This is a genomic window from Hymenobacter profundi, assembly GCF_019334315.1.
GTDB classification, from domain to species: domain Bacteria; phylum Bacteroidota; class Bacteroidia; order Cytophagales; family Hymenobacteraceae; genus Hymenobacter; species Hymenobacter profundi.
On the sequence record NZ_JAHWGL010000011.1, the window covers coordinates 1 to 57,671 of the forward strand.

Below are 57,671 nucleotides of genomic sequence, written 5' to 3' on the forward strand. Positions count from 1 at the left end.
GAAGCATCTCGCTCGCTCCGTTGGATAGTGTACAACGGAGCGAGCGAGATGCTTCGACAAGCGGACGCCAGATCAAATATGACGTTCTGCGTTAGTGGAATGTTTCAAAGCCCAACCTTGTAATTTCCTCAGTATCTTCCGCCAATGATTGCACCGCTACGTCAGTACTTGTTAGGAATTGTCAGCGTGTTGGTGGTGGGAACAGCCAAACCAGCGGCCGCGCAAATTGGCGGGCGGCGTGCTTTCTCGTTTCTAAACGTGCCTGCTGGTGCCAAGCTAGCAGCTCTGGGCGGCGCCAACGTTTCGTCCCGCGATGCTGACGGGACCATGCTTTTCGCCAATCCTGCTCTTTTGAACCAGGAAATGGATGGTAGGCTGGCCCTGAGCTACGTCGACTATCTAGCGGATATCGGTCAAACCAGCGCCGTGTATGTTTTTAATACTCAACAGGCTGGTCGGTTTGGGGTAGGGCTTAACTATCTGAGCTACGGCGAGTTTCAGCAGGTAGATGCGGCGGGCAACGTTATCGGGGAGTTTTCGGTGAACGAATACGTCGCCAGCGTGGCCGATTCATACACCAGCGGCAACTTCACGCTGGGCGGCACGCTGAAGCTGGCGGTATCGGGCATTGCCGGCAACCATTCGGTGGGTGTGCTGGTCGATGCAGGCGCGCTGTTCAAGCACCCAGATCAGGATTTTACAGTAGGGCTGGCGGTGCGCAACCTGGGGTATCAGGTGAAACCCTACACCGGCTCCGGCCGTGAGCCCATGCCGCTGAATGTGGAGCTGGGTACCTCCTTCAAACCTGAGCACCTACCGTTTCGCTTTTCTCTCACGGCGCACCACTTGCAGCAGCTGGACATCGTGTATCTCGATCCTACCCAAAGCACCCAGCTCGATGAAAACGGTGACCCCATTGTACCTGAGAAAAGCTTAGGCGACAAAATTACTCGACACTTTGCCGTAGGCGGTGAACTGTTGCTTAGCAAAAATTTACATCTGCGCGCAGGGTACAACCATTTGGCTCGGCGCGAATTACGGTTGGCCAATATAGGCGGGGGCGCAGGCTTTAGCTTTGGAGCTATGGTGCGCATCAGTCAGTTCCAGCTCGACTACACGCGGGCGGGCTACCATGCTTCGGGCGCCGCCAATTATTTCACCATTGCCCGCAACATTGATTCGTTGTTTACGAAGGAGAAGTAGGGGAGGAGCCGGTAACTCTGTCGGGTAGCAACGGATAAAACACAACCCTGACTGGCTAAATCAGTATTTGTGGCAGAAGCAGTACCTCGGGCAACGTTTTGCCGGATAGTTGCTTCTTCACCATATCGCCCAAGCACATCTTTTGGGCGCTTTCACTCTTGATGTATGATAGAATCCGATGTTTTTCTGACGCCGGCTCAGATAGTAGCCGAGCTGGATAAGTATATCATTGGTCAGCACGAGGCCAAGCGCCACGTGGCCATTGCCCTGCGCAACCGTTGGCGCCGCCTGCACGCGCCCATCGAAATGCAGCGCGAAATCGTGCCCAATAATATCCTGATGATTGGCTCCACGGGGGTAGGCAAAACCGAAATTGCCCGCCGCCTCGCTAGCATTGCCGACGCACCTTTTACCAAAGTGGAAGCCTCCAAGTTTACGGAGGTAGGCTACGTGGGCCGCGACGTAGAAAGCATGGTGCGCGACCTAGCCGAGCAGTCGGTGAACATGGTGAAGCTGCGCCGCAAGGAAGCCGTGAAGGCTCAGGCTGCGCAAGTAGTAGAAGATATTATCCTGGATGCTTTGATTCCGCCTATTTCCGGCAGTGCTACGCCTGCTACCCGGCAGGGAGTAGGCTTCGGCACCGATGGTAACCAAGTGCCTACCTCCGACCAGGAGCTGAACGAGCGCACGCGCGACAAATTCCGCGAGAAAATCCGCAGCGGTGAGTTAGACGAGCGTAAGATTGAGATTAAGGTAGAACAAAGCAGTTCTTCCGGCATCGGTATCCTAGGAGGCCAGACCGGTATGGATGAGGCTTCGCTGTCGGGCTTACAAGACATGCTGGGCAATATGCTCCCCAAGAAAACCCGCAAGCGCCGCGTCACGATTGCCGAAGCCCGTCGCATCCTGCTAGATGAGGAAGCTGCCAAGCTCATCGATATGGAGGAGGTGAAGGAAGAAGCTCTGCGCCACGCCGAGAACTCAGGCATCATCTTCATCGACGAAATTGATAAGGTAGCCAGCCGCAGCGGCAAAGGCGGCGGTGGCCCCGACGTAAGCCGCGAAGGTGTGCAGCGTGACTTACTACCCATCGTAGAAGGTTCGGCTGTCAGCACTAAGTACGGCATCCTCAATACCGACCATATTCTGTTCATTGCCGCCGGTGCCTTCCACGTTGCCAAGCCTTCCGATCTGATTCCGGAATTACAGGGCCGCTTCCCCATCCGGGTAGAGCTGCAAAGCCTCACCAAAGAGGATTTCTATCTGATCCTAAAAGACCCCAAAAATGCGCTTACCAAGCAGTACGAAGCTCTGCTGCAAGCTGAAGAGGTAGAATTGACCTTTGACGACTCGGCCCTGGAGCGCTTGGCCGAAATTGCATTTGAGGTAAACAGCGAGGTGGAAAACATCGGTGCACGTCGCTTGCACACGGTCATGAGCCGCCTACTCAACGATATCCTGTTCGACGTACCGGATAAAATCGGTGCTAATGCCCGCATTCAAATTACGCGCGAACTAGTAGACGAACGCCTGAAAGACATGGTGCGCAACCGCGACCTGACCCAATATATCCTTTGAGGTAACGCACAGTCAAAACGGGCGGGCCGATCAACGGCGCATTCCCTCTGCGGTAGTACGCGAGAGGGCAGTGCGCCGTTGATCGGCCCGCCCGTTTTCGTACTTCACCTACTCATTCCATGCAATACTACATTATCACAGGCGCTAGCCGTGGCTTAGGCAAAGCCCTTGCAGAGGCTGTGCTGTCCTACCCCGATACCAAAGTGCTAGGCGTATCGCGCAACGCCACGATTGAGCACGAACGGTACCAGCATCAGCCCCTGGACCTATCGGATATGGAAGCGCTGCAAAACAACATCACGAAAATATTCCCCACTTGGTCAGACGCTGACAGCATCACGCTCATTAACAACGCTGGTGTGCTAGGTGAAATAGCCTACGTAGGCGAACAGACCAACGAGCACTACAACTTCGTATTCGATGTAAATCTAGTGGCCCCCGCTATGCTGATGAATACTTTCTTGAGCGCTTACTCTAGTTTGAATGTGCCGCGCACTGTTCTCAACATCAGCAGCGGCGCCGCTCAGCGCCCTGTGGATGGTTGGGGTGCCTATTGTGCCTCCAAAGCAGCATTAGAAATGCTGAGTCAAGTAGCGCAGAAAGAGCAAGACTTGCGTGGGTCTGGCATCCGCATCCGGGCGCTAGCGCCAGGGGTAGTAGATACGGGTATGCAAGAGCAAATTCGGGGAGCAGACGGGCAAAGTTTTAGTGAGGCAGAGCGGTTTAAGGCATTGCATCAAGATAAGAAGTTGGCTGCGTCGAATGAGGTAGCTAAGAAAATTATTGCATGGCTTAGTAGTGATATGGACGAAAAAATAGTGATGCGAATTGACTCCATATAATCAAAAATGCCTCGTTACTCGTAGCGAGGCATTTTTGATCATATGGAGTTAGTTCTGATTCAATAACCTGTATTCTGAGCTACAAGATTATTACTCAAATTTACTTCACGCTGAGGCAGCGGAAATAGGTTTCGGAAAGTTTGTGTGTACGTAGGCAAAGCTTGCTGCACTGTATTGGTGCGGCGCAGATCAAACCAATAAATGCCTTCGTAAGCCAATTCAAGCCTTCTCTGCAATAGAATGTCTGCTACTAGGTCGTTGGCTGTGGTAGCCTGCGTATTAGCTAGCCCAGCACGTTTACGAATAACATTCAATTGGGTAGTAGCAGTTGCTAAGTCGCCTGTACGGGCAGCTGCTTCAGCTATGGTTAGTACTACTTCAGCATAGCGCACTGCATTGAATGGATCATCACGTGTTGCTGTGCGCGTATACTTTAAGGTAGTACCGGCTGGGCTGGTAGCGGCGTTAATAGCCAGTCGTTTGTCGCCGGCAGGGTGCGCGGATACTAAGCTTTGGCCAGGGTTAAACTCATTTCGCCCACCTGGAGAAGGATACCAATAAAAGGCGTAAAAGTTTTGATCAGTATTAGAGAAAGCAACTTGCCAAATAGCATCAGGCGCCGTTGTGCCAGTAAGAGCAGCTCCCGCAAAATCTGTGGGAACAGAAACCACCTGCTTCGCATACTTTAGCGCATCTTCATACTTACGCATCTGCAACTCGAAGCGGGCGCGTAGAGCTAGTGCCGCATTCTTGGTGATGCGCGTGCCTGAATTGCCTGTCAAGTTAGTAATAGCAAAATCTAAGTCAGCACGGATGGCAGCAGCCACGTCGGCTTCGGAAGCACGGGCAATAGGAGCAGTTTGTTCGCCTACAGCAGTAGTGGCAGTAAGGCGGAGCGGAACGCCTGCCCCCCCGTCGTAGCCATAGCCATTTTCGGAACCGCCCCAGGCGCTTAGCAGATTCATGTAATGATAGGCGCGCAACGCGCGTGCCTCCCCCTGGGTTGTGAGCTTGGGAAAAGCAGGATCAGTGATATTTTCACTCTGCTCCAGCAGATAATTAACACGATTAATACCATCATAGATGATATTCCACGTGTTGCTGATCTGCACGTTGTCTGGCAGCAATAAGTTCTGGCCAGCGTAGCCGTAGGTAGTATTATAGGTGCCAACGTGCGTGATGTTGCCAGCTATTAGCTCTACCATAGAAGAGTACCCTACCCCTTGATAATCGGTAGATTGCACTGCATCATAAGCACCCAGGAGACCAGCAGCAGCGTCTTCTTTGGTTGCATAGCCAGTGGAAGAGCTAACGGCGTTGCGAGGCTCTACATCGATAGCCTTATCGCAGGCTCCGACTGCTAAGCCCAAACTCAGCAGCAGGGCTGAGCGAGTAGCAAATTGATGAAAGGAAAATATGGACATGAATGAAATGAGCAAGAAGATTAGAAACCAAGCGTGATGCCCCCGGTGATGGTGCGAGCCTGCGGGTAAACGAAGAAGTCTGTTCCCAAAGACTGGTTGTTACCCGAGAAGGTGTTTACCTCTGGGTCGAGACCTGAATAGTTAGTGAATGTCACCAGATTCTGCGCCTGCGCGTAGATTCGTGCCGAGCGCATGTGAATGCGCGTAAGCAGCGTTGTTGGCAAGTTGTAACCTAGTGTTACAGTCTTGAAGCGGGCAAACGAGCCATCTTCCAAGAAGCGGTCCGAGGTACGGTTGTTCGCATTTGGGTCACCGTAAACGGCGCGTGGAATATCCGTATTAGTGTTTTCTGGAGTCCAGCGATTCAACACAGCTTTATCTTGCCCGTATGATGTGCTCATGCTTTGCGTATAGGACTTAACCGAATTGTAGATTTCATTGCCTACGTTGAACTGAAGTAGCACATTCAAATCAAAGCCTTTATAGCGAAGCGTGTTGCCAAAACCGCCGTAGTACTTAGGCTGAGCATTACCCATAATTTCTTGGTCGTCGGCAGTGATAACGCCATCCCCATTCAAGTCTTTGAACTTGATGTCACCAGGGCTAGTGCTAGCCGTTTGGTACGTGGCAGTAGCGCGACCTGTAGCTGCCCGCGCTGCTTCATTCAGCGCATTAATTTCAGCTTGCGATTGGATAATGTGGTCAACACGGTATCCATAGAAAGCACCTAGCGGCTCGCCTACCTTAAGACGGCTGGCAAATCCTGAAGCCAGACCCGTTGGGCTGGTGTCTGAGGAAAGGGCCGTTACTTTGTTGCGGTTGAAGCTGATGTTGAAGTTGGTTTCCCAGTTGAAAGCACCTTCTACGCCCCGAACGTTAACCGTATTCAGGTTGATTTCAAGTCCCTTGTTTTCTAGATTACCAATATTGGCGCTATAGCTTGTAAAGCCAGTATTGGCAGAGATAGGCTGATTCAGTAGCAAATCATCGGTCTTACGCTTGTATACGTCAGCCGATACATAGAATCGGTTGTCCAAGAAGGCAAAGTCAACACCCAGATCAGCAGTGCGTGTACGTTCCCACTTCAGATCAGGGTTAGCTAGCTGAGAAAGTACGAGACCACCTTGATCCAGATAGTTATAGCCAGGGCTAATAAGACCCCGCGAGCCAAAGTTGGCGAAGTTCTGGTTGCCCGTTTCGCCATAGCTACCGCGTAGTTTCAACTCACTCAAAATCTGCTGATCCTTTAGGAAACTCTCATCAATGATACGCCAGCCGGCCGAAGCTGCTGGGAAATAGCCTACCTGATTGTCTGCCCCGAAACGGGAAGAACGGTCACGGCGAACACTAGCACTCAATAAATAGCGGCCTTTATATGAATAATCTACCTTGGCTAATACACCGAATAGGGCATTCAAAGTAGAAGAAGAGGTAGCAGCTGTTTTGGTAGCCCCTGCCGAGAGTTGCTGAATAGCATTACTTGGAAAGCCGGTCACTTGCGCAAACGTCGTGCTCTGCACATCACGCTGATATTCTGCTACTGCCAGTGCTGTCAGGCTGTGGTCAGTGCCAAACGTGTTGGTATAAGTGAAAGCACTGAAATGGTTGAAATTTGGCTCCTGGATTGTTGCTACTGTTGCCTCCCCGCGCACAGCAGCACCAGGATTGGTTAGCGTAGAATAGAAACGATCATCGCGCCCATACAAAAAGTCCAATCCGAAGGTAGCACGGTATGTTAGGTGCTTAATAAACTGAAACTCCGTGTACTGTGTGGCAATCAGACGGTTACTCACCGACTTAATGAATGGTTCCCGTACGGCAGCTACCGGATTTTCAATAGAGCCTGATTTATAGTAAGTACCGTCTGCGTTATAGATCGGCAGGTCGGCTGCAGTCAAGCGCGCTGTAGTCAGAGCGCCGTAAATGCTGTTATCGTTGTTGATCCGGTTATTAGTGGCTGAGCTTAAACCGAATGAAGCTCCCATCTTCACTTTATCCGAAATCTTGTTATCTAAAGTAAGGCGGGCGCTTATACGATTATAGCCTGATCCCACAATGGTACCTTTCTGGTCAAAGTAGCCAAGCGACAACCGATAGCGGTTTGATTCAGAACCACCGGAGATGTTCAGGCCATAATTGCTAATAGCAGCCGTGCGCAGTACCTGATCGGCCCAGTTGGTGCTGGTAGCTGTGCTTGGGTCTTGAAATTGGCTGAGCGGACGTACAGGTCCAGCATCTACATACGAATAAACACCATTTGTCCGTGTACGTCCACCAGGGCCGAAAGTATAAGCAGCTAAGTCTGCGTAGCTTCGATAAATGACAGGAAGCCTAGTGCTACTGCCTGGGTCTGTGGTGATTGTACCATCTGCATTAGCTGGATAGCGATTTATCATTTGGTCGAGAAATAGCTGTGTCTGCTCAGTGCCATTGATAATATTCGGCTTTTTCCAAACAGTTTGAGCGCCAGTATAGTAGTCAACGTCAATTCGAGCTTTACCAGACTGACCGCGCTTGGTAGTAATTAGCACTACGCCGTTAGAAGCCCGCGAACCATAAATAGCAGCAGCGGCAGCATCTTTCAATACTTCAATAGAGGCAATGTCATTCGGGTTGAGGTCGTTTAACGCGTTGACCTGTTGGTTGCCTGTACTAAGCTGTGAACTATTGCCACCTCCATTAATGGGCAGACCATCTACCACATACAATGGTTCGTTGCTGCCGCTAATAGAAGCCGCGCCGCGTACCCGAACGGCAATTCCAGAACCAGGTGTACCTGAGTTCTGGAATACCTGCACGCCAGCTGCACGACCTTGTAGTGCTTGATCAACACCTACAACAGGTTGATCTTTAAACGCTTCAGCCTTTACTGTAGAAATGGCCCCTGTCACATCGCGCCGCTCCTGCTGCTGCCCGTAACCCGTTACAACTACTTCGCTTAGCTCGCGTGTATCTTGTGCCAAAGCAACGTTAATCTGACTCTCACTACCTATTGGTCGCGAAACTGGCACAAAGCCGATGGCTGTAAACTGCAATGTGCCACCCATTGAAGGAACTGTAAGCACATAAGTACCATCGGCATTGGTAGAGATACCATTAGTAGTACCCTGTACTAAAACAGTAACTCCTGGGATTCCTTCGCCAGTAGTCCGGTCCGTCACACGACCAGAGATACTCCGACTCTGTGCCGCTACCTGCTGAAGCAGAGTGATCATGAGCAGAAGACTCATGAGTAGAGCTTTTTTCATGCAATAAAGAGTTTAAAAGAACAAAATTCACTTAAAGTGATACCATCAAGATGTTAAAAATAGGAAAAAATTGAATTGTGTAATTGCTTTATTATTTCAGAACGGTTTTAATTATGATTGCATATTATTTAACTTGTTTGTAGTCAGATATTTATGATGAATACTGTAATTTAACGTATCAAATGCTGACCTAATAGATTATTCATTACAACTATGCTAATGTTCACTGAAAAGTTATCTGCGAAGTCATTAAAAGCCACCTTTTAAACGGATCTGTTGAGTTGGCGAATCGCGTTCCTATCGCTTTGTTGTAATACGATTCAGGCGAAGCCTCCTGAATAGCAGGATGTCCGCATGATTTTCTGAACAGCTTCTGAAATGATACTAGTAACCATATTTGAGGCTTTATTACGAGACACGTATCTGACATTTCCCTATCCAATTGATTACGCTCTAATCATTAGCCAACATCTTAATTCTCTTCCTAATACTTACAGTAGGTAAAACTAATATATATGATTTTTTAAATTTTTTAGAAGCCTTTTTTGCGAATTATACCAATCTGCGATATGAAAATATAGTGAATATCTTATATGTTATAGGATTAAGCTAAAGTTAAGATGAATTATTGCTCAGTAATTTTTTTGCTTTATACTTGCCATGCTAAACCAATCCGCTTACACCTCTTTTTCAATTCATTCACCAAAATTAATCACATGAAAAAAGGCTTACTTATAGTCTTGATTCTGATTACTGCCTTGTTGCAGCAAGCAGTAGCCCAGGATCGAACTATTTCGGGACGCGTTACCGATGCCTCTAATAATCAAGGATTACCAGGCGTAACTGTGATAGTTAAAGGAACTACCATTGGCACTTCAACAAATGCTGATGGTGGATATACGCTAAATCTTCCAAGCTCCGCTACTACACTTACATTCAGCTCTATCGGTTACGTAAGTATCGATCGACCTATTAGCGGAAGTAATGTTGATGTAGCCTTATCGGCAGATACGAAACAGTTAGGAGAAGTGGTAGTTACTGCTTTGGGACGCGAAGAAGAAAAACGTTCCTTAGGATATGCAGTACAAGATATCAAAGGTTCAGAGCTTACTCAAGCTCGTGAAACTAATGTGGTCAACTCACTTGCCGGTAAGATTGCTGGTGTACAGATCTCAAACAGTACAGGGGCAGTAGGAAGCTCTTCACGTATTGTAATCAGAGGCACCAAATCTATTGCAGGTAACAACCAACCTCTATTCGTAATTGACGGCCAGCCTATTGATAACTCAAGCTTTTCAAACTCTGGCTCAGGGGGAGGTATTGATTATGGCAATGCTGCATCAGATATCAATCCAGATGATATTGAGAGCATGACCGTGTTGAAGGGGGCTACTGCTTCCGCGCTTTATGGTACCCGTGGTGCTAATGGCGTCGTTGTAATTACAACTAAATCAGGACGTAAATCTCGTGGAATAGGTATTAGTGTAAACAGTACTACATCTTTTGAGACTCCGTTGAAAGTTCCTGATATTCAGGATCAATATGGCCAGGGTAGTGGAGGAAGGTTCTCGTATGTTGATGGTGCTGGTGGTGGTACTGCTGATGGCGTTGACGAAAGCTGGGGCCCGCGCTTGGATGGTCGTCTTATCCCTCAGTATAATTCTCCAGTTGTGAATGGAGTGCGTGAGGCAACTCCTTGGGTAAGTCCTGGTAAAGACAATATAAAGAAGCACTTCTTTGAAACGGGCCGTACTTTGACAAATAATATTGCTCTGTCGGGTGGAAACGATAAGGCAGGTGTCCGGGTATCGTATACAAATCTTGACAACAAGGGCATTTTATATAATACTTTCCTGCGGCGCAATACAGTGAATGTAAACGGTGGTGTTGACATTACTAGTAAGTTTAAGCTGAGCACTAACATCAACTATTCAGAAACCCGGGGACGTCGTCCAGGCCAGGGTTATGATGAGTTGAACGTTATGCAGCAGATGTATAGCTGGTACGGTCGCCAGGTCGATGTTCGTGATTTGAAGTCTCTTTACGAGAGAACAGGTAGCAACGAAAACTGGAATAATAACTACCACAGTAATCCCTACTACATCCTAGGCCAAGCCACCAATGACGACCAACGGGACAGGGTAATTGGTAATTTAACTTTGACTTACGCGCTGACAAACTGGTTGAATCTTACTGCTCGGACGACTAACGATATATATAATCAGTTCAACCAGCGTCGTGTACCAGCTGATACACGCAACAATGCAGAACAAGATGACTATACAGAAGAAAGGATTAGAGTATTAGAACGCAATACCGAATTCTTAGCTACTGCTAACCGAAATTTGAATGAGGATTTTAACCTGGATGTTTTAGTTGGTGCTAACCGTCGGGATAACAAACTGAATAGAAGCCAAGTTGCTGCTCCTGACTTGGCTGTCCCCGGCCTATTTGCTTTAGGAAACGCAGCAGGAAGCTTAGTAACAGGCAACAATTTTGGAGTTGCAAACTCTAACAATAGCTCCATTCTAAATCCTATTCAAAACAGACGTATTAATAGCGTATATGGCTCTGCCAAAATAGGCTATAAGAACTTTGCTTTCTTGGGAGGTACCGTTCGTAATGACTGGTCTTCTACCCTACCTGCCGCTAACCGGTCGTTCTTTTATCCCTCGATTGATGCCTCTGTAGTATTAACAGATGCTTTCAACGTCACGGATTCTTTCCTGTCTTTTGCTAAAATTCGAGGGGGATATGCGGAAGTTGGTAATGATACAGACCCGTACCGTTTGCAGGACATTTACACAGGTGCTACTGCTTTTGGCACCCGGCCTGTACAGACTGTATATAACGTGCGTTACAATCCTAATTTGAAGCCCGAACGTACCCGTTCATCGGAAATAGGTGCTGAAGTGCGTTTCCTTGAGAATCGTATTGGCCTTGATGTAACGGCGTATCAGGCAACCAGCTCTGATCAGATTCTAACGGTGTTAACCTCGGCTGCTACAGGCTATACAGCAAGTGTATTGAATGCAGGTACGCTTACAAACCGAGGCATTGAGGCAATTTTGACGGTAGCACCTCTATCTGCTAGTAACCCTTTTCAGTGGAATCTAACGGCCAATTTTGCTGCTAACCGCAACCGGGTAAAGGAGTTTGATAAAGAAGGGCAAATCAAAAATTATGTGATTGGTTCTTCTGGTTTTGGTGTGAACGTAGAAGCGCGTGTAGGAGAGAGGTATGGCGCTTTGTTCGGTGATGCTTTCTTGCGAGTTCCAGATGGAGAATATGCCGGGCAGATTGTAAATGGCGCTAATGGCAGACCTCTAGTAGACCCTACCCGGCGTGTTCTCGGGTATTATACACCTGATTGGATTGGAGGCATAACGAACCAGTTTAGTTTCAAAGGTCTCAATTTGAGCTTTACTGTAGATACGCGTCAAGGTGGGTCATTGCAAAGCGAGACCTATATGTGGGGCACGTATTCTGGCGCGCTCACAAATACGCTAGTAGGCCGTGAAGATGGTATCATTGGTCAGGGCGTAATACAGAATGCAGATGGGTCTTACCGTCCTAATGATGTTCGTAACTCTGCCGAAAACTACTATCATGATTACTCTTATACAGCTCGCGAAAGCAGTGTATTTGATGCCTCTTTTGTCAAGCTGCGTGAAGTGCGATTGGGTTATCAATTGCCGAAGTCTGTTATCGACGGTACGTTCATCAAGGGTGTCGGCTTTTCATTTGTAGGACGTAACCTGTGGCTAATTAGCTCAAAAGCCCCTGGTATCGACCCGGAAACGTCGTTCAATAACGGTAACGTTCAAGGATTAGAATCCACGCAGGTGCCTTCAGTACGGAGCTACGGTTTCAATGTCAATTTTACGCTGTAATTCCAACATCGCTAGCCAAACGATGTCTTACTTCTAAATACAGGCAGTATGCTTTCTAAATACCAAAAACTTGCATTTGCACTACCTATCGCGTTAAGTCTTGGTGCTTGCGAAAAGGATTTTGATTCACTCAATACAAATCCCAATAATGCTGTTGTAGGAAACCCTGCTTATATTCTCACAAATGCAGAGCAGTCTAATGTTTATCGCCTCTTTGACGTTCCTGCGAACCAAGATGGAGGGCTGTTAATTATTCAGCATTGGGCAAAAATTCAGTACACTGAGGAAGACCGTTATGCTTTCCGTCCAGGTTCTTATCAAAGTATATGGGATGGATTTTATGCTAATGGCTTGCAGGATTTCGATGAGTTAATTAAGCAGGGTAAGGCAACTAACAATGAAAATCTCCAGGCTGTTGGCCTGATTATGCGCTCGTACTTTTTCTCCGTTTTGACGGATTTGTATGGCGATATTCCTTATTCGCAGGCCTTGCAGCTTTCCGATAATGTACTGACGCCTAAATATGATGCCCAAAAAGACGTATACACAGGTTTGTTAGCTGATTTGAAAACTGCTAATGACTTAATAAAAGTTGGTGGCTCTGAGGTTGACGGGGATGTTATCTATGAAGGAGATATGGCGAAATGGCAAAAATTTGGCAATTCGCTGCACCTCCGTTTAGCAATGCGCATCATTGATGCTGAACCAGAGCTAGCTAAAACAGAAATTGCTGCGCTCCTGAATGGCAATACACCGCTCATAAGTTCTATTCAAGAAAATACAAAATTTGATTTTCTGAGCGGAGCCTCTAATACCAATCCTATTTATTTTAATAGGTTGACAAGAGACGACCATCGGGTTAGTCGTTCAATAACTTCTCGGCTAAATCAATTAAACGACCCTCGTTTAGAAGTGTATGCTAATCACCCCGAAACTGGTGACTCAACTGCCTTCTATCGTGGTGTTCCAAATGGCTTGACTAATGTAGAGGCCGCGGATCTTGGCCCATTATCCTCTACGTCCAAGGTGGGATCTGCATTTACAGCTGCTACTGCACCTGGGGTACTGATGACTTATGCTGAAGTTCTGTTCTTCAAAGCAGAAGCCATTGCACGGGGTATTATTGGAGGAGACGCGGCAACTGAGTATAATAATGCTATTCGAGCCTCAATGGCACAGTATGGCTTCACAGGTGCTGCTGTAGATACTTATCTCGCTCAACCCTCCGTGAGATACGATGCAGGTAATTATAAACAGAGCATCGGCGTTCAAAAGTGGATTGCGTTATATGGACAAGGCGTAGAAGCATGGTCAGAATGGCGTCGTTTAGATTATCCGAAACTACCAGTCGCTAAAAATCCAGCGGCGGCGGCAATGGAAAAAATTCCTGTACGATTCCGTTACCCAGCTAATGAGCAGACTACTAACGCAACTAGCCGAGCAGCAGCAGTTGAGCGTCAGGGACCAGATCTGATTACCACTAAGCTATGGTGGGATAAGTTATAACAGGATGTAATTAAGAAGGGCCACTAGATAACGTATCTAGTGGCCCTTCTTAATTACATCCTGTTATAACTTATGCTTATCCCTGCATCAAATACGCTTTTATATACTCATCCAAATCCCCATCTAGAACAGCTTGCACATCGGTGCGCTCCACGCCAGTGCGGAGGTCTTTAATGAGCTTGTAGGGGTGGAGCACGTAGTTGCGGATTTGAGAGCCAAAATCAATACGTTTTTTGCCGGCTTCGATTTTGGCGCGTTCCTCGTTGCGCTTGTCTAGCTCTTGCTGGTAGAGGCGGGATTTGAGCATGCGTAGGGCATGCTCTTTGTTCATAAGCTGGCTGCGCTCAATCTGCACGGCGATGATGATGCCAGAGGGTGCATGCGTGAGGCGTACAGCAGTTTCTACCTTGTTTACGTTCTGCCCACCGGCGCCACCGGCCCGGAACGTGTCCCAAGTGATGTCACCAGGATTGATCTGAATGTCGATGGTATCGTCAACTACGGGGTAGGCGTAGATGGACGCAAAGGACGTGTGGCGGCGGCCGCTGCTGTCGAAGGGAGAGATACGCACGAGGCGGTGCACGCCACTTTCTCCTTTTAAGTAGCCATAGGCAAAATCGCCGGTGATTTCCAGGGAAGCCGATTTGATGCCAGCGCCTTCGCCGGGCTGATAGCTGAGCTGCTTCACCGTGAAATTGTGCTTCTCGCCCCACATGATGTACATGCGCATTAGCATCTCGGCCCAATCCTGGCTTTCGGTGCCGCCGGCACCGGGGTTGATTTCTACGATGGCTGAGAGCTGGTCTTCCTCCTCAGACAGCATGCGCTTGAACTCCAGGTCTTCTACGGCTTTTTGGGCCACTGCGAATTCCTGTTGGAGTTCGGCCTCGGTGGCTTCGCCTTCGCGGTAGAAATCAAAGAGCACCTCTACGTCGGCAATATGCTGCTCTACAGTTTCGTAATCATCGGTCCAGAATTTCTGGCTCTTGATTTCCTTAAGCGTGAGTTCTGCCTGTTTAGAATCGTCCCAGAAATCGGGAGCGAGGGTGCGCTGTTCCGTTTCTTCTATTTGCGCTTTGCGGGCATCGTAGTCAAAGATACCTCCTCAGGGCCTCAGCACGGCCCTTCAATTCCTTCACCTGATCTTGCGTCATTACGGGGGAATATTAAATGATGAATAAACAAAGGTCGGTAGGATTACCGAGTGTAGGGGGTAGGAGGCGTGAGAGCCACTAAATGCAAAGCTCGGCTTCGTAACGAGTAGATAAAGTCAGAGGATGACTTTGGTACCCGTTGCGAAGCCGAGCTTGCTGTAGCTGATCCTGCTTATACGCTCACCATCCAGCCATGCTCATCGGGAGCAGTGCCTACCCGGATATCAGTGAGAGCAGCGCTAACCCGACGCGCAAACGAGTCGTCTGTGAGGTCCGGCAGCTCGTAGTCCTGGCCGCGGTAGCCTATCACGGCTATGGGCGCGATGGTGACAGCCGTGCCTACTCCAAAGGCTTCCTGAAGCGTGCCATTGGCCTGCGCCTCTAGAATCTCCACGGAAGATACTTTACGTTCCTCTACGGTCATTCCCCAGTCGCGGGCTAGTTGGAGTACGCTTTTGCGGGTGATGCCGTCCAGAATAGACGAGCTGACCGCGGGCGTAATCAAACGACCATCTACCACAAACATCACGTTCATGGTGCCAGATTCTTCAATGAAGCGGTGCTCGGAAGCATCTGTCCACAGGAGCTGGTTATAGCCATCCTGCTGGGCCAGCTTGGTGGGGTACATGGCCGCGCCATAGTTGCCGGCGTTTTTGGCGAAGCCCGCGCCGCCCTCCGCAGAGCGCACGTACTTTTCCTCGAACCGCACGCGTAGCGGCTTGTTGAAAAAGGAAGCTACTGGGCAGGTGATAATGATGAACCGGTAGGTGCTGGATGGCCGAACGCCCAACATGCCATCGGTGGCAAACATGAAGGGGCGAATATAGAGTGAGGTGCCAGGGGCGCTAGGTACCCACTCCCCATCCAGACGAATCAACTGAAGGAGCCCCTGCATGAATATCTCCTCGGGTACGGCTGGCATGCACATACGCTCAGCCGACAGGTTGAGGCGGCGCAGGTTATCGAGTGGCCGAAATAGGGTGATGTTGCCTTCGGTATTCTTGTAGGCTTTCATACCCTCAAAAATGGCTTGGCCATAGTGCAGCGCCGAGTTGGCAGGGCTTACTTCAATAGGGCCGTAGGGTACGATGCGCGGCTGCTGCCAGCTCCCGTCGCGGTAGTCCACCACCAGCATATGGTCAGAAAAAGTCTGGCCGAATTCAAGACGGCTCAGGTCTACTTGCGGAAGGGTAGAGGCTGTTGTGCGTTGGGTGGGAATGTCGAGGGTAAGAGACATAAAAAAACCAAAAAGAGTAAAGTTGGGTGGCAGCTTAAGCGGCGCTAAATGCGGGGTTTCCAGGTCACTTCCTCCGCGCCGAGGTCGTAGGCCATCTGACGGCCCAGTACAAACAGGTAGTCAGACAGACGGTTCAGGTAGACAATGACTAAATCAGCCACAAAAGACTCTTCGCGCAGGTGAATGACCAGACGCTCGGCGCGGCGGCAGACGCAGCGCGCTACGTGCGACACCGAAACTGATGGATGCCCGCCGGGTAGGATGAACTCGCGCAACTCGGGCAAGCCGGCATTCATACGGTCCATTTCCTGCTCCAGCAGCGCCACGTCTTCGGCGTGTAAATCTGGAATCTTCATCTTCGATTTCTCGGGATCCGAAGCCAGCGAAGCACCCATGGTGAACAACCGGTCTTGGATTTCTTTCAGCAAGCCGCGGCGACTGCCGTTCACGTCTTGGTCACGCAGCAGACCAATGTAGGCGTTTAGCTCATCCACCGTCCCGTAGCAATCAATGCGGAGGCTGGACTTCGGCACGCGCGTGCCACCAATGAGAGAAGTCAGGCCTTGGTCGCCGGTTTTGGTGTAGATTTTCATGGGGTAGGGATGGGTGGATGAATGGATGCGTGGTTGAGAAATTGGGTGTTCTCATCAGTCACCACGCACTCATTTACCCATTGAGTACGTGCGTTGTCACGTGCTCGTTGATGATGTCGGACTCAATCAGGCCGTCGCGCAGGCGTACTACGCGGTGGGCGTAGTTGGCAATATCTTCCTCGTGCGTCACCATGATGATGGTGTTGCCTTTCGCGTACAGCGCCTCGAACAAGTCCATAATCTCGTGACTGGTTTTGGAGTCGAGGGCGCCAGTGGGTTCGTCGGCCAGAATGATGCTGGGGTCGTTGACGAGGGCGCGGGCGATGGCTACGCGCTGGCGCTGGCCGCCACTCAGTTCGTTGGGGCGGTGCAGGGCGCGTTCGGCCAGGCCCACGCTGCGTAGGGCCTCGCGGGCGCGCTCTTGCCGCTCGCTCTTACCGTAGCCGGCATAGATAAGGGGTAGGGCCACATTATCGAGGGCAGTAGCACGGGGTAGCAAGTTGAATGACTGGAATACAAACCCGATTTCACGGTTGCGTACGTCAGCCAACTGGTTGTCCGACATATGGCTGACATCGTGATTATTCAGCACGTATTTTCCGCCAGAAGGCGTATCCAAGCAGCCCACAATATTCATCAGGGTAGACTTGCCGGAACCCGACGGCCCCATAAACGCCACGTACTCACCCCGGTTGATGCTAATGGACACGGATTGCAGCGCATGAATCTCCTCCATGCCCATGCGGTATACTTTGGATATGTTGGTGGTTTCGATGATGGGCTGCTGCATGGCCAAGTAGGTTAGTTCCAGGATTCCGTGGCGGCAATTATAGCCGAACGACGAGCTTCGTACTGCGCAAGAAAGGTAGCGTATTCGGGGGGGGAAAGCAACGCACGTAGCTGGTTGAGCGGATCGGTAGCGTAAGTGGTCAGCCCTACGGGAATAGTCGCCAACACATAGGCTCGTAGTAGCTGGGGCGAGTTGGGGGCATACTCCAGGCCGCGCACCAACGCATCGTAGGCCTGCTGATACTTTTTCTGGTTGGTATAGAAGTCGGCAGCGGCCAGTACGGCTTCCGGCTCGAATGGTGCTTCTCGCAGCAAGGCCGCAAATTGCTTGCCGGCAGTGGACGGTTGCGTATGTGCTGCCAGCAGCGCTTGGTAAGTTAGGTAGTTAGGCTGATCGGCTGCCGTGAAATAGCCAGTAGCCACCAGCTTTTGCAAATCGGTCCAGCGTAGCTCAGCCAAATACAACGCGCCGCGCACCACATTCCAACGCGAAGCAGTGCGGGTTTTGGTGGCGGGAGGTAGGGCGAATTGTTCCACCACCTGCCGGGCTGCTGCCAACTGTCCGGCGTCGATGGCGCGGGGCAACTGAGCCAGCAAGGCCTCTGTGCGCACAGGGGCGGGTAGGGCCACGGCTGCTGGTAGCCATTGCGCAGGCGGTAGCGTATTGCCTTGCACCACCAGGAACTGGGCCTTTATAGAATCGGGCGCAGTAGCGTAGTCGGCGGGGTAGGAGAGCGTGAGTACTTGGCGTAGCAGGCGGCCAGCATAATCGAGGCTATCTGGTGCGGGTAGGGACGTGCGGCCCCAGTCGGGTTCTCCATTCAGCGTGAAAGCATAGGCGCGCCCTACCCGCGCATCGGGGTAGCCATTCACCTGCGCCGTCGTGAACAGGTGCTCGGCGCGGGCGTATAACTGCTGCTGTAGCAACCAAGTGCCCATCAGGTTTTGGTAGTAGGCAGCGCTGGCATTGGTGCCGAGCGTGAGCGGTTGCAGGGTAGCCTGAGCCGCCGCAAGTCGGCCGCCGTAGTGCTGGGTAAGCGCCAGCAGAAAGCTTAGCTGCTCGTGGTAGGCGCTGTCGATGGGCTCTTGGCGCAGCTGCCGCAGGGTAGGAAGCAAACTGGTATCGCGGGCCGTGGCGCGGTCCAGCGCTAGGTGGTAGAGCCGAGCGAAAGTTGGTAGCGACAGACCTTCACCTGCCTTCAACTGAGGTACCGCCGGCGCGGGCTGCCCGGTTATCCGAGCCAGCAGCAACTCATTGCTCTGCAAGGCGGGTTGCTCGCCGCTGGCGGCATGGTCGGTAGCCCATTGCTGGGCAGCGGTCAGGTCTTGCTGAATCAGGAAAGCGAGGCGGTTGGTGCGTACGGCCTCATTGGTAGGCGCATCTTCTTCGGCTCGACGCAGATAGTAATCCACCGAGTCGGTAAGGGTAGAACGGGAGTAGAGCTGCGCCATGTCGCTGGCCAGGAACGCATTGTTGGGCGTTGCCTGCAACCCATCGCGCAAGGCCTGTTGGCGGTCGAAGAAGTCGGCCGGCTCGTTGTAGAGCGCTGCTAGTCGCAACGACAACCGTGGTGAGGGTGCCCGGCTCAGGGCGCGGCGTAATGCGTTGATTTCGTTCTGTCGCTGAAACCGGAAGCGGTAGAGTGCCGCCCGTCCCCAACTGGCTTTGTGATTGAAGCGGTCCAGCACGTCGCTTTCGGCGTAGTAGCGTTCGGCCAATAAAGCAATGGGTGTTACTTCGGGCTGCTGCTCGCTCTGGAGGCGGGTCACATCACCTAAATTGTTGTAAAAGCCTGCTTCTACCTGATCCAGTACAAAGAAATGCGTGCGCAAGCCGGTAATCAGTAGCAGGCCTACGCCCATGATATAGACCACGTAGAACGGCAGGCGGCGCGGCTGGTAGACCACCCGGTACACCGGAAGCCGCTGCTTGATGAGCGGTCCAAAGTTGAAGATCAGATATAAAAGGAAGCCTCCACCGCATCCCAGAAAAGCCAGCGCCGTGAACTGCCGGGCAGCTTCCAGCAATGGGTCGTTGAGGGTAGCCAGCGCGTAGCCCAGCGTGGCGGCCGCAATGGCCAACAGCGTGAGGTAGATAGGGGCCATACCCGTGGCGTAGGGTAGCCACTCGTTATAGGTAGGAGCACGACGGCGTAGCCCCAACCAGCCCACCAACGCGGCGGGCAATAGAAACAGCAGCGGATCTAGGCGAAGAGTATCAGTTAGCTGTACCACGCCGTTGCGCCAGTAGTACAGGAAGAGCAGCGTGAGGTACAGAATGCTGAGCGCCAACAGCGGCAGGCGCCCGAGGCGAAGACGCGGCTGCTCGCTCATCGTCCCTACCCATAGCAAGCCATGCACGTTCTCGAAGCCCAACCAGAGCACCACTAAGGCTACAGCTACGGCGCCACCGCGGGTAGCGTAGGTAGCCAATTGCAACGCCGTGATGTCGGTAGAGTAGGAGCTGCGCACGAACAGCAGCGCGCTCAGGCCAGTTACCAGCACCGCAAACGCTCCCAGTCGTTGCCAACGCGGTACCGTAGGCCAGAAAGCGTGAAAAGCATAGGCTGGCAGTCCTAGTGCTACCAAGGCCAGCACCAGAAAATACTGCCGTTGCGCATCAAACACCCCCAGCAAATCGGGGCTCAGCGACATCAGCAGGAAAAACACAGAGGCCATTGCTACTACAAAAGCCGGCCGGCCGAACGCTGTGATGGTAGCCAAGAAGTAGACAAGACTACCCGCCAGCACGGCCAGAAAAGCCATAGCCGCCACCGGCCGCACGAAGGGGCCCGCCACATCATGGGTTTGAGTGAGCAAGTAGGCGTTGGCCCGCACAGGTAGGCCCGCCAGCCCTACCCGCACTGTGTCGAGGGTGAGGGGTAGGGGCTTGAGCTGCGTAACCGGCTGGAGCGGCAGCGTGTACTGTGCCCCCGTGAAGTAATGAAAAAGGGCCAGCCCTACGGCCAGCACAGCAAGCAGCGCCGGACCTAGCAGCCAGGGGCTCCAACGATGCGGCGAGATAGAAGGAGCAGAAGTCGGCACTAACTAATTATTCAAAAGCTAACTAGTTGTCAAGTGGTAAGTTATCCGTTGTTAGTGTTCTAAGTGATTCACTAACAACAGATAACTGCCACCTGACAGCTAAAAATAACGCGAGTTAATCCAGAACTTTGGGTACGCGGAAATAGTCGGAATCCTTGCGTGGGGCGTTGCGTAGACCCTCCTGGTGGCTTACGGTATTATGCGCTTCATCGGGGCGCAATACATTGATTTCCTGCGATAAGTGCACCAGCGGGGCCACGTTGCTGGTATCGAGTTGGCGGAGCTGATCCACCCAATCCAGAATCTCGTTGAGGGCGCCCAGCATTTCTTGCTCTTTAGTGGCGTCGAACTCGAGGCGAGAGAGGTGGGCCAACTGGCGCAGGGTGTTGATATCAGTGCTCAAAGCAAAGGGGCGTTAGGGTAGGGAAAAGGTGGGCAGCCAACGGAGTTGACCGCCCACCTTCAAAATTACGAATTCGGCAGACTTAGTTCTGCCCGGTCGTTGCTGTGTTGCTCGGTCTTCTGCTCCACGGCTTGGGTAGCGGGTGGGGTAGGGCGCCAAGTAAAGGCCGGTGGCACCCCGGCCGCTTCGGGCTGAAACTCGCTGGCGATGAGATCGTGCGCACGTTGTTTCAGGGCGGGCACGTCGGCCATCGTGAGATTGTGCGTCGGGATGGGCTCATGCAGTACGATACGCAAGGGCGTGTAGCGAATGCGCAGGCCACTTATATCGGGCATGAAGCGGTGGTTCAGCGGCATCGATACGGGCACCAGCGGCACGCCGGCGGCAATAGCCAACTGGAAAGCGCCGTCTTTAAAAGGCACCATCTGCTCGCCGGGTTTCTCGGAAATAGTGCCTTCCGGAAAAATCACCACCGAGCGCCCCGCCGCCAGGCTCTGCTTGGCCAGCACCATCGAGCGGCCCCGGCTTACGGCACTGTTGCGATTCACGGTGATGTAGGCGCTGCCGAAAATCGGTCCCCAAAGCGGTGTTTTCGCCAGGGTGTCTTTGCCAATAATGTTAAGGAAACCCGGAAGGGTGCTGAACAGCAACGGAATATCAATGTAGGAACTGTGGTTGGCCACGTACACGCAAGGCTGACCAGCGGGCGGCTGGTTTTTGCGCACAATGCTTACCGGCATACCCCACATGAAAATTGCCGACGATGACCAGAACCGGTTGACTTTGTGTAGCCAGGGGTGCCGGCTAGGCTTACGCGCCAGTACCCATTGCAGAGGGTAGGTATAGAAAAATGGCGATACAAACCAGAACGTGCACCAAGTAGTATAGATTCGTTGACCAATAAAACGCAGTAGCTGACGCATATACAAGCAAACTGGGAGGCGAAACAAACACAGTACCCAAGAAAGGCACCGCAAGCATACGCAGAGATTTCTAAAGCAACGGTGAAGCCGAAGAGCCTACCCCGGCTGCTGCCGGCTGGCCAGCACCCGCTCGGCCTTCAGCAAACCGGCCACGCTAATGGCATCGGTAATGCGGTTTTGCATTACCATCTCAACAGCTTCTGCCAAGGGTAGGTGCCACAGGCGCAGCTCTTCGGTTTCTTCGGGCTCTACCTCACCGGGCACCAGGTCCTCAGCCAGAAAAACGAAGCCTTCCTCATCGGTTACGGAGTTGGAGGTATGCAGGCGGGCAATGTTGGTCCAGCGGCGCGCCGTGAAGCCCGTTTCCTCGCGCAGCTCCCGCTGCGCCGATTCCAGAATATCCAGCTCCACGGGGCCACCGCCCATCGGGATTTCCCAGCTGTACTCATTCAGCGTGTAGCGGTATTGCCCTACCAGCCACGTGTAGCCCTGCGCATCGACCGGTACAATGCCCAAGGCTTTGTTTTTCATCGATACTACCCCGTAGATGCCGGGGTTGCCGGCCGGGTTCAGCACCTGGTCCTCGCGCACCCTGATCCAGGGGTTCTGATACTGCATGGCGGTGCTTAGCACTTGCCAGGGGTTGCGGGTTTCATCAAAATCAGCGGCCGGAATAGAGGTCATAGAAAGAGAAATGAAGGAAGGACTAGGCAAAAATACGATTACCCGCTTACTCCGGTAGCAACTGCTGGTCGGCCAGAAGTATTCATTGGTCGACAGAAGTAGGTCAGTAGTCCAGTTTAAGTAGCATTATTCACCGCTATTTGGTAGCTTTGTCTTAATAAAATTAAATAACACAGGTCAGGATAGTGGAAAGGAAGGTTCTGCCTGTGTGCGTTGTTCGGCGAAAGGAATAGGGTGGATGATTTTAACCCCGAACAACGTTCGGAAAGGCCATTGCGGTACGCAATGGCCTTTTTTCGTATGCGGTAGCCGCTAACCTCCGGCGCATAGCTGCCGTATCAGATAAGAGCAGGCAGTCGTTCACACCCCGGCTGCCCCTTTTCGCTCTATGGCTAACGACCCTAAAAAGAATAACCAAGCTAAAACAGACCTGCCGAAAGAAGGCGACCCACTGTTCAACCTGCACCACGCGCAAGCGGAAGCCGAACTAGCTAAGAAAAATGGCGGCCTCGGCCCGACCACCAACGAATACATGACCGAAGACGAGCAGGATAACGTGGACGCTTCTATTGCGCCGCGCGATAGTCAGGGTTTTGTTCGCGGTCAGGACGACTCCGATGTGATTGGCAGCAATGCCGGTGACCATAAATAAACGAGGCCTCGTTCAATAGGCTAATAAACGGCCCGGCTGGTAGCACAGAAGCTGCCAGCCGGGCCGTTTTATGTGGGGGTGTTGCGTACGTTTGCACCCATTATGCTGCTTACTTCCTACACCACGCACCTACACGAGGCTGGCCTCGATGAGGCTGGCCGAGGCTGTCTGGCTGGGCCAGTCTTTGCCGCCGCCGTCATATTGCCACCCGATTTTCACGCGCCCTACCTCAACGATTCCAAGCAAATGACTGCCCGCCGCCGCGAGCAGGTGCGCACCGACATCTGCCGTGAGGCCATTGCCTGGGCCGTGGCCGAAGCCTCGCCTACTGAAATAGGTGAAATAAATATTGCGCAGGCCAGCTACTTAGCCATGCACCGCGCTGTGCAGCAACTGCCCATCACGCCCGATTTTTTGTTGGTCGATGGCAACCGTTTCCGGCCCTACCCTGGCCTAGAACACGCCTGCATCATTGGTGGCGACGCCCTGTACCGGAACATTGCCGCGGCATCGGTACTGGCCAAAACGTTTCGGGATGAGCGCATGCGGACGCTGGCGGAGGCCTACCCACACTACGGCTGGGAGCAGAACGCGGGTTACCCTACACCCAAGCATCGCGAGGCCATTCGGACGCACGGTCCTTGCGAGCATCACCGGCTCGGCTTTCGACTGCTTTAATTAGTTATTCGTGAAATACGCTTGTCATCCTGAGTGCAACGAAGGACCTTATGTCAGTTAAACGACTGGCGTAATAACGACTTATTCGCACGTGAGAAGGTCCTTCGTTGCACTCAGGATGACAAGCGTATTTCACGAATAACTAGCAACTCGTTGCCTACTGATCTTTCAGGCGCAACAGATCAAGAAACAAACTGAAACCGTCGATAGTAGTGGCGCCTTCGCCGAACTTATCGAAGCTAAGGGGCTTGATGATGTAGCCACTTACGGCCAAATTTTGAGCCTTCAGGCGGTCAGTTTCCAGGTCGGAGGTGGTAGTGATGAATACGTTGAGACCTACAAACTCGGGGTCGGAGCGGAGTTCTTGCAGCATCTCCAGCCCGTTCATGCGGGGCATGTTGATGTCTAGAATAACGACGCTGGGCTTTTCGATGCGAGATTCGCCGCTCTCACCGCGCAACATATTGAGTGCCTCGCGGCCGTTGCGGGCAATGTGCAGCGGCACGGCTACATTATGTTTGCGCAATTCGCGCTGGACATTCATAATATCAAGTTGGTCATCTTCAACCAACAGGATACTGGGGGTAGGATCGGCAGACATAAGAAACAAAGTACTGAGCAATAGAGCCGGTGGGTGACTATGCTTAATACGGTAGGTCAGGCGTTTGGATTAACTAAGTTGGTGGATAGCGCCGGCAGGTCGCCGGTGAGCGTTTGCTTGGCCCAGCTGAAAATAAAGGTAGCGCCTGCCCCCTCTGCCGATTCTACCCGAATGGTGCCACCGTGGCGCTCCACAATCTTTTTCACAATAGCCAGCCCCACGCCGGTGCTTTCTAGGGTATCGCGCTCGGTGAGGGTCTGAAAAATGACGAAAATCCGCTCGTGGTACTCTGGCGCAATACCGGGGCCATCGTCGGCAATGGCAAAAATATATTGCTTGCGATTTTCCTGTATGCTGATGCGGACATGACCAGTGGCCGGATGGTCGTGGTACTTCAGGGCGTTGCTGATCAGGTTGGTGAATACCTGCTGAAGCGGCACGCGGCTAGTAACGAAAGTAGGTAGGAAAGTGGGAAGCTCCACCTGAAAACCGGTCGGTGGGGCCAGCGAATCCACGATTTCGTTGAGTAGCTCCCGCACATCTACCCACTCCTCGGGCTGCTGCACCCGGCCAATTCGCGCCAGATCCAAGATGCCCGTAATAAGGTGTTCCATGCGGTGCACGCGGGTACGCATCAGCGCTAAAAACTCTTGGATGTGAGGAGGAAGCTCTTCGGCCATATCTTCCTCAATCCAGCGCGAGGCGCTTTCAATGCCGCGCAGAGGCGCTTTCAAATCGTGCGATACCACGTAAGCAAACTGGTCGAGCTCCTCGTTGCGGCGGGCCAGTTGTGTGATGTTAGTATCGATGGTGCGGGCCATACGGTTCAGCGACTGGGCCAGCTCGCTTAGCTCATCGCGCTGGGTGTCGCGCAGGCCGGTGCTGTAGTCGCCGCTGGCAATACGGCGGGCTAGCTGCACCATGCTGCCAATGCGCCCCGAAATCTGCCGTACAATATAAGAGGCCCACAGCAAGCTCAGCACACCCGCTAGTACCGAAATGGCGATGGATAAGATGCGGGCTTGCTGGATGCTTTCCGCGAGCTTCACGCGTTGCTTGGCGCGGCTGTCAAACTCCTGCTGATCGAATTTTTCGAAGAGCACCCTAATCTGATCGACCAGCTGTTTGCCCGTCAGGTTCGTCATCAAGTTGCCGTGGGGCATTTCAAGTAACAGCAGCTGGTCGGCGTTGCGGCGGTGTGCCTCGCGCTTCTCGCTTACCAGCATGTGCGAGTAGTCGGCCCACTGCTGGTACAAGTGCTGCGCCCGCTCAATACGTCCTTGCTGGGGAGAGCCAGTTTCCAGTTGACTCCGCAGGCGCAGGAAGCGCCCCAGCAAATCTCGCTCGCCTTTGTAGTAAGACTCCAACATTCTCTCGTTGCCGATCAGCAGGTAGCCCCGGAAGCCCGATTCCATATCCACAATACTGCGCAGCAGCAAGGTGGCCTCGGCTGTGATGCGCTGCGATTTCTCGACGCGCTGTGAGTTGCGCAGCACATTGCGCGAGAGCTGGTAGTTGACGGCCACGACCACCGCAAACAGCAGCATCACCACAATAAAACCAGCGAAGAGCTTAGTGGAAAGTTTCAGTTTCATGAATACCACGAACAATCGGACCGCTGAGGCAGCTAAAAAATCGAGCCGCAATTTCTTCGGCGGCGCGCTGCCAGCGGGTGAACTTCAAAGATAGCAGGATACGAACAGGTGCGGCCCACCGGCCGGAATTGGCTACTTTTGCCCGTGTCCGGCCTCGGCTGGTTCTGGTTTGTCTTTCTACCCTTCTTCTTGTTTTCTCCATGAGCGAAGCTCTCAAGACCGTTGCCCTGAACGATGTGCACCAGCAGTTGGGTGCCAAAATGGTGCCCTTCGCGGGCTTCAACATGCCCGTGCGCTACTCTTCCGACCTCGAAGAACACCGGACCGTGCGCCGGGGCGTGGGCATTTTCGACGTGTCGCACATGGGCGAATTCCGGGTGCGTGGCCCGCAGGCCCTCGGCCTCATCCAGCGCGTCACCACCAACGACGCCAGCAAGCTCCAGGACGGCAAAGCGCAATACTCTTGCCTGCCCAACGAGGAAGGCGGCATCGTAGACGACCTATTGGTGTATAAGCTAGCCGACGAAGACTACCTGCTGGTGGTAAACGCGGGCAACATCGACAAGGACTGGGCCTGGATTTCGGCGCGCAACACCGAGGGCGCGGAGCTGGAAAACCAGTCGGAGCAGTGGAGCCTGTTTGCCGTGCAAGGCCCTAAGGCTGCTGCGGCGCTCCAGTCTCTCACCGACACCGACCTGGCCAGCATTCCTTACTACTCCTTTGTGCAGGGCACATTGGCTGGTGCGCCCGGTGTTATTCTCTCGGCTACGGGCTACACGGGTGCGGGCGGCTTCGAGCTGTATGTGCCTAACGAGTACGCTCAACACGTGTGGGAAGCGGTGATGGAAGCCGGGCAGGAGTACGGCATCAAGCCCATCGGCCTGGGCGCCCGCGACACGCTGCGCCTGGAAATGGGCTACTGCCTCTACGGCAACGACATCACCGACGAAACTTCGCCTCTGGAAGCCGGCTTGGGGTGGATTACCAAGTTCACAAAAGACTTCACCAACGCCGATGCCCTGAAACAGCAGAAAGCCGAAGGCGTGACACGCAAGCTGGTAGGCTTTGTGATGGACGGCCCCGGCATTCCGCGCAGCCACTACGAGCTGGTGAACGAGGCGGGCGAGAAAATTGGGGAGGTAACGTCGGGCACTCAGTCACCCTCGCTTAGCAAAGGGGTAGGGCTAGGCTACGTGCAGACTGCCTACAGCCAGCCCGGTAGTCAGGTTTTTGTGTTGGTGCGTGGCAAGCAACTGCCAGCTACCGTTACCAAACTGCCTTTTGTGTCGGGCACAGAAGCATAAGCACTAATTAGATGGATGGGGGTAGGGACAGCTTATCGGCATCCCTACCCCTGTTGTTTTTATACTGCCTTCACGACTATTGGGCGCCTGCAAGGTGCTTATTCCTATGCCGACTCTGGATATTTGTTTTTCGCCTGACCTGCTGCCACTCTACGATTTACGTGGGCGCATAGCCGTGGTGGTGGATATTTTGCGGGCTACCTCAAGCATCGTTACGGCGCTGGCGCAGGGCGTTACGCATTTGGTGCCAGTTGAGACGCTGGCGGAGTGCCGGGCGCTGGCCGCCGATAACTACCTGACTGCTGCCGAGCGCGACGGTGTGCAGGCAGAAGGGGTAGATCTTGGCAATTCGCCCTTCGGCTACCTCAATGGGATAGTGCCGGTGCAAGGCCGCAACGTGGCCATCACCACCACCAACGGCACCCGCGCTATGCACCTGTCGCGCGCGGCCAATGAGGTAGTGGTAGGGGCTTTCCTGAACCTGGGAGCCGTGGCCGATTTTCTACGCCAGCAGGGTAGGGATGTAATCGTGGTATGCGCCGGCTGGAAAGGTCATTTTTGTCTCGAAGACACGCTGTTCGGTGGCGCTCTAGCTGCCCGCCTCGCCCCAGACTTCGACGTAACCAGTTCTGACGCCACCCTGGCTGCCCTCGACCTCTGGGAAAAAGCCAGCCCCGACGTAGCCGCCTACCTCCTGAAATCGGCCCACGTGCGCCGCCTCAACCGCCTCGAAGCTCACAAAGACATGGAATTCTGCGTGCGCCAAGATGAATATAACTTGGTACCGGTGTGGCGGGAAGGAAAAATTGTGAAGTTGTGAGGTATTGAAAACGTCTGTCATCCTGAGCAGAGCGAAGGACCTTCTCACCTAAGATCGATGCTCGTACCAGCGACTCGTTTTTAGGTGAGAAGGTCCTTCGCTCTGCTCAGGATGACACGCGTCTTTTTCATTCACAACTCTATTTCAACTTCTCATTTTCCTTATGACGAGTAGCATCCCGCTGCGTTTTCTTAGCCAGATTGCGTTGCAACGCTTCGGTTAGATTGACGCCTGTTTGGTTGGCCAGGCAGATAACCACGAACAATACATCGGCCAACTCATCGGCTAGCACCTTGTCCTTATCTGACTCTTTAAACGACTGCTCGCCGTATTGCCGGGCAATGATGCGGGCTACTTCGCCTACCTCTTCCGTCAGCATGGCCATGTTGGTTAGCTCATTAAAGTAACGGACACCAGTAGTTTGAATCCACTGATCTACGGTTTGCTGGGCTTCTTCGATAGTCATGATTGGTGAGTTGGTGAAGTTGTGAAATGGTGGGTTTGACCTTCTAATGATGCAAGTTGCGCAAACCTCGACGTTAGAACGTCAACTTCACTATCTCACCGTTCCAGCACAATCGTCACCGGCCCGTCGTTCACCAACGCTACCTGCATATCGGCGCCGAACTCGCCGGTAGGCACGGGCTGGCCCAGCAGGGTAGTAAGTAGCTGCACAAACTGCTCGTAGAGCGGCACGGCCACGGCCGGCGGCGCAGCGCCCACGTAGCTGGGGCGTGTGCCTTTGCTGGCATCGGCCAGCAGCGTAAACTGGCTGACAACCAGCACTTGCCCGCCCACATCCTGCACCGAGCGGTTCATCTTGCCTTCATCGTCGGCGAAAATACGGAGCTGGATCAGCTTGCGGGCCATCCAGTCCAGGGTAGGGGCTGAGTCGGTGGGAGCAAAGCCTGCCAGCACCAGTAGGCCGGGGCCAATCTCGCCAGTCAGGCGACCTTCTACGGTTACGCGAGCCTCACGGACCCGCTGTACTACAACGCGCATAAGCAGGGTAAACAAGGAATGATGTGCCGGCAGATGTCGTACTTCGCGGAGTACCCCCTCTCGGCATGGCTGATTTTATCCTCACGAAATACGACAATCCATCCCGAACAGCCACGCTGGCGTGGCTACTGCCCGCGTGGGTGCTGGTAGCCGCTGTGCGTTTGCCCGGCCTAGCCAGCATGGCGCTACCCGACTACGACTCGGTGCGCAACTGGCAGATTGTGCAGGAGTTGGTCCGTGGCGACTTGCGCCATCTGTTCTACCACGCCAGCCCCGGCTTCTATCTGCTCTTCGCGCCCGTGGCGGCACTCCAACCCGATTTTCACTGGTATCTATACCTGAATGTTCTGCTGTCGACGCTGGCGGTAGGCACGCTGGCTGCCGTGGTGGGCTACATGGTGCGGCTGCGCCCGCCCGAAACGGCGCTGCTCACGCTGCTCATCGGCACCAGCATCTTCCTCACCTTCGCCGCCCGCGACTTCACCATGAACTCGGTGATGCTGCTCGCCTTCGCAGGCCTGCTACATGCGTACTACCAACGGATACAACGCCCTTCTCGCCGCACCCTACTAACAGCTACCGGATGGTTAGCGCTGGGGCTGTGCTTCAACTATAAATTCTTGTTCTGCCTACCCATTCTGCTTGTACTGGAATGGCGAGCCGCTGATGGGCTGTTGCGTCAACCAAGCAACGCCGGCCGTGTGCTGCTGGTGCTGTCGGCGCCCTACCTGGTGTTGGGGCTAGTGGGCTGGGTAGGTGGCCTACAGTGGTGGCGTTGGCCTGCTACATACTACGGTATTCTGTTTCCGTCGGCCAGTAACGCGGCGGGTCGGGCCGGTAACTTTCGCCTCGATTTGCTGTACTACCCGCACTATCTCGTGGCGTTTGAGTCGCCGGTGCAGTGGCTGGGGCTGCTGGCTTTCCCGCTGATATTTTGGCGAGTGCTGCGCGCTGGCTGGCAGCGCCCTAATGCAGTTTTTTACCTTGCTGTGTGGTCGTACTGCTTTCTTGGTGGCTTTTCGCTGCTGCTGAAAGCCCCGCGAGGCCTGCTATTTGCCTACGGACTTTTTGCGGCGTTGGGCTTCTTGGTGCTACGTCATGTACTGCGACAGCGCCTGGGTTGGCTAACGGTGGTTGTAGGCGTGGCGGTGTTGGGTAACATGATCCATATTCAGCAAGAAATCTATGCTTACACTGGTACCAATTACCCAGCAGTAGCGCAATGGCTCCAAGCACACCACAGCCACAAAACCGTGAGCACCGTGGGGCTTTCCTTGGCGCCCTACCTTGCCCCCGATTCCTTAAAGAGTATCACAGACGAAAAGCAACTGCCTACCCTGCGTAAACGTCACTACCAGTACGTAGTGCTCGATGCTTATTGGCGCGTCACAGGTATTGCGCACTTCGATTCGTTGCGGCGTCAGCAGCCGTTAGTCACATGGCGCGAACCATTGCTCACAGCACCACTACTCTTTCTGGAGCACTCCGAGTTCAGCGGTATTGACTACCCTGAAACCATGCGCCGCCAACAAGCCGCCGCCCAAGACACGGTACAACTGGCGGTATTTGAATTGAACCAGTGACACGATATACGTCCTCGCTTAGCTGTTCCAAGTCAGAACTATACTCAAGCATCTTTGCTACGTGCGTCTGCTTAAAGTTGGGTTAGTTTTATACAGGCGGCGCGGCTAGATTCGGGGCGCAGCTATTCAAGCGTAGGCCTCATTCGGCAGATCCGAGCGAGGGCAGCCCTTTATACATGTGTTCTTTTACCGCATAATCTTCAGGCTATCCAGCGTGTGCTGGTAACGGCGAGCATTCTTTTTATGCTCCGCGAAGGTTTCGGCGAAATCGGAATAGCCGCTTCGGTCGGGGCGGGCGCAGAAAAAGAGGTATTGGTGCGCGGCAGGGCGCAGCACGGCATCCAGGCTCTGGCGGTTGGCGGAGGTAATGGGGCCGGGCGGCAGGCCCGCGTGCTTGTAGGTATTGTAAGGCGAATCGACCAGCTTATCCTTATTCAGCACCCGCTTCACTCCAAAGTTGCCGATGGCCCAAAGTAGAGTAGGGTCGGCTTGCAGGCGCATGCGGCGGCGCAGGCGGTTAAGGTACACCCCAGCAATAATGGGTTTGTCCTGCGGCATGGCGGTTTCGCGCTGCACAATACTGGCCAGCACGTGTACCTGGGTAGGCGACAGGCCCAGCGAGTCGGCCTGCTGACGCCGTTGGGCGGTCCAGAACTGCCGGTGCGTAGCCGCTGCCGAGTCCATAAACTGCTGCGCCGAGGTATTCCAAACCAGCCGATAAGGGCCGGGTAAAAACAGGGTTAGCACAGTGGTAGTATCAAGCTGATACTGTCGCTGTAGCCACTCGTTGTCTTGCAGCAATTGCCGGAGCGTCGTGGAATCAGCTTCCAGCTGCCGCGCTATTTGCCGGACTAGCTGAGGTTTGTACTTGAAGGCGTTCAGCTGAAAATCAACAGTGTCTTGCTCTCCTCGTAGAAGCCTGTCGAGCAAAGCATCGTTGCCAAGACCAAAATCGAGGCGGTAGCGGCCGGGGCGGATTTGGGCTGGGTAGCCGCGCCGTTGGGCTAGCCAGGCAAACGTGGCGGGCTCGTGCAGCAGTTCCTGCCGCCGCAGCGTATCCAGTACTGTTGCAAACGAGCTGCCCGTACGGATATAGAGGTAGGCCGGTCCTAGCGGTGAAGCTACCACGTTGGGCTTGCGCCACACCCGCCACCACGCGTAGCTACCCGCTAGTCCCAGCACTAGTCCCACGCCAAGCAACGTTAATACTACCCACCAGCGCAAACGGGCAGAAGGAGAAGTTTCTGTCATCAACACAAAGATAAAACACAAAAAGCCCGGTTCGCGCCGGGCTTTATAAGAGAGGGGCAGAGGCTCTTGATGTGCTTTGGCTGCCGAGATGCTTATTGAAAAGGGGTAGCAATGCTGTCGTATGACAGCTGATGTTGCACCGCCGTATCGCGCAGAATGGCCTGTTGCCACGGCCGAAGGGCCTGTTCAGCGCCTTGCTCAATGATGTCCGATATCAGCCGGTTCGAGAGCACAAGGTTCGCTACGTAGCCGTTGATATCCTCCGTAATGAACGTTTTTAACTGTAATAGCAACTGCTCGCGGGCATCGGCGCGGGCGGCTTTCTCCCCACTCAAACGCCGCCGAAACGGGAAGCGCCGCTGCTCGGGTGGTAGGGTTGGCTCAGGCACTGGCACAAATACGTCAGGTAGGAAGCCGGCCAGTTGGTCGATGTAGGGCGTGCGCTTCAGCTCGGGGTGTAAGCCTCGGGCGGCTTTCCATTCCTCCAGCGTGCGGGGTGTATCGCGAGCCAGCTCGGCGAGGCGGTCGTTGGCAAATACCATGTACGGCGGCCGGTCGATTTGCCGGGCTACCTGGTCGCGTAGCATATATAGGTCGCGAAACAGGGGCATTTCGGGTGGCAGGATGCGGTATTTGCCGGCCATGCGTAGGTAGGGCCGCTCGTCGCGGGTGTAGCGTACGTCTTCTAGCGCTGCGTTTTCCTCATCGGCCCAATGTGTGCGGTCTAGTGCTGCCAGCTTATCGCGTAGGCGGTCAGCCAGCTCGAACAGGTACAGCACATCGTTGGCGGCATACTGCTTCTGAGCTTCTGTAAGCGGCCGCTTCAACCAGTTCGACTTTTGCTCACCCTTGTCCACCTCAATGCCCAACTCGCTCTGAATTAATCGGCCCAGGGAAATATTGTTATCTGCCTCGGCGAGTAGCGTGTACTGTACGCTGGTGTCGGTGATGTGGCGCACGTGCACGCCGTACAGCTCATCAAGCAGTAGAATATCCGACTTGCAGCTGTGAAATACCTTTTCCACGGCCGGGTCGCGCAGTAGCTCCCAAATCGGTTCTAGCTCGTGCGCCGGGTTGGTGAGCGGCAATGGGTCGATGAGGTAGACGGTGCGGCCATCAAAAAGCTGAATCAGCGCCAGATTGCGGCCATAACGATGGCGCATGTCGTCAAACTCCAAGTCGATGGCAATGCGAGGCTGATTATGGAGCGTGGCGGCGCACTGTTGCACCTCGGTGGCTGCAGTGAGGTATTGAATGGAAGGCATTGAGTAGTACTAACAGAAAACGCAATATAGACTCTAAAGTAGATAAAAGATTAGGGTAATAGGAATAGTACAAATCAAAACTGTTAGTTTGCATATCGATACACAACAGTACTAGGAGGGTTATTATATGCTATAAAATAAATGAAAAATACTGAGTGTTTAATGAATTATTCTTACTTTTAGTTAAAAATAAATAGCGATACTGTTCAAAGGCTATGACACTACGGTATCCGCTTCATGTTGCTCTTAAGACTAACTTAAGCAGGACGACCTTCGGTAGTAAAAGTTGAATGTTAGTAGGTAGAGCTGAGAAAGTTTAGACTGTATATTTTTCGCTAAAAGTGTATGACGTAAGCAGTCTACACTATAGAATCGCCTCGTTAGATGATTTCTTTCCATTTTTTCAACTTTTCTTTTTTCCAATGAAAAAAACATTACTCATGAGTTTACTACTCATGATAACTCTTTTGCAATATGCTTCGGCACAAAGCAGAAGCATATCAGGACGAGTAACAGATAGACAAACAGGGGATGGGTTACCTGGCGTAACTGTCTTGTTGAAAGGCACGTCGAATGGCGTTTCAACCAATGCTGATGGTACCTATACCCTCTCAGTTACACAATCTGCAGGTACACTAGTATTTAGCTCTATTGGCTATATTCAGATTGAACGTGCATTCGGCGAGGAAAATCAAATTAACGTGGCACTTGCGCCTGATACAAAACAATTAAATGAAGTAGTTGTAACAGCATTTGGTATTGAGCGCGAGACCAAAGCGCTTACGTACACTGTACAAGAAGTACAAGGTGAGCAAATCACGAAAGTTGCCCAGCCAAACGTAACTAATGCACTTCAAGGCAAGGTAGCAGGCGTTATAGTGCGTCAGTCCAGTGGTATGCCAGGCTCTTCATCACTAATCACGATTCGTGGTAGCCGCTTCCTTACAGGAAATAATCAGCCTTTATATGTAGTAGATGGATTACCCATTGAAAGCCAAGCTGATTTTGGTGGTGGGGTAGGCGATACAGACTACTCTAGCCGAGCACTTGATATCAATCCTAGCGATATAGAATCTATATCAGTGCTCAAAGGCGGCGCCGCTGCTGCTTTGTATGGTAACCGCGCAGCAAACGGCGTAGTAGTTATTACTACAAAGCGTGGTAAAGGCGTAGGTAAAAAGGCCCAATTGTCCTATACTTCTGACTACACTTTAGACTATGCTAGCCGTTTTCCTAAACTGCAAAATACTTGGGCACAAGGTAGTAACGGTATTTTTAACCAAAATACTTCTACTTCTTGGGGACCAAGAATAACAGAACTCGATCCTGCAGTGCTGGATAAAGGCGGTAAAGCAATTGTGCCTGGTAGAGTGTATGATAACGTAGAGCCCTTTTTCCGTACAGGCCATACAATCAATAATGCTGTTGATTTGACAGGTAGCGGCGATTTTGGCAATTACGGTGTTGGCTTAGGTTATACAAAGCAAATAGGTGTTATTCCTACTACTGGTATGGACCGCTACAGTGCTAAAGTAGGGGGAGATTTCAAAGTATCGGATAAGTTTACTATTGGTGCTACAGCGAACTATACTAACCTACAAGTAAGTAAATTGCCTAACGGGTCGAATCTATCGAATCCACTGTTTACTACTTATTATGCTCCGCGTAGCTATGATTTGTGGGGAATCCCTTTTGAAGACCCCAATAACCCAAATCAGCAGATTAACTATCGTGGTTCTTTTGACAACCCTCGTTGGGCACTAGCACATAACTCATTTAGTGAGCAAACAAACCGTATGTTTGGTAGTGCTAACGCTAGTTATAAGTTCACAAACTGGTTGACGCTCAACTATCGCGTAGGCGAAGATTTCTATACTACAGAGGGGAAAGAATTTTATGATCTAGGCTCTGGTAATACGGGAGGGCGTACTGCTGTTCCTTCAGGTGGTCAAGTACGTGACTATACAGTTACACAAAATCAGTTGAACTCTAACGCCAACTTGGTCTTCAATAAAGATTTGACTGATGACATTAACCTGAATGTATTGCTTGGTAATGAATTCTATGATATCCGTAATCGGTATCAGAACATGTTAGGCCAAGGGGTAACTATCGGTGGCCTACAGAACATCGACAATACAACTACACAGACTACAACGGAATATATTACCCGTAAGCGTACCGTTGGATTCTACGGTAACTTAGCTGCTTCGTGGAAAGAGATGATTTATCTGAACGCTTCAGGGCGTGAAGACTTTATCTCAAACCTGCCAAACGGCAATAGAACAATTTTCTATCCTTCAGTAGGCTTAGGCTTTGTAATTACAGAAGCTGTTTCTGTTCCACAAAACGTTGTAACGTTTGCTAAACTGCGTGCCTCTTACGCCGAAACGGCACAAGCGCCTGATGCAACCTATTTAACACAGCCCCGCTTTGTGCGTGGTGGTGCAGGTAGTGGCTATCTATCGGATGGCATTACATTTCCTTTCCAAGGGCTAACGGCTCTGTCTTTGTCAGATGTGCTGTACACCAATCAGTTGAAACCTGTTAACGTTAGCACGACTGAATTTGGCGCTGATCTGCGCTTCTTCAACAACCGCCTAACATTTGATTATACATTCTTTATCCAGAATGCTAATAACCAAATTTTTGCCGCTCCTTCAGCTCCATCAATTGGGTATACCTCACGATATGTAAATGCTGGTAAGCTTCGTACCTTGGGTAATGAACTTGTATTGGGTATTACGCCAGTGCGCACAGATAACGGCTTCAACTGGAATCTGACAGCCAACTTTACTGCTTATCGCAACAAAGTGCTGGAACTAGCTGAGGGAGTAGACAATATATTCTTGGGTGGTTTCACTGAGCCTAACATTCGTGCACAAGCCGGAAATGCTTATCCCGTAATATTTGGGACGCGCTATTTGCGTAATAGCAACGGCCAGATTGTAGTTGATGCCGATGGCTATCCGCAGGCAGATGAACAACTTGGTGTAATTGGCCAAGTACAGCCAAAATTTGAAGTAGGGGTAACCAATAATTTTACCTTCAAAGGAATAACGCTAACTGCTCAAGTGGATGTACGGCGTGGTGGACAGGCATATGCTGGTAACACGCGCCTAGCTCGTCTCTATGGCATGGACAAAGCGACTGAAGATCGTACTTCAGACTACATCTTTCCTGGCGTGAAGGAATCCGGTACTGATGCACAAGGTAATCCTACCTATGTTTCTAACGATATTGCTATCAAGCGCGACCAAACCTATTGGCAGCTAGTAAATGATGGTATTGATGAGGCAAGCGTATTTAAGACAGATTTTGTGCGTTTGCGCGAATTGTCTTTGGCCTATTCGCTGCCTACCTCCGTTGTAAGTAAGACAAAGGTGCTTAGCAACGTATCGTTGACCCTCACAGGGCGTAACCTGTTCTTGATCACGAAGTATCCTAATTTCGATCCTGAGACGAACATTGGTGGCGCTTCTAACTTCCAAGGGTTAGAATATGTGGCTTTACCGCAAGTGAAAAGCTACGGTATTGGTTTGCGCGCTACATTCTAGAAAATTGCAAAGACCTTCAATAATGAAAACAATAAAATATACTCCTTTCCTGCTTGCATTGGGATTGGTGTTTGGTGTAGGTGCGTGTACAGAGGATAAGCTCGATGAGATTGATACTAATCCAAATACACCAACTGACTCACCAGTGCAGCTATTGCTGCCACAAGTAGAGGTTGATGCCGCATTCGGTATTTCAGGAACAGATTTAGCATGGATTTCTTCTGTGTTTGTAGAGCACACTACGGGTGTGCACGCGCAGTTTGAAAACCTAGATAAGCGGGCTGTTGGTTCATTCACTAACAATACAACCAGCAACAACTGGAATGATATCTATGCTGGTGAATTAGTTGATCTGAACTTAATCATTCAGAAAGGCTCGGATGGCGGTAGTGAAGCAGGCGCTTGGCGCTATGTAGGCATTGCCAAGGTGCTGAAGGCATACACGTTAGGAATCACAACTGATTTGTTTGGTCGTATTCCATATAGCGAAGCGCTACAGGGAGATGCGCTACTGAAGCCAGTATATGATAAGCAGCAGGACATCTATACCGTTATTGATGACCTATTGACTGATGCTATTGTCGACCTTGATAAAACATCGTCGAAAAGCCCAACCAACGCAGATCTGTTCTATGGAGGCGATGCGGCAAAATGGAAGAAGGTAGCGTACTCTTTAAAGGCTCGCTACTATAACCATTTAAGTAAACGCGACCCTGCTGGTTCTGCTGATAAGGCTCTGGCAGCTGCCGCACAAGGTTTTGCATCACCTGCGGACAACTTCACTTTCACAAAGTATACTACTGCTGCCATTGGTCAGAATCCATGGTACCAAGAACAAAATGACCGGGGCCACTTTGCGGTGAGTGCTACATTCTACTCTATTCTGCAAAATGGCACACCTACTGTGACGGCTGATGATGATCCGCGTATTCCGTTCTTGGTTGACCCGGTTGGACGTAATGCGAGCAATCCACGCGTCGCTGCTCCTAATGGTACGGCTATAGCTGACCAAGGGGGCACTACATATTCACGGATTTCAACGAACATCGTAGATGCAACATCAGCTCAACCTCTGATGACTTATGCTGAATTGAAGTTCATTGAGGCGGAAGCGCAACTGCGTAAGGGAAATGCAACTGCGGCATATGATGCATACGTGGCAGGTGTAAATGCTGACCTGAATGCTAAGGGTGGGAGTACTTATACAAACTCCACATCAACAAATGCAAACGTCATTGCTTTCCGGGCGAAGGTATTTATGGGAGCTAGCAATCTGACATTGCGGGACATCATTACGCAGAAATATGTAGCTGCTTTTCCTTATATGTCAATTGAATCTTATAATGACTACCGGCGTACTGGCTTTCCAGTGTTAAATAATCCTAAAGGGCCAGCACCTCGTCGCTTCCCCTATCCACAAAGTGAGATAGATACAAACGGTGATAATGTTCCGAATGTACCTCTTGCCAGTGGAGTATGGTGGGATGATGGTACAGAAGATTAACTCTAAGTGGTAGAATAATAGAAAAGCCTAGTCGGAATGACTAGGCTTTTCTATTATTCTACCACTTAGAGTTTCAGGGGCAGTATGCCTTTTCTTAAAAAGGACAACATTAAAAGTAATTAAGCCTCATCCTCGTCTTCCTCCTGCGTGAAATCCAGCTCCCGCGCTAATTTCAGCGCTTCCGCCATTAGCTCGTCCATGCCGGCAATAGAATCTACTTCCAGCGTGTCGCCGAAGAGGTTGAGCAGTTGCTCGCCCTGCTCATTCACGTAGAGGTTGGAGTAGAGCCGGTCGAACAGTTTGCCTTCTTTGGTGACAATAGCGTCGATTTCTTTGGTGGAGCCGGCGCGTAGGGCGCGGTGCATTAAGTCCAGCACGGCACGGCAGTCTGCGTGGTCACCTAGGTCGGCCAGCAGCTTCATCAGGGCCATGGCCACGGCCAGACGCACCCGCTCGAAGCGGAAGGAAAGCTCAAGCCGACCGGCGCGCTCCAAGTCCTGGTAGGCGGCTAAGGTAGGCTTGCTGAGGTAGCGGGTGGCATCGGCAGGGTCGGGGAAGGCCTGGTGCAGAAGCTGGTCGTAGGTAGTAGCACTCATAGAGAGGGTAGGGAAAAACGAGGAGCGGAGCTGAACAGGTAGTTGCCAAAAGGGCGCGGACATGTAACCCCAATGCCCAAAGATACGATTGCTACTAGGTTGCTGGCCGCAACAGGCTGCCTGTATCACGCAATAGCGGCTGGCTTTTCGTTTACTCACACATCCTATCTACATGACGCACAAGAAGAAATGGTTGCTTTTCGCTCCGGCCGGCTTACTAGTAGTGGGCTTCGGTAGCTGTCTGATACAATGGGCCGCTAAAATGAAAGACGATGAAGCTCCTACCGCGCAATGGGTAGGTGCTGGTACGTTAGCACTGGGGGTATTCAACGCGGGGCTAAGCCTGCTGGGGCGGGGCATTATGGAAAATGCACTCTACGAGATTCGCGAGAAAGGCCCCTCAGCTGTAACAGTTGACAGCATTGCACCGGCTATGTTTGTCGAATAGCCGATAGTTTCATCTGTACAGCATAACCTTAGGCCTTACGCAATCACTTAGCACAGTTGAGCGAGTGCGTAAGGCCTAAACCTATAAACAAGCCGATTTCCTACCTCTGTATTGGGGTAGGAAATCGGCTTGTTTGCTTTTACAAGGCAAGGCTGTTTGGAGACTTGACACCGAAAGAGTGCCGCCAACGCTATATTCGATTCTCCGAACCGCTTTACCCGCCTACCTATTCTTTTTCAATGGCAAAATTCTTCTCTTCACCGCTCAGCTGGCTGTTAAGTTTTCTGTTGCTAACCAGCGCTGCCAGCTACGCTCAACTGCCTGCTGCTCCAGCCGAGGGGCCACTCCTCACACCCACACAGTTTCTAGGTTATCCACTGGGTACGCGCTTCACGCCCCACGCGCAGATGTTGCGCTATGTAGCGCATGTGGTAGCGCATACGCCCAATGGGATGCGCTTGCAACAATACGGTAGCACCTACGAGCATCGTCCGCTGGAAGTGGTGCAGGTGGCCTCAACAGTTAATCTACAACGCCTGGATGCTATCCGGCAGAGCAATCTGCGCCGGGCTGGTTTGGCTGAGGGCGCAACCGACGCTGCCCAGCCGGGTATTGTATGGCTGAGCTACAACGTGCATGGCAACGAGGCAGTGTCGTCGGAGGCGGTGATGCAGGTGCTCTACGACTTGGCCAACCCGCAGGACCAGCAGATGCAGCAGTGGCTGCAAAATACGGTAGTGTTGGTTGACCCCTGCGTGAACCCCGACGGCCACGACCGATACGTAGATTGGTACAACCGCGTGGCCGGACAACCCGCCAACGCATCGCCCTACGCCTGGGAGCACCGAGAGCCGTGGCCCGGCGGGCGACCCAACCACTATTATTTCGATCTGAACCGCGACTGGGCTTGGCAAACCCAGCAGGAAAGCCGCCAGCGTATTGCGCTCTACACGCAGTGGCTACCGCAGGTGCACGCCGATTTTCACGAGATGGGCGTCGACAATCCCTACTACTTCTCGCCGGCGGCTAAGCCGTTTCACGAAGATATTACCAAGTGGCAGCGGCAGATGCAGGATGCTATTGGCGACTACAACCGCCAGGTGTTCGATAAAAACAACTGGCTCTACTTCACCCGCGAGGTGTACGACCTGTTTGCACCTACCTATGGCGACACGTGGCCGAGCTTCAACGGCGCTATTGGCATGACCTACGAGCAGGGCGGCTCGGGTAGGGCTGGCGTGCGCATCGCCCGCGCCGAGGGCGACACGCTCACGCTCACGCAGCGCATCAGCCACCACCACGCGGCCAGCCGCGCTACCATTCAGGCTGCAGCCGACCGTCATGATAAGCTGCTCAGTGAGTTTCAGCAGTACTTTACGGACGGTCGCACCAAGCCCCGCGGCGTGTACAAAACCTTCGTGATGGCTAGCTCCTCCGACCCTGCTCAACTTCGCGCCCTCACGGAGTACTTAGAGCGCCAGCAAATCCAATATGGCTACGCCAGCCGCCGGGCGCGTATGCGCGGCTACAGCTACGATACGGGTAAGGAAGAAGTGATGGAAGTGCAGCCGCGGGATGTGGTTATCAGCATGTATCAGCCCAAATCGACGCTAGTGAAAGTGCTGTTTGAGCCTCAGCCAGCGTTGGAGGACTCACTCACGTATGATATTACAGCGTGGGCTTTGCCTTACTCATTTGGCTTGAAAGGGTACGCTTTGAAAAGTCAGTTGTCAGAGGTGAGTTCCAAGTCGCCAGAGCAGAAAACTCCGCAACGCGCAACCGGTACTTCAGAACCTACAACAGATAAGCCCTACGCCTACCTCAGTCGCTGGACCAACCAGCACGACGTGCAGTTTCTGAGTCAACTGCTGCAAGCCAAGGTGAAGGTACGGGTAGCCGAAAAAGCTTTCGAGGCGGCCGGCCAACAATATGCGCCTGGCACGCTGGTAATTACCCGAGCCGGCAACGAAGCCATGGGGCCCAAGCTCGACCAAGTGGTACGGGCGCAAGCCGATTCGGCGGGCGTGGCCGTGCAGGCTGTGCAAACTGGCTTTTCTACCACTGGCAGCGACTTGGGCTCCAGCTCGGTGCGTTATGTAGGTCAGCCTACTGTGGGCGTGCTGGCTGGCGAAGGTGTAAGCTCCGGTGCCTTTGGAGAGGTGTGGCATTTCTTCGAGCAGCAAATTCACTACCCTCTCACGGTGCTAGGTACCAGCTACATCAACAGCGTGCCCCTGCAGAAATTCGACGTGCTAATTCTGCCCGACGGCAACTACTCCGATGTGTATTCTGACCATGGCTTGGAAGCGCTGAAAACCTGGGTGCGCGCCGGCGGCAAACTGATTGCCTTAGAAGGAGCCGCCCGTTTTTTAGCTGATAAGAAAGATTTCCTCCTGAAAACAAAGCCTGCTGACAGCGCCGCCACAAAAAAAGGCGACCCCTACCAACAGCTCCGTCGCTATGCCGATGCCGAGCGCACGCAATTGCAGGAACAGGTGCAAGGTAGCGTCTACCGCGTGCAGCTCGACAACACGCATCCGCTAGCTTTTGGCTATGGGTCTTCGTACTTCGCCCTTGTTCGCAATCCGCTCAACTACCGTTTTCTGAGCGATGGGGGCTGGAATGTGGGTGTGCTCAAGAAAAATAGCTATGCGGCTGGTTTCACGGGCGTGCAGGCCCGCCGTCAGCTGGTTGATACCTTTGTGCTGGGCACCCAGGAGATGGGTAGGGGCCAAGTGGTGTACATGGCTGATAATCCGCTGTTCCGGGCTTTCTGGCAAGGTGGCAAGCTACTATTCAGCAACGCCGTTTTTCTGGTTGGACAATAAAAAGGTAATCAAAAAGCAGAAAAGAGCCCCACCAAATAGTTGGTGCGGCTCTTTTTATTTAGCTGTGCTTTCTTGTAAGCACGGAAGCAATTAAAATACTTCTTCAGCTTTATTGCCTACCGCGTTGGCGCCTTTTTTCACGCCACGCTTGGTCTTGCGAGCAGCTTTTTTAGTGAAATCGCCGGTAGCTTCAGCACCGGTTTCTACAGCATTACCCGTTGCCTTAGCGCCTTTTTTTACGCCATGCTTGGTCTTGCGAGCAGCTTTTTTGGCGAAGTCGCCGGTAGCTTCAGCACCGGTTTCCACAGCATTACCCGTTGCCTTGGCTCCCTTCTTCACGACATGACCGGTTTTTTTGGCACCGGTTTCTACGCCTTCCTTCGCGTCGTGAATTACTTCACCAGCTTTAGAGCGGTCTTCCGTAGTAGTGGTTTGAGTGGTAGTCTGGGCAAAAGCGGCCGATGAAAGGGCCACGGTAGCTATGAGCAAAAGAAACTTTTTCATGATGTCAGAGGGAAAAAAAGATGTCTCCTCTCTATACGATTCGTGCGAAAATGGTTGCCTTTTGCGTGCAATCTTCCCACTACTACACGGCTAGCTCAGGCATTCGGCAGCAGCAGCGAACTGTCGCCGTAGCTCAGGAAACGGTAGTCGTGGGCTAGGGCATGTTCGTAGACGCGTCGCCAGTCGGGACCCAGCAGGGCAGCTACCAGAAGTAGCAGGGTACTTTCTGGCTGATGAAAATTGGTGATAAGACCTTGTACCAACCGGAACGTATAGCCCGGTGCAATCAGCAGCTGGGTAGTAGCGTGCAGGGTATCGGTCTGGTGCTGGTCTAGGTAGGCGAGCAGGGCGCGCACGGTTTCTTCTAGGGTAGGGGTAGGCACAGGTTGGTACGGCTCCCATTGCGTGAGGTGCAACGCCGCCGAAGCCGCCTCTGGCTGGCGCACCAGTTGCGCACCCAGCCAGAATAGGCTTTCCAAGGTGCGCAAGCTAGTGGTGCCCACCGCAATAACCGGCCGCGGCGCGTGCGCAAGCAGCTGGTAGAGAAAGTCGCGCTCCACACTGATAGGCTCGGCGTGCATGGGATGGTCGGCCATGTGATCGGCCTTCACCGGCTGGAAGGTGCCCGCGCCCACATGCAGCGTTACGGTGGCCCGCTGAATGCCGCGTGCATCCAGCTCAGCCAGCACTGCATCGGAGAAATGCAGGCCGGCAGTGGGGGCCGCCACGGCCCCTTCGTGGGCAGCATACACCGTCTGGTAGCGCACGGCATCGAGGTCCGTATCGGCGCGATTAAGGTAGGGCGGCAGCGGCAAATGGCCGGCCGCACGCAACACCTCGGCGAAGGGTAGGGTAAGGGGCGTCCAGCGAAAAGCAATCAACGAGTAGCCCTCTGCTACCTCCTGCCGCTCGGCCGTGAGCACCGCCGTTTCGCCATCTACCTGAAACTCCACCTGCACTGGTCCGGATTTCCAGCGTTTGCCGTTGCCTACTAAGCATTTCCAGACGCAACTGCCGGTTTGCTGCATGGCGGGCTCAATGGCGCGGTGCGGAGCTACCGGCTCCAGACAAAACAGCTCGACCACCCCACCTGTGGGCTTGTGCGCAAACAGGCGGGCCCGCACTACCTTGGTATCATTGAAGACCAACAGCGAATCGGCAGGCAATTCGGCGGGTAGGGCGTGAAAGCGTTGGTCAGTGATATTGCCCTGGCGGTACACCAACAGGCGCGACTGGTCGCGGTGCGCGAGGGGCTCCGGCGCAATGCGCTCCGGTGGCAGCTGATAGGTGAAATCCTGAATGGAAAGCTGGCGTGGATCAGGGGTAGGGACAGCGGACATCCTGCAAAGGTCTGCAATCAGGTGACTACGAGCAATGCTATGCAAATGGCTACTACCACTCAAGCGCTGTGCATGCAGCTATAGTGGCTTGCGCGTCAACTATTTCGCTCTTCTAAAAAACATTAAATGTTGCTGAGGCAACGCTTCCACGCTTTCTACAAACTCTAGACCTACCGCTGCCATCTCCTTACGGGCCTGGTCGATGCTGAGCTTATGTAAGCGCTTGATGGGCACGCTTGGGTCCTCGGCACGGTACTCCACTAAAGCCACCCTACCCGTTGGAGTAAGCGAGGCGCGGACGGCACGCATCATCTCACGTGGATAGTCGAACTCGTGGTAGGCATCCACAAGCAGCACCAGATCAACTTGATTAGCAGGGAGATTGGGATTTTGCGTGGTGCCTTTCACCGCTTCCACGTTGGTAACGTGTTGTTTGGCTTTGTTTTGTTGAATAGCAGCCAGCATTTCGGGCTGAATATCTACAGCCAGCACTTTTCCCTGCGGCACCAATGGCGCCATTCGAAAAGTAAAGTAGCCCGTACCGGCCCCTAGGTCAGCCACCACGTCGGTAGGCTTTAGTTGTAGCTCCCGCAGTAAAATATCCGTGCCTTCCTCCTGGTTGCGGTCGGGGCGCTCCAGCCAGTCAGCGCCCTCATGCCCCATTACGTGGGCAATCTGCCGGCCTTGGTAATATTTACTGATGCCATTGGGGTCGGCAGCTGGCCGAAACTCGTAGCCCGTAGTGTCGGGTGCCACCAAGGTATGGCGTTCCGCAGTTAGGCTCGTGGTATTGACGCTTTCAGTGGGCAGCTGCGTGCAGGCACCCAACAGAAGAACACTGCCGCACATAGGCAGCAACCACCGTGTAGGAAGAGCAGATAAAGACATAAAGTCAAATAAATTGGTGGGAATAGCCTCCAAAACGACTGGCAGTTGAGAAGCGTTCTGCCGAGACAATGTATTACTTGAATTACGCTGAAAAAGCCGATCTACTCGCCCATAGCAGCTCGACAGTTACATCCTCTCCATCACATGCCGCACGCTTTAATCCTGTGTGTGAATCAGCTATGGTGATAAAGACTTAACGATGGCAACCAGAAAAAAATATAAGAACAGCCATGAAAAGAATGTGCTTTGGCTAACGAATGGCAACTAGTTGGATGTGTCCACCGCGCTATTAGGATTTAAATCTGCTGAAAATTTACCCTAATCAGCACTTTATTCGTATAGGGCGATATTCATTCTACCTTTGCCTGTATGAAAAAACAACTTCTCTCTCTGCAACGTGGCTTTGTTGCCTTGCTGGTAACTGCTACTGCTCTCACAAGCTGCAACCGCGCTGAATACGCTATGTTGCCTAAAACGTCGGCCTACCACGGTACGCAGTATACCGTAACGGCGCCCAAACCAGTAGCTGAAGCTCCTGCAGCCGTTGCTACTGCACCTGAAGCAGCATCCGTAGCTACTGAAACTCCCGTAGTTGCATCTGCCCCCGCCGTAGCAGTTGCACCGGCACCAGTGGCTCAGCCTGCACCCGCTGCCAAGCCCGCCAAAGCGCCTAAATTGAATCTGATGCAGAAAGCATTGGTGAACAAGGTAGCCAAGCAGGCCCAAAAAGTAGCCAGCAAAATGCAAGTGAAGCAGAAGAGTGAAACTGCTGAAACCAACCGCCTCGATGGTAACATCCGCACAGGTATTATCCTGGTGCTGGTTGGTTTGCTAGTGAGCTTGCTGTCCTTCATCAGCGGCATTTTCGGTGTACTGGGTGGTATTATTGCCATCGTGGGTATTGTATTCATCGTATTGGGTCTACTCGATATGGCGTAAGCTCAAGACAAATAGATCTAAAACAGCAAGCCCCAATCAATTACTGATTGGGGCTTGCTGTTTTTATATACCAATATACATCCTTTACTTAGAGAGCATTAGGCGTTATGGTATCATCTACTATTACTTCAATTTATGCGTGTCATTTTTTATTTGTTCATGACCGTACTGTTAATGAGTACAGTGAATTGCCGGAGCAGCCGAGTAGGAACACTGCCTACTTCGTCTTCCATCTATACAAAACCTACGGACACGCTGACATCTAGTGCACCCACTTCTGTGACCTTGTCGGAACAGCGCGATAGTGCCGTTATAAAGCAATCGTTGGATTCGACTATGATCCGAAAGCCAGCTCCTACAATCACTTATCCAGATAACCCGTTGCGAGCATACGGCAAGCCCGACCGTAACACCACAATAGTTAACGTTACGGGAGCAGTTGTTGCTAGTATAGGGGTAGTACGCTTGGTGCAAGCAGGGAGATCTGCAAATTCTAGTACGCCATGGGGCGGTCTAGGGGGATTGATTATTGGTACTACAGGCCTGATAGCGCTACTTGTTGGTATTGCACTACTGTTTGCCCAAGGTAAAAATGGTCGTGTGCGGCGGCTACGCGAAGACCGGCGCCGAGCGCAGGGTAGGAGCTAAGCTGCCTCCTACATCGGGTCCACATCGGCCGCAATGCGAGCTTGCTTGAACTCCTTTTGGTCTTTCACGATGTTGATGGCGTCCCGAATATCGCTTTTGGCCGATTTCAGGACCGTATGCTCGCGGCTGAGCTTGATGGTAATTTCCTGCAAGTAGAAGTTGCGGATACGGAAAATGTACGGCGCTTCTGGCCCAAGCACAGCCTCGCGGCCCAGACGGTCCACCAATTCCTGGGTGAGCAGAATAGCTGCCTGCTCGGCTAGGAGCTGATCTACGTGTTTCACCGTAAGGCGAATCACGCGCATGAATGGCGGATAGCCATGCTCGCGTCGCTGCGTGATTTCGTACTCGTAGAACTCCAAATAATCGTTGCGAATCACTTTATCGAAAATCACCTGCAACGGGTCGCCGGTCTGGATGATGACTTTGCCTTTCTTTCCCTTGCGGCCGGCCCTACCACTCACTTGTACAAACATCTGGTAGGCCCGCTCGTGCGCCCGAAAATCGGGGTAGTGAATGATGCTGTCGGCGTTGATAATGCCTACCAGGCTCACGTTGGCAAAGTCCAGTCCCTTCGTCACCATTTGAGTGCCCACCAGAATATTGGTTTTTTGCTGCTCGAAGTCGCTGATAATCTGTTGGTAGGAATTTTTGGCACGGGTCGTGTCCAAGTCCATGCGCTGCACATGAGCTTCGGGTAGCATGATTTTTAGGTCGTCTTCCAGCTTTTCGGTGCCGAAGCCTACCGTTTTGAGGTTGCGTGAGCCGCAGGCCGGGCACTCCACCGGCATGCGCTCGTGGTAGCCGCAGTAGTGGCAGCGCAGCTCGTGTACGTGCTTGTGGTAGCTCAGGCTCACGGCGCAGCTCTTACACTTCGGTATCCAGCCGCAGTCGAGGCAGTTGATAAAGGGGGAGTAGCCGCGCCGGTTTTGGAAAAGAATTACTTGCTCCTGCGCGCCCAGTTTGCGCTCCATCTCCTGCATCAGCTCGGGCGTGAAATGGTTGAGCATGGTTTTCTGCTCCCGGCTTTTGCGGGTATCTACCAACTCAATCTCGGGTAGGCCGGCCTCACCGTAGCGTTTGGTCAGCTCTACCAAACCATAGCGGCCGGCGCGGGTCTGGTAATAGGTTTCCACAGCAGGAGTAGCCGAGCCCAATAAGGTTTTGGCGCCCTGAAAATTGGCCATCATCAAGGCCACCTCGCGGGCATTGTAGCGCGGTGCTGGGTCATACTGCTTGTAGCTCGACTCGTGTTCCTCATCCACAATCACCAGCGCCAAGTTGTCGAAGGGTAGGAACACGGCCGAGCGCACCCCTACCACCACTTGAAACCGCCCTGACAGCACGCCGTTCCACACCTCCACCCGCTCGTTGTCGGAGAATTTGGAATGATACACGCCCAGCCGGGTGCCAAACACCCGCATCAGGCGCGTTACAATTTGGGCTGTAAGGGCAATTTCGGGCAGCAGGTAGAGCACCTGCCCGCCACCCTGCATGGCCTGCTGAATGAGGTCAATGTAGATTTCCGTCTTGCCTGCGCCTGTCACGCCGTGCAGCAGCACAATGTCTTTCTCGGCAAACTGTTGCAAAATCTCCCCGCGGGCCGTGTTTTGCGCCTCGCTTAGGGTGAAATTCAGGCGGGTTTCGGCCGTATGGTCCAGCGGGAAACGCGACACAATCACGTCGAACTGCTCCAATACACCATTTTTAATCAAGGTGTTCACGGCCGAAGCCGAGAGGTGCGGAGCGCTGCTGAGGTAGGCTTTTTCGATGCCCTGGTGATTGGCATGCTCGTTTTGGTAGATGGGCACTTTCTGCAAAAAGCGCATCAGCACGTCCAGCTGCTTGGGTTTGGTAGCCAGCCGCTGAAACAGTTCTTCCAACGCCGCTTCGGCCACAAACGTGTGGGCTAGCCGCACTTTCTTCACCACCTTCGGTGAGTATTTATCACTCAGATGCTCAAACAGAAAGATGACCTCCTTCTGCATCAGCGACTTGATTACGCGGTGAAACGAGCTGATGCCCAACAATTCACCTACCTCTGTAAAGGTCATTGACTTACCTTCCTCACCCGTACGCAGGACCTCCACAATGCGCTCTTCCTGCTCACTCAAAGGGTAAGGACTTTCCTCCAGCACAAAGGCCGGATGAAGCTGCACGCGGCTTTCCGAGCTAAGCTTGAGCGCGGCGGGTAGGGCTGCGTTGATTACCTCGCCTAGGGTGCACATATAGTAGTCGGCCATCCAACGAAACAGCTTCAGCTGCGGCTGCGTCACTACCGGCGCATCGTCAATAAATTCCAGAATGTACTTAGCCTGGTAGTCTTTGGGCGGCGTTTCGTGCACGGCGGCCACAATGCAGCTCAGCGTTTTTTTAGCGCCGAACTGCACAATCACGCGTCCGCCAATAACCACTTGGTCATTCAGCTCATAGGGTACACGGTAGGTATATAGTTTGGGCAGAGGGAGGGGCAAAATCACGTCCGCGAATAGCGTGACGCGGTCGGTGGCCACCGGCTCCGGCTGCACAAAGTCAAACGAAAGGCTCAAAAGAAAGAAGCTATCAGGCGAAAGTCAAAAAGCGGACTACAAAGATAACCGTTTCGCGGGCGCGTGGTTGCCGACATGCTGAGTTTAGCCCGGCAGTGAAATGTAGATGATGCGTGCAGCAACTCAACTCGATAAGCTCCGCAATGTGTTGGCTTTATCAAGTTGAACGCAAGGGACTTTCTCTCAAAATTGAGATAGTAGGAAGCACATACTTTTCTTGTAAAAAGCATATCAACTTGTTATAATCCTGCTAGTTATGTGCATAATTCGGGTATTATAGATAGTTGGAAAAAAGAGGTAAATCCAGTTCCGCAATGGTTTGCGTAAGCTTTGTATTCTCACCTTTTAACCCAAAATAATATGTCTAAAGTGATGCACAATGACACTGAGACCAAAGGTCTTAGTGAAGGGCTGAAGATGCCTTTGGAGCGGCGTAACTTTCTACGCTATACAGGCCTGGGCTTGGCAGTAGGTGGTCTGGCATTAGCTGGCTGCAACGACGTGATGGAGGACATGTCGCAGACACAAAGCGCCAGCGCTATCGCCGCCGACATGGCTAATATGGTAGATGTAGGTAGTGGCGACGTAGGTATTCTGAATTATGCGTATGCCTTGGAGCAACTCGAGGCTGCTTTCTACGCACAAGTATTGCAAACCCAATACTATAACAGTACATCGGCTCCACAGAGAGTATTCCTGCGCGATATTGAAGCGCATGAGCGTATTCACCGGGAGTTTTTCAAAATGGCCATTACGGCCGCTGGTGCTACCCCTATTAAAGACCTGGAGGTAGACTTTTCCAGTATTGATTTTCGTACCAAGAACGGGGTATTGAGCGTAGCCAAAGCCTTCGAAGACTTAGGAGTAGCTGCGTACAACGGCGCTGGTAAACTTATCAAAAACCCTGCTTACCTAACCATTGCCGGCAAGATTGTATCGGTAGAAGCGCGTCACGCTGCTATTGTCCGCGACTTCTTGGAGTACAACACCTTTGTTGGTCCTGATGTGGTGGACCAAAGCAACGCGCTGGAGAAATCAATGATGCCCGCTCAGGTAGTGGCCATTGCTAACAACTTTCTCAAAGAAGGCTCGAAGCTGAACGTGAGCAACCTGCCCACGGAATAAGCATCGCCTACTCACTCTCACATCTTTCTGTTCTGTAAACCACTACTCCATGAATATTCTCAACATACTCGCCGAAATCGAGAAGGTAGACCCGGAAGTCTATGAGCGGCTCGACCAGCGTCGTCAGGTTTTCAAGCACTTTGCTGGTTTCGGTAAAAAACTAGCCACAGCCGCTGTGCCGTTGGCTATGGGCTCCATGTTCCAGAAAGCCTACGGGCAGTCTTCAGGCTTGAGCAAGCAGGTAACCGATGTTCTGAACTTCGCCCTCACGCTGGAATACCTGGAATACTACTTCTACGATATGGGCGTGAAGACGCGTAATCTGTTTGTGCAGGCCGATCTGGCCGCCATCACGATTATCCGCGACGACGAAATGAAGCACGTCAACTTTTTAAAGGCTGTATTGGGTAGCAGCGCCATTGCGCCGCTCAGCGCCAACGATTTCGATTTCACTGGCTCGAAAGGTGGCAAGCGTGCTCCCTTAATTTCAGAGGTGTTCCGTTACCGGCAGAATTTCCTAGCGCTGGCGCAGGCTTTCGAAGATACCGGCGTGCGCGCTTACAAAGGCGGCGCTCCACTGCTGATCGAAAATAATACGGTGCTCGAAGCTGCTCTGAACATTCACTCTGTAGAAGCCCGCCATGCCTCGCACATCCGCACTATGCGCCGCGGAGGTACGCAGGCCAACGGCCTACCCAAGAGCTGGATTACCGGCAACGAAGGCGGTGGCCCCTTGCCCAGTGTAACGGCTCCCGTGTATGGCCCTGGTATGCCAGCCGATATGTTCCCTTCGGAAGCGAACGTCACGCAAGCCGGTATCGACCTCACGTCTATCCCCAACGTAACGGCCGATCAGGCCTCCGAAGCATTCGACGAGCCGTTGGATATGGCTACAGTACTCAATATTGCTAGCAACTTCCTCAAATAGCTCTCAGATACTGAGCGAAGAAAAAAAGGGCAGCCGATAGGGCTGCCCTTTTTTATTTTACTACCCTACGTAGCCGACGTGTCGTCGGGTGCTGCTGGTTTTTTGCGTGGCGGCCTACTGCGGCGCTTAGGGGCAGTAGGCGCAGGTTCCGTCGTGGGCGCAGTTTCAGTGGTTGGCTCTATAGTCGTCTGCGGTGCCGTGTCGGGCGCTGGCGGGGTAGAAGTTTTAGCAGCTTTCTTTCGGGGTGCCCTCGGCTTGGGTGCAGTAGGGGTATGCGTTGCGGCCGGTTCCGGTGCAGTCGTATCAACCGGCGCCGGAGTGACAGTCGTTTTTTTGCTGCGAGAAGCCCTTGGCTTAGCTTGTGCTTTAGGCTTAGCGGCTTTGCGAATGGGCGTTGCTTCAGTATCGGCTGACAGGGTAGGAGGATCCTCAGCATTGGCCACAGGGGTAGCCTCCGGAAGCTCTACTGGTAGCGCAGATGACTCAGGTGTTGGCGTTGGTGCCGTTGGCTCTGGCTCAGTGGTAGCAGTAACCGCTGAGACGGCGGCAACAGGTGCTTCCTCTTCAGCTGGTAGCAGGGTAGGGGAGGGCGCAGAAGCTGTTTCTGTAACTATTGGGCCCGAGGCTTCGCTCTGAATCAATTCAGGAGCTGTCTCGGGAGTTTCTGTAGAAGCGTTTTCCGGCGTGGCGTATAGAGGAGCTAGTTGGCGGCCACGGTTTTTACCCGAGCGCCGTGCCTTTTTCTTGTCGGCCAATATCTGACCAGCCGTACGACCCTTGCGGGGCTTTGGCACAATATCAACATCCTCTGCATCCGCTGCTTCTTCAACGGATTCCTCCACAGACTGTTCTACTATTGTAGATTGCTCGTCAACTACCTCAACGGAAGGACGTAGATCAGCTTCAACAGCTATTTCTGCATCTTCATTGGGCTCCGCCGAGCCCGCCTCCTGGGCTGCTAAAGCCTCTAGCGCAGCACGTTTGCGGGCCGTGCGCTTGGCTCCGCCTCGGCTCCGCCGTTTTTTCTTGGGAAGTTGAGTAACTGCTTCATCCACAACCTGCTCAGCTTCTTCTACCACAGGCGTAGCAGGCAGGTCGGCCAGTGCTTCCTCTGAGTAAACAACCTCCTCTTCCGTAATAGACGCCAACGCTAATTCCGTGGCAACTGCGGGAGTTTGCTCAGCATACTCGCCAATATCAATTCGTTCCTCATCGTCATCCGACTCTGGCTCCGGTTCAGGCACAGAAGGGATAGGTAGCGCTGCTAATTGCTGCTCTACGGCTTCTATCTCAGTTGTTACATCAACTTGCTGGCCCAGACGCCGCAGGCGCTCCAGCGTGCTTTCTAAAAACTGGCGATGCTCAGGAGCGCCTGCATACAACGGCCTATGATGTAACGCCTGCTGTACAGAATGCCACTCCTTTTTGAAGCGGCCAAACGCTGCATCGAAATACGTACGCGTAAACCGCTCCCAGATGTAATCTTGTGCCACCACGGAAGGGTGCAGCATGTCATCGGTATAGAAACGGTAGTCACGTAGATCGTCTAGTAGCAGTTCATAGGCCGGAAAATACGATACATCGGGTAACAGCTCGCTCAAGTAATGGCAAGCCAGTCGAAGAGCTGATTTGCTGACAGCATTCAGAGGGAGTGTATCCTTCAAATGGCGTACGGGGCTTACCGTCAAGATAAATCGCAGCTTCGGATTATGACGCCGTAAGTAGGCGTGGGTTTCCGCTACGGCGTTGATGATTTCGTCCGGTGTCAGCAATTCCTTCTCAAACTGATCTGCCGGAATTTTGTGGCAATTGCTAACCAACTCGCCTGTAGCGCGCAGCCGGTAGACAAATGCGGTACCCAGCGTCAGCATCACCACATCGGCGGTGCCCAGAAATTCGCCGGTTTGCTGCACTAGCTCTTGAATCTGCTGTAATAACGTCACCGGCGAATCGGCGCCAAGGGTAGCGTGCAGGTCGTAGCTCTGCCAGCGGCCGCGGGCTTCTACTAAGTGCTGTTGCCAATCCATATCCTCACCAGCAGCTGCACGCAGCAACTGGCAAGCCGTGAGCGGATTAAACACGGTGCCGAAGGGATTCACAACGGCCGCGACCTTATTCTCGATCAGGCGCACGCCAATTGTCTCTGCGAAGCAGGAACCCACCGTCAGCACCCGTGCTGCGTGTGGCAGCTGCTGCGGATAAGGAGTAAGAGGAATTTCAGTACGAAACATGCAAGGAAGCTAGGACCGATAGCCGGCCAACAAATACGCTGCGCCGCTCCTGAATCGCGCGCCACCGAAGCGCGGCAACTTCAAAAACAAAGCACTCATGGACAAAGATGGGAGTAAATTGCTTATATAAACCAGTTAGCTAATACGGAGGGTAGCGCATGTTGGCCAGAAAGCTGTTCTATCAGTAACGAAAAAGCCCGACTACCAAAGCAGTCGGGCTTTCTTAGTTAAAAAGTAGTTGCTTACTCAGCTACTACGTTGAAGCGAACCTGGTGCTTCACTTCTTTGTGCAAGTTCAGGGTAGCAGTATACTCGCCAGCCGTCGAAGGCTCTTGGTCAAACGAAATACGCTTGCGGTCTACCTCAATGCCCTTGTTAGCTAGTGCGTCAGCCAACTGAAGCGTGGTTACGCGACCGAAGATCTTGCCGGTTTCGCCCACTTTCGCTGGAATTTCCAGCACCATATCACCAATTTTGTCGGCAATGGCTTGAGCGTCGCCCTGAATCTTATCGGCTTTGTGCGCAGCCTGACGCACGTTCTCAGCTACGATTTTCTTGTTCGATTTGTCGGCCAGAATAGCCAGACCCTGGGGCAGCAGGTAGTTACGACCGTAGCCGGCCTTCACCGTTACGATGTCGTTCTTCTCGCCCAGACCCTTTACGTGGTCTTTCAGAATTACTTCCATGACTTTGTTGGTTTCTGGTTGTTGGTTTTTGGTTTCCTGGTGGTATCCTCAATTTCTAGTGAACAGAGGAAACGGCCAAGTAACCAAAAACAAAAAACCAATAACTAGAAACTATTTTAACGAATCGGTTACGTACGGCATCAGCGCCAAGTGACGAGCTTTAGCTACGGCCTGGGCTACCTTGCGCTGAAACTTCAGGCTGGTACCAGTGATGCGGCGGGGCAGCACGCGGCCCTGCTCGTTCACAAACTTCAGCAGGAAGTTTGGGTCCTTGTAATCGACATACTTGATGCCGTTTTTCTTGAAGCGGCAGTATTTCTTACGCTGCTCCTGCTTGTGGATTCTTTCGTTGGCTAGGCTCATGATACTAGGCGGCGGCTTCCGATTGTTGTTTGGCTTTCTGCTGATTCATCTCGCCATTGCGGCGGCGCTGGTTGTAAGACACAGCGTGCTTATCCAGCACAGTGGTCAAGAACCGGATAATGCGCTCGTCACGACGGAACGCCAGCTCCAGCGTATCCACGATGTTGCCCTCACCAGTGAACTCAACCAGGAAATAATAACCGGTTGATTTCTTCTGGATAGGGTAGGCCAGCTTGCGCAGGCCCCAGCTTTCCTGATTGATAATGTCGGCGCTATTTTCCTTAAGCACCTGGGTGAACTTCTCGACCGTCTCTTGCACTTGGCTCTCGTTCAGTACGGGAGTCAAAATGAAGACCGTCTCGTAATTTCTTACTTCCATTACGACGGGGTGAAAATTGTGTGTGAAAACTAAATGAGGCGGCAAAGATACGCTTTTTCTTGCCCGATGCCTACGACCTAGTTATTATTTATTGCGGAAGGATAAGACTTAACTGACTGTGCGTCAGAATTTGCCTGTCCTCCCGAAACATGCTTTAAGTTAAGTATAGGAATCAATATAACTCTGCTAAGTAACAGCTACTTAGTAGTGTATATAATATTATATAAGTATAACTACTAGAATGTGAGGTAGTTTAGAATCTTTCTAACCAAGCTAACGAGGGCTAATTTTCGCCTCTTCTGGTTTGTTGTCTGCGATTCCCAACCTACATTTGTGGCCTTGATGCACGCCTGCGTTTCTTTCTTCCCAGTCAATTTGTGCTATGGATAGCATCCGATTTCGTACTCTCCCCAAACTGCTTCTTGCTCTTTTCCTGACGGTTGCCACCGTGGGCCAGTCTCTGGCGCAAGAGGTTGGCTCCGCGCCAGCGGTTAGCAAAGAAGGTGTAACGCCCGGCGCCACTGCCGGCGCCGATGGTGCCCCCGCTGCTGCGGAAGGTGCTGCCCCTGCCGCTGGCGGAGGCGATGCTGCTGCCATTCAGGCCGGCGATGCTTTGTTTAAAGGCAATTGTGCTCAGTGCCACGCTGTCAACGAAAAAGTGGTAGGTCCTGCGCTAGCAGGCATCACCAAGCGTCGTCCGATGTCCTGGATCATTCCGTGGATTAAAAACTCCAGCAAAGTAGTTGCCAGCGGCGACGCGTATGCTGTGAAACTCTTCAATGAGTACGGCAAGCAGCAAATGCCCAGCTTCGCTTTGTCTGATGATGAGATTAAGTCGATTATCGCCTATACTGTTTCGCAGGAAGGTAGCGCAAACAATACCCCAACGGGCGGAGCAACCGCTGGAACCGATGGCACAGCTCCAGCCAATGAAAATGGCAGCACCGAAGCCGGTCAGTACATCGACCTGCTGATGATTGTGTTAGTAGTAGTGCTTATTGTACTGGTAGTAACACTGGTTATCATCGCCAATCTGATGAAGGATGTGCTGCGTGGTCGTAAAGACCTAAGTGGCCGCGATGTCGAGCAACTCAATCAGCGTTACGACTTTTCGAAAATTTACAAGTCGGGAGCTGTACGTGGCATTGCTGTAACAGTGTTCATCTTAGTCGTGCTCTATGAATCAGTACAGGCGGCTATGGGCATTGGCTTGACACAAGGCTACCAGCCTACGCAGCCTATCGCTTTCTCGCACAAACTGCACGCCGGTGAAAACCAGATCAACTGTGCTTATTGCCACACGTCGGTATACAAGAGCAAATCGGCCAACATTCCGTCGCCTAACATCTGTATGAACTGCCACTCGCAGATCAAGACAGAATCGCCGGAAATCAAGAAAATCTACCGGGCTATCGAGCGCAAGCAGCCTATCCAGTGGGTACGCATTCACAACCTGCCGGATTTGGCCTACTTCAACCACTCGCAGCACACCCAAGTGGGCGGCCTAGAGTGCCAGACCTGTCACGGTCCGATCCAGAACATGGATGTAGTATATCAGTATTCTGCCCTAACCATGGGCTGGTGCATCAACTGCCACCGCGAGACGCCTCTCAACACGAAGGGCAACGCATACTACGATAACCTCGTGAAGCTGCACGACACCAAGAACAGTGCTGTGCCTTTCACGGTGTCATCAAACGGTGGTACCGAGTGCTCGAAGTGCCACTACTAAATTGTACGTCTCGGAGGAAACCTTTTTCTTAACGGTCAAACTCCGCGACAACCAAAAGATATTAAATAAGCCTTACTTGGAGATAATGTGGAGTCAACATCACGACTCCAGTCTTCAAGACCCTAAGTCCCCATACACAAATGCAAGAGTCGCCTAAGTACTGGAAGGGAATTGAGGAACTGGAGAGCTCGCCGGAGTTTGTGAAGAACGCGTTGACAGAATTCGCGGACTTCCTACCGGTGAAGGAAACCTATGGCTCTTCCGACGCTGCGGTAGCCCCGCGCCGCGACTTCCTCAAACTGATGGGTTTCGGTATCGCTGCCGCTACCCTCGCCAGCTGCGAAACCCCGGTTCGCAAGGCTATTCCGTACCTGAATAAGCCACAGGAAGTAGACCCTGGCATTGCTAACTTTTACGCTTCTACCTACTTCACGGGTCAGGACTACAACAGCGTATTGGTAAAGACCCGCGACGGTCGGCCAATTAAGTTGGAAGGCAACCCCGAGTCGCCGCTCACGCGTGGTGGCCTGTCGGCCCGCGCCCAGGCGTCGGTGCTGAGTCTGTACGATGGTGCTCGTCTACAGCATTTCACTATCGACCGTAAGAAAGCCGATAAAAATCGAGTAGACAGCGAAATCCGCACGAAACTGGCTCAAGCCGGTCGTATTGCCATCGTGTCGCCTACCATCATCAGCCCTTCGACCAAGAAAGTTATTGCTGAGTTTGCATCGCGCTACCCCAATACGGAGCACGTGCAGTACGATGTGATTTCGGCTAGCGGCCTGTTACAAGCTAATGGTGGAGTATTGCCGAGCTATAATTTCAGCCAGGCTAATGTTATCGTAAGCCTTGGCGCCGATTTCCTTGGTACTTGGCTGTCACCAGTAGAATTTGCTAAGCAGTACGCCACTACGCGCAAAGTATCGAGCGACAAGAAAACGATGTCGCGGCACTACCAGTTTGAAACGACAATGTCGTTGACCGGTGCCAATGCCGACACGCGCGTGCCGGTGAAGCCTTCTGAAATGGGTGCAGTAACCCTGGCCCTGTACAACGCGGTAGTAGGTGGTGGTAGCGGTTCATATAAGAATGCTACCCTAACTAAAGCTGCTAATGAACTGAAGGCAAACCGTGGCCGCAGCCTTGTGGTATC

44 protein-coding genes (1 of these 44 running past the window's edge) are annotated in these 57,671 nt (G+C 52.5%); 19 read left to right on the plus strand and 25 right to left on the minus strand.

Annotated features, from left to right (window positions below):
* Nucleotides 1–144 precede the first annotated feature (144 nt).
* From porQ to KYK14_RS04750, 3 genes are all read left to right on the plus strand, one after another.
* The gene (gene porQ, locus KYK14_RS04740; RefSeq protein WP_219157391.1) at nucleotides 145–1,203 is read left to right on the plus strand and encodes a type IX secretion system protein PorQ; all 1,059 of its coding nucleotides are present in this window, start codon (nucleotides 145–147) and stop codon (nucleotides 1,201–1,203) included.
* Nucleotides 1,204–1,368: 165 nt separating this feature from the next.
* Nucleotides 1,369–2,781 (plus strand): ATP-dependent protease ATPase subunit HslU, encoded by a 1,413-nt coding sequence (gene hslU, locus KYK14_RS04745; RefSeq protein ID WP_185281055.1) that lies wholly within the window; start codon nucleotides 1,369–1,371, stop codon nucleotides 2,779–2,781.
* A gap of 119 nt (nucleotides 2,782–2,900) precedes the next feature.
* Nucleotides 2,901–3,623 (plus strand): SDR family NAD(P)-dependent oxidoreductase, encoded by a 723-nt coding sequence (locus KYK14_RS04750; protein ID WP_219157394.1) that lies wholly within the window; start codon nucleotides 2,901–2,903, stop codon nucleotides 3,621–3,623.
* Nucleotides 3,624–3,682: 59 nt separating this feature from the next.
* Here the strand turns inward: KYK14_RS04750 and KYK14_RS04755 are convergent, their stop codons facing one another.
* Nucleotides 3,683–5,047 carry a RagB/SusD family nutrient uptake outer membrane protein gene (locus KYK14_RS04755; protein WP_219157397.1) on the minus strand — a complete coding sequence of 455 codons (1,365 nt, stop codon included), beginning with the start codon at nucleotides 5,045–5,047 and terminating at the stop codon, nucleotides 3,683–3,685.
* Nucleotides 5,048–5,067: 20 nt separating this feature from the next.
* Nucleotides 5,068–8,295 carry a SusC/RagA family TonB-linked outer membrane protein gene (locus KYK14_RS04760; protein ID WP_219157400.1) on the minus strand — a complete coding sequence of 1,076 codons (3,228 nt, stop codon included), beginning with the start codon at nucleotides 8,293–8,295 and terminating at the stop codon, nucleotides 5,068–5,070.
* A gap of 620 nt (nucleotides 8,296–8,915) precedes the next feature.
* On the opposite strand from KYK14_RS04760, the gene KYK14_RS04765 reads away from it, so the two are divergent.
* Together KYK14_RS04765 and KYK14_RS04770 are read left to right on the plus strand one after the other, a co-directional pair.
* The gene (locus KYK14_RS04765; protein WP_246601685.1) at nucleotides 8,916–12,188 is read left to right on the plus strand and encodes a SusC/RagA family TonB-linked outer membrane protein; all 3,273 of its coding nucleotides are present in this window, start codon (nucleotides 8,916–8,918) and stop codon (nucleotides 12,186–12,188) included.
* A gap of 48 nt (nucleotides 12,189–12,236) precedes the next feature.
* Nucleotides 12,237–13,694 (plus strand): SusD/RagB family nutrient-binding outer membrane lipoprotein, encoded by a 1,458-nt coding sequence (locus KYK14_RS04770; protein ID WP_219157403.1) that lies wholly within the window; start codon nucleotides 12,237–12,239, stop codon nucleotides 13,692–13,694.
* Between the two features lie 76 nt (nucleotides 13,695–13,770).
* On the opposite strand, the gene prfB is transcribed toward KYK14_RS04770, so the two are convergent.
* From prfB to KYK14_RS04810, 8 genes are all read right to left on the minus strand, one after another.
* Nucleotides 13,771–14,848, minus strand: a protein-coding gene (prfB, locus tag KYK14_RS04775; RefSeq protein WP_185281049.1) for a peptide chain release factor 2 whose coding sequence is annotated in 2 segments (ribosomal slippage) — nucleotides 13,771–14,796 and nucleotides 14,798–14,848 — 1,077 coding nt in all. Because the reading frame shifts where the segments join, the coding sequence is not laid out codon by codon here.
* Nucleotides 14,849–15,020: 172 nt separating this feature from the next.
* Nucleotides 15,021–16,085 (minus strand): branched-chain amino acid aminotransferase, encoded by a 1,065-nt coding sequence (locus KYK14_RS04780; protein WP_219157406.1) that lies wholly within the window; start codon nucleotides 16,083–16,085, stop codon nucleotides 15,021–15,023.
* A gap of 44 nt (nucleotides 16,086–16,129) precedes the next feature.
* Nucleotides 16,130–16,678 (minus strand): cob(I)yrinic acid a,c-diamide adenosyltransferase, encoded by a 549-nt coding sequence (locus tag KYK14_RS04785; protein ID WP_219157409.1) that lies wholly within the window; start codon nucleotides 16,676–16,678, stop codon nucleotides 16,130–16,132.
* Between the two features lie 73 nt (nucleotides 16,679–16,751).
* Nucleotides 16,752–17,468: an ABC transporter ATP-binding protein gene (locus tag KYK14_RS04790; protein ID WP_243900441.1), complete on the minus strand. Its 717-nt coding sequence runs from the start codon at nucleotides 17,466–17,468 to the stop codon at nucleotides 16,752–16,754.
* Between the two features lie 11 nt (nucleotides 17,469–17,479).
* Nucleotides 17,480–20,512 carry a hypothetical protein gene (locus tag KYK14_RS04795; RefSeq protein ID WP_219157412.1) on the minus strand — a complete coding sequence of 1,011 codons (3,033 nt, stop codon included), beginning with the start codon at nucleotides 20,510–20,512 and terminating at the stop codon, nucleotides 17,480–17,482.
* Nucleotides 20,513–20,627: 115 nt separating this feature from the next.
* The gene (gene gatC / locus KYK14_RS04800) at nucleotides 20,628–20,915 is read right to left on the minus strand and encodes an Asp-tRNA(Asn)/Glu-tRNA(Gln) amidotransferase subunit GatC (protein ID WP_185281045.1); all 288 of its coding nucleotides are present in this window, start codon (nucleotides 20,913–20,915) and stop codon (nucleotides 20,628–20,630) included.
* Nucleotides 20,916–20,980: 65 nt separating this feature from the next.
* Nucleotides 20,981–21,838, minus strand: a complete 858-nt coding sequence (locus KYK14_RS04805; protein ID WP_219157415.1) for a lysophospholipid acyltransferase family protein — start codon at nucleotides 21,836–21,838, stop codon at nucleotides 20,981–20,983.
* A 96-nt stretch (nucleotides 21,839–21,934) separates the two neighbouring features.
* Nucleotides 21,935–22,522, minus strand: a complete 588-nt coding sequence (locus KYK14_RS04810) for an NUDIX domain-containing protein (protein WP_219157417.1) — start codon at nucleotides 22,520–22,522, stop codon at nucleotides 21,935–21,937.
* Between the two features lie 388 nt (nucleotides 22,523–22,910).
* Between KYK14_RS04810 and KYK14_RS04815 the strand changes: the two genes are divergently transcribed.
* Both KYK14_RS04815 and KYK14_RS04820 read left to right on the plus strand, forming a co-directional pair.
* Nucleotides 22,911–23,174, plus strand: coding sequence for a hypothetical protein (locus KYK14_RS04815; protein ID WP_185281042.1), 264 nt, complete (start codon nucleotides 22,911–22,913; stop codon nucleotides 23,172–23,174).
* 102 nt (nucleotides 23,175–23,276) lie between these two features.
* Entirely contained in the window at nucleotides 23,277–23,852 is a 576-nt protein-coding gene (locus KYK14_RS04820; RefSeq protein ID WP_219157420.1) for a ribonuclease HII, read from the plus strand.
* Nucleotides 23,853–24,009: 157 nt separating this feature from the next.
* Here KYK14_RS04820 and KYK14_RS04825 read toward each other — a convergent pair whose 3' ends face one another.
* Nucleotides 24,010–24,453: a response regulator gene (locus tag KYK14_RS04825; protein ID WP_185281040.1), complete on the minus strand. Its 444-nt coding sequence runs from the start codon at nucleotides 24,451–24,453 to the stop codon at nucleotides 24,010–24,012.
* A 56-nt stretch (nucleotides 24,454–24,509) separates the two neighbouring features.
* The gene (locus KYK14_RS04830; protein WP_246601686.1) at nucleotides 24,510–26,048 is read right to left on the minus strand and encodes a sensor histidine kinase; all 1,539 of its coding nucleotides are present in this window, start codon (nucleotides 26,046–26,048) and stop codon (nucleotides 24,510–24,512) included.
* Between the two features lie 200 nt (nucleotides 26,049–26,248).
* On the opposite strand from KYK14_RS04830, the gene gcvT reads away from it, so the two are divergent.
* Together gcvT and KYK14_RS04840 are read left to right on the plus strand one after the other, a co-directional pair.
* A complete protein-coding gene (gene gcvT, locus KYK14_RS04835) occupies nucleotides 26,249–27,352 on the plus strand; it encodes a glycine cleavage system aminomethyltransferase GcvT (RefSeq protein ID WP_219157423.1) in 1,104 nt (367 codons plus the stop codon).
* Nucleotides 27,353–27,458: 106 nt separating this feature from the next.
* A complete protein-coding gene (locus tag KYK14_RS04840) occupies nucleotides 27,459–28,172 on the plus strand; it encodes a 2-phosphosulfolactate phosphatase (protein WP_219157426.1) in 714 nt (237 codons plus the stop codon).
* Between the two features lie 139 nt (nucleotides 28,173–28,311).
* On the opposite strand, the gene KYK14_RS04845 is transcribed toward KYK14_RS04840, so the two are convergent.
* Both KYK14_RS04845 and dtd read right to left on the minus strand, forming a co-directional pair.
* A complete protein-coding gene (locus KYK14_RS04845; RefSeq protein WP_185281037.1) occupies nucleotides 28,312–28,638 on the minus strand; it encodes a nucleotide pyrophosphohydrolase in 327 nt (108 codons plus the stop codon).
* Nucleotides 28,639–28,733: 95 nt separating this feature from the next.
* Nucleotides 28,734–29,174 carry a D-aminoacyl-tRNA deacylase gene (gene dtd, locus KYK14_RS04850; protein ID WP_219157428.1) on the minus strand — a complete coding sequence of 147 codons (441 nt, stop codon included), beginning with the start codon at nucleotides 29,172–29,174 and terminating at the stop codon, nucleotides 28,734–28,736.
* A gap of 65 nt (nucleotides 29,175–29,239) precedes the next feature.
* Between dtd and KYK14_RS04855 the strand changes: the two genes are divergently transcribed.
* The gene (locus tag KYK14_RS04855; protein ID WP_219157431.1) at nucleotides 29,240–30,757 is read left to right on the plus strand and encodes a hypothetical protein; all 1,518 of its coding nucleotides are present in this window, start codon (nucleotides 29,240–29,242) and stop codon (nucleotides 30,755–30,757) included.
* 186 nt (nucleotides 30,758–30,943) lie between these two features.
* Here KYK14_RS04855 and mltG read toward each other — a convergent pair whose 3' ends face one another.
* Nucleotides 30,944–32,008: an endolytic transglycosylase MltG gene (gene mltG / locus KYK14_RS04860; protein WP_219157433.1), complete on the minus strand. Its 1,065-nt coding sequence runs from the start codon at nucleotides 32,006–32,008 to the stop codon at nucleotides 30,944–30,946.
* A 92-nt stretch (nucleotides 32,009–32,100) separates the two neighbouring features.
* Complete coding sequence (locus tag KYK14_RS04865; protein ID WP_219157436.1) at nucleotides 32,101–33,273, minus strand: ribonuclease D; 1,173 nt, start codon at nucleotides 33,271–33,273, stop codon at nucleotides 32,101–32,103.
* Between the two features lie 422 nt (nucleotides 33,274–33,695).
* Here KYK14_RS04865 and KYK14_RS04870 point away from each other — a divergent pair, with 422 nt between their 5' ends.
* A complete protein-coding gene (locus KYK14_RS04870) occupies nucleotides 33,696–36,830 on the plus strand; it encodes a SusC/RagA family TonB-linked outer membrane protein (RefSeq protein ID WP_208309206.1) in 3,135 nt (1,044 codons plus the stop codon).
* Between the two features lie 22 nt (nucleotides 36,831–36,852).
* Nucleotides 36,853–38,334, plus strand: coding sequence for a SusD/RagB family nutrient-binding outer membrane lipoprotein (locus KYK14_RS04875; RefSeq protein ID WP_219157439.1), 1,482 nt, complete (start codon nucleotides 36,853–36,855; stop codon nucleotides 38,332–38,334).
* A 119-nt stretch (nucleotides 38,335–38,453) separates the two neighbouring features.
* Here the strand turns inward: KYK14_RS04875 and KYK14_RS04880 are convergent, their stop codons facing one another.
* Entirely contained in the window at nucleotides 38,454–38,930 is a 477-nt protein-coding gene (locus tag KYK14_RS04880) for a hypothetical protein (protein ID WP_219157442.1), read from the minus strand.
* Between the two features lie 172 nt (nucleotides 38,931–39,102).
* Between KYK14_RS04880 and KYK14_RS04885 the strand changes: the two genes are divergently transcribed.
* The gene (locus KYK14_RS04885) at nucleotides 39,103–39,378 is read left to right on the plus strand and encodes a hypothetical protein (RefSeq protein WP_219157445.1); all 276 of its coding nucleotides are present in this window, start codon (nucleotides 39,103–39,105) and stop codon (nucleotides 39,376–39,378) included.
* 239 nt (nucleotides 39,379–39,617) lie between these two features.
* Complete coding sequence (locus KYK14_RS04890) at nucleotides 39,618–42,206, plus strand: M14 family zinc carboxypeptidase (RefSeq protein WP_219157448.1); 2,589 nt, start codon at nucleotides 39,618–39,620, stop codon at nucleotides 42,204–42,206.
* A 90-nt stretch (nucleotides 42,207–42,296) separates the two neighbouring features.
* Here KYK14_RS04890 and KYK14_RS04895 read toward each other — a convergent pair whose 3' ends face one another.
* From KYK14_RS04895 to KYK14_RS04905, 3 genes are all read right to left on the minus strand, one after another.
* The gene (locus KYK14_RS04895; RefSeq protein ID WP_185281028.1) at nucleotides 42,297–42,710 is read right to left on the minus strand and encodes a hypothetical protein; all 414 of its coding nucleotides are present in this window, start codon (nucleotides 42,708–42,710) and stop codon (nucleotides 42,297–42,299) included.
* A 95-nt stretch (nucleotides 42,711–42,805) separates the two neighbouring features.
* A complete protein-coding gene (locus tag KYK14_RS04900) occupies nucleotides 42,806–44,050 on the minus strand; it encodes an S-adenosylmethionine:tRNA ribosyltransferase-isomerase (RefSeq protein WP_219157452.1) in 1,245 nt (414 codons plus the stop codon).
* Nucleotides 44,051–44,149: 99 nt separating this feature from the next.
* Nucleotides 44,150–44,938, minus strand: a complete 789-nt coding sequence (locus KYK14_RS04905; RefSeq protein WP_246601687.1) for a class I SAM-dependent methyltransferase — start codon at nucleotides 44,936–44,938, stop codon at nucleotides 44,150–44,152.
* 369 nt (nucleotides 44,939–45,307) lie between these two features.
* Here KYK14_RS04905 and KYK14_RS04910 point away from each other — a divergent pair, with 369 nt between their 5' ends.
* A complete protein-coding gene (locus KYK14_RS04910) occupies nucleotides 45,308–45,877 on the plus strand; it encodes a hypothetical protein (protein ID WP_219157455.1) in 570 nt (189 codons plus the stop codon).
* 656 nt (nucleotides 45,878–46,533) lie between these two features.
* Here the strand turns inward: KYK14_RS04910 and priA are convergent.
* Nucleotides 46,534–49,074: a replication restart helicase PriA gene (priA, locus tag KYK14_RS04915; protein WP_219157458.1), complete on the minus strand. Its 2,541-nt coding sequence runs from the start codon at nucleotides 49,072–49,074 to the stop codon at nucleotides 46,534–46,536.
* A 360-nt stretch (nucleotides 49,075–49,434) separates the two neighbouring features.
* Between priA and KYK14_RS04920 the strand changes: the two genes are divergently transcribed.
* Both KYK14_RS04920 and KYK14_RS04925 read left to right on the plus strand, forming a co-directional pair.
* Entirely contained in the window at nucleotides 49,435–50,199 is a 765-nt protein-coding gene (locus KYK14_RS04920; RefSeq protein WP_246601688.1) for a ferritin-like domain-containing protein, read from the plus strand.
* Between the two features lie 49 nt (nucleotides 50,200–50,248).
* Nucleotides 50,249–51,127: a ferritin-like domain-containing protein gene (locus KYK14_RS04925; protein ID WP_185281024.1), complete on the plus strand. Its 879-nt coding sequence runs from the start codon at nucleotides 50,249–50,251 to the stop codon at nucleotides 51,125–51,127.
* Between the two features lie 65 nt (nucleotides 51,128–51,192).
* Here KYK14_RS04925 and KYK14_RS04930 read toward each other — a convergent pair whose 3' ends face one another.
* The 4 genes from KYK14_RS04930 to rpsF all read right to left on the minus strand — a co-directional run bounded on the left by KYK14_RS04930 (nucleotide 51,193) and on the right by rpsF (nucleotide 54,786).
* Nucleotides 51,193–53,358, minus strand: coding sequence for a GSCFA domain-containing protein (locus KYK14_RS04930; protein WP_219157461.1), 2,166 nt, complete (start codon nucleotides 53,356–53,358; stop codon nucleotides 51,193–51,195).
* A 242-nt stretch (nucleotides 53,359–53,600) separates the two neighbouring features.
* Entirely contained in the window at nucleotides 53,601–54,044 is a 444-nt protein-coding gene (gene rplI, locus KYK14_RS04935; RefSeq protein ID WP_185281022.1) for a 50S ribosomal protein L9, read from the minus strand.
* 111 nt (nucleotides 54,045–54,155) lie between these two features.
* Complete coding sequence (rpsR, locus tag KYK14_RS04940; protein WP_185281021.1) at nucleotides 54,156–54,407, minus strand: 30S ribosomal protein S18; 252 nt, start codon at nucleotides 54,405–54,407, stop codon at nucleotides 54,156–54,158.
* A gap of 4 nt (nucleotides 54,408–54,411) precedes the next feature.
* On the minus strand, nucleotides 54,412–54,786 hold the full coding sequence (rpsF, locus tag KYK14_RS04945; RefSeq protein ID WP_185281020.1) for a 30S ribosomal protein S6: 375 nt from the start codon (nucleotides 54,784–54,786) through the stop codon (nucleotides 54,412–54,414).
* Nucleotides 54,787–55,168: 382 nt separating this feature from the next.
* Here rpsF and KYK14_RS04950 point away from each other — a divergent pair, with 382 nt between their 5' ends.
* Nucleotides 55,169–56,518, plus strand: a complete 1,350-nt coding sequence (locus KYK14_RS04950) for a cytochrome c3 family protein (protein WP_219157464.1) — start codon at nucleotides 55,169–55,171, stop codon at nucleotides 56,516–56,518.
* 140 nt (nucleotides 56,519–56,658) lie between these two features.
* On the plus strand, nucleotides 56,659–57,671 hold the start of the coding sequence (locus KYK14_RS04955) for a TAT-variant-translocated molybdopterin oxidoreductase (protein ID WP_219157467.1). It continues 2,023 nt past the right edge of the window; 1,013 of the gene's 3,036 nt are visible here — the first part of the coding sequence; it begins with the start codon at nucleotides 56,659–56,661; its stop codon lies off the right edge, out of view.

Coding starts and splice junctions, on each gene's coding strand:
- porQ (WP_219157391.1), top strand. CDS start 145: ATGATTGCACCGCTACGTCAGTACTTGTTAGGAATTGTCAGCGTGTTG.
- hslU (WP_185281055.1), top strand. CDS start 1,369: ATGATAGAATCCGATGTTTTTCTGACGCCGGCTCAGATAGTAGCCGAG.
- KYK14_RS04750 (WP_219157394.1), top strand. CDS start 2,901: ATGCAATACTACATTATCACAGGCGCTAGCCGTGGCTTAGGCAAAGCC.
- KYK14_RS04755 (WP_219157397.1), bottom strand. CDS start 5,047: ATGTCCATATTTTCCTTTCATCAATTTGCTACTCGCTCAGCCCTGCTG.
- KYK14_RS04760 (WP_219157400.1), bottom strand. CDS start 8,295: ATGAAAAAAGCTCTACTCATGAGTCTTCTGCTCATGATCACTCTGCTT.
- KYK14_RS04765 (WP_246601685.1), top strand. CDS start 8,916: ATGAATTATTGCTCAGTAATTTTTTTGCTTTATACTTGCCATGCTAAA.
- KYK14_RS04770 (WP_219157403.1), top strand. CDS start 12,237: ATGCTTTCTAAATACCAAAAACTTGCATTTGCACTACCTATCGCGTTA.
- KYK14_RS04780 (WP_219157406.1), bottom strand. CDS start 16,085: ATGTCTCTTACCCTCGACATTCCCACCCAACGCACAACAGCCTCTACC.
- KYK14_RS04785 (WP_219157409.1), bottom strand. CDS start 16,678: ATGAAAATCTACACCAAAACCGGCGACCAAGGCCTGACTTCTCTCATT.
- KYK14_RS04790 (WP_243900441.1), bottom strand. CDS start 17,468: ATGCAGCAGCCCATCATCGAAACCACCAACATATCCAAAGTATACCGC.
- KYK14_RS04805 (WP_219157415.1), bottom strand. CDS start 21,838: ATGCGTCAGCTACTGCGTTTTATTGGTCAACGAATCTATACTACTTGG.
- KYK14_RS04810 (WP_219157417.1), bottom strand. CDS start 22,522: ATGACCTCTATTCCGGCCGCTGATTTTGATGAAACCCGCAACCCCTGG.
- KYK14_RS04815 (WP_185281042.1), top strand. CDS start 22,911: ATGGCTAACGACCCTAAAAAGAATAACCAAGCTAAAACAGACCTGCCG.
- KYK14_RS04820 (WP_219157420.1), top strand. CDS start 23,277: ATGCTGCTTACTTCCTACACCACGCACCTACACGAGGCTGGCCTCGAT.
- KYK14_RS04825 (WP_185281040.1), bottom strand. CDS start 24,453: ATGTCTGCCGATCCTACCCCCAGTATCCTGTTGGTTGAAGATGACCAA.
- KYK14_RS04830 (WP_246601686.1), bottom strand. CDS start 26,048: ATGAAACTGAAACTTTCCACTAAGCTCTTCGCTGGTTTTATTGTGGTG.
- gcvT (WP_219157423.1), top strand. CDS start 26,249: ATGAGCGAAGCTCTCAAGACCGTTGCCCTGAACGATGTGCACCAGCAG.
- KYK14_RS04840 (WP_219157426.1), top strand. CDS start 27,459: ATGCCGACTCTGGATATTTGTTTTTCGCCTGACCTGCTGCCACTCTAC.
- KYK14_RS04845 (WP_185281037.1), bottom strand. CDS start 28,638: ATGACTATCGAAGAAGCCCAGCAAACCGTAGATCAGTGGATTCAAACT.
- dtd (WP_219157428.1), bottom strand. CDS start 29,174: ATGCGCGTTGTAGTACAGCGGGTCCGTGAGGCTCGCGTAACCGTAGAA.
- KYK14_RS04855 (WP_219157431.1), top strand. CDS start 29,240: ATGGCTGATTTTATCCTCACGAAATACGACAATCCATCCCGAACAGCC.
- mltG (WP_219157433.1), bottom strand. CDS start 32,008: ATGACAGAAACTTCTCCTTCTGCCCGTTTGCGCTGGTGGGTAGTATTA.
- KYK14_RS04865 (WP_219157436.1), bottom strand. CDS start 33,273: ATGCCTTCCATTCAATACCTCACTGCAGCCACCGAGGTGCAACAGTGC.
- KYK14_RS04870 (WP_208309206.1), top strand. CDS start 33,696: ATGAAAAAAACATTACTCATGAGTTTACTACTCATGATAACTCTTTTG.
- KYK14_RS04875 (WP_219157439.1), top strand. CDS start 36,853: ATGAAAACAATAAAATATACTCCTTTCCTGCTTGCATTGGGATTGGTG.
- KYK14_RS04880 (WP_219157442.1), bottom strand. CDS start 38,930: ATGAGTGCTACTACCTACGACCAGCTTCTGCACCAGGCCTTCCCCGAC.
- KYK14_RS04885 (WP_219157445.1), top strand. CDS start 39,103: ATGACGCACAAGAAGAAATGGTTGCTTTTCGCTCCGGCCGGCTTACTA.
- KYK14_RS04890 (WP_219157448.1), top strand. CDS start 39,618: ATGGCAAAATTCTTCTCTTCACCGCTCAGCTGGCTGTTAAGTTTTCTG.
- KYK14_RS04895 (WP_185281028.1), bottom strand. CDS start 42,710: ATGAAAAAGTTTCTTTTGCTCATAGCTACCGTGGCCCTTTCATCGGCC.
- KYK14_RS04900 (WP_219157452.1), bottom strand. CDS start 44,050: ATGTCCGCTGTCCCTACCCCTGATCCACGCCAGCTTTCCATTCAGGAT.
- KYK14_RS04905 (WP_246601687.1), bottom strand. CDS start 44,938: ATGTCTTTATCTGCTCTTCCTACACGGTGGTTGCTGCCTATGTGCGGC.
- KYK14_RS04910 (WP_219157455.1), top strand. CDS start 45,308: ATGAAAAAACAACTTCTCTCTCTGCAACGTGGCTTTGTTGCCTTGCTG.
- KYK14_RS04920 (WP_246601688.1), top strand. CDS start 49,435: ATGTCTAAAGTGATGCACAATGACACTGAGACCAAAGGTCTTAGTGAA.
- KYK14_RS04925 (WP_185281024.1), top strand. CDS start 50,249: ATGAATATTCTCAACATACTCGCCGAAATCGAGAAGGTAGACCCGGAA.
- KYK14_RS04930 (WP_219157461.1), bottom strand. CDS start 53,358: ATGTTTCGTACTGAAATTCCTCTTACTCCTTATCCGCAGCAGCTGCCA.
- rplI (WP_185281022.1), bottom strand. CDS start 54,044: ATGGAAGTAATTCTGAAAGACCACGTAAAGGGTCTGGGCGAGAAGAAC.
- rpsR (WP_185281021.1), bottom strand. CDS start 54,407: ATGAGCCTAGCCAACGAAAGAATCCACAAGCAGGAGCAGCGTAAGAAA.
- rpsF (WP_185281020.1), bottom strand. CDS start 54,786: ATGGAAGTAAGAAATTACGAGACGGTCTTCATTTTGACTCCCGTACTG.
- KYK14_RS04950 (WP_219157464.1), top strand. CDS start 55,169: ATGGATAGCATCCGATTTCGTACTCTCCCCAAACTGCTTCTTGCTCTT.